Source organism: Synechococcus sp. CS-1328 (genome assembly GCF_025128095.1).
GTDB lineage: Bacteria > Cyanobacteriota > Cyanobacteriia > PCC-6307 > Cyanobiaceae > CBW1002.
Genome location: NZ_JAHLYT010000047.1, coordinates 1 through 54,765, shown reverse-complemented (window position 1 = coordinate 54,765; position 54,765 = coordinate 1). Strand labels below are relative to the sequence as shown.

Annotated in this window: 51 protein-coding genes, 1 tRNA gene and 2 pseudogenes; 36 read left to right on the top strand and 18 right to left on the bottom strand. The window is 67.5% G+C overall.

What is annotated here, in order from left to right; genetic code table 11:
- On the top strand, window positions 1-479 hold a 479-nt coding region (locus KQ310_RS08145), incomplete at its 5' end, for a transposase (protein WP_259721258.1).
- Between the two features lie 1,036 nt (window positions 480-1,515).
- On the opposite strand, the gene crtL is transcribed toward KQ310_RS08145, so the two are convergent.
- On the bottom strand, window positions 1,516-2,745 hold the full coding sequence (gene crtL, locus KQ310_RS08140) for a lycopene beta cyclase (protein ID WP_259721257.1): 1,230 nt from the start codon (window positions 2,743-2,745) through the stop codon (window positions 1,516-1,518).
- An 8-nt stretch (window positions 2,746-2,753) separates the two neighbouring features.
- Window positions 2,754-5,363 (bottom strand): DNA gyrase subunit A, encoded by a 2,610-nt coding sequence (gyrA, locus tag KQ310_RS08135; protein ID WP_259721256.1) that lies wholly within the window; start codon window positions 5,361-5,363, stop codon window positions 2,754-2,756.
- Window positions 5,364-5,403: 40 nt separating this feature from the next.
- On the opposite strand from gyrA, the gene KQ310_RS08130 reads away from it, so the two are divergent.
- The 7 genes and pseudogenes from KQ310_RS08130 to KQ310_RS08100 form a co-directional block, all read left to right on the top strand.
- A complete protein-coding gene (locus KQ310_RS08130) occupies window positions 5,404-6,534 on the top strand; it encodes a homocysteine biosynthesis protein (protein WP_259721255.1) in 1,131 nt (376 codons plus the stop codon).
- Between the two features lie 142 nt (window positions 6,535-6,676).
- On the top strand, window positions 6,677-7,165 hold the full coding sequence (locus KQ310_RS08125; RefSeq protein WP_259721254.1) for a CAAD domain-containing protein: 489 nt from the start codon (window positions 6,677-6,679) through the stop codon (window positions 7,163-7,165).
- A 57-nt stretch (window positions 7,166-7,222) separates the two neighbouring features.
- On the top strand, window positions 7,223-8,386 hold the full coding sequence (locus tag KQ310_RS08120) for a GuaB3 family IMP dehydrogenase-related protein (protein WP_259721253.1): 1,164 nt from the start codon (window positions 7,223-7,225) through the stop codon (window positions 8,384-8,386).
- Window positions 8,387-8,623: 237 nt separating this feature from the next.
- The gene (trxA, locus tag KQ310_RS08115) at window positions 8,624-8,947 is read left to right on the top strand and encodes a thioredoxin (protein ID WP_197153940.1); all 324 of its coding nucleotides are present in this window, start codon (window positions 8,624-8,626) and stop codon (window positions 8,945-8,947) included.
- Window positions 8,948-8,994: 47 nt separating this feature from the next.
- A complete protein-coding gene (locus KQ310_RS08110) occupies window positions 8,995-10,020 on the top strand; it encodes a TIGR00730 family Rossman fold protein (protein ID WP_259721252.1) in 1,026 nt (341 codons plus the stop codon).
- Entirely contained in the window at window positions 10,017-10,646 is a 630-nt protein-coding gene (hisH, locus tag KQ310_RS08105; RefSeq protein ID WP_259721251.1) for an imidazole glycerol phosphate synthase subunit HisH, read from the top strand. The genes KQ310_RS08110 and hisH overlap by 4 nt, the downstream gene beginning before the upstream one ends.
- A gap of 10 nt (window positions 10,647-10,656) precedes the next feature.
- Window positions 10,657-11,211, top strand: a pseudogene (locus KQ310_RS08100) (RsmD family RNA methyltransferase); the annotation flags it as partial.
- Between the two features lie 81 nt (window positions 11,212-11,292).
- Here KQ310_RS08100 and petG read toward each other — a convergent pair.
- Window positions 11,293-11,406: a cytochrome b6-f complex subunit V gene (gene petG / locus KQ310_RS08095; RefSeq protein ID WP_015110794.1), complete on the bottom strand. Its 114-nt coding sequence runs from the start codon at window positions 11,404-11,406 to the stop codon at window positions 11,293-11,295.
- A 75-nt stretch (window positions 11,407-11,481) separates the two neighbouring features.
- Between petG and KQ310_RS08090 the strand changes: the two genes are divergently transcribed.
- The 14 genes from KQ310_RS08090 to KQ310_RS08025 all read left to right on the top strand — a co-directional run bounded on the left by KQ310_RS08090 (window position 11,482) and on the right by KQ310_RS08025 (window position 23,691).
- Window positions 11,482-11,919, top strand: a complete 438-nt coding sequence (locus KQ310_RS08090; RefSeq protein ID WP_259721250.1) for a cytochrome c — start codon at window positions 11,482-11,484, stop codon at window positions 11,917-11,919.
- 4 nt (window positions 11,920-11,923) lie between these two features.
- Window positions 11,924-12,727, top strand: a complete 804-nt coding sequence (locus tag KQ310_RS08085; RefSeq protein WP_259721249.1) for an RNA methyltransferase — start codon at window positions 11,924-11,926, stop codon at window positions 12,725-12,727.
- Between the two features lie 26 nt (window positions 12,728-12,753).
- Window positions 12,754-13,815, top strand: coding sequence for a serine hydrolase (locus KQ310_RS08080; RefSeq protein WP_259721248.1), 1,062 nt, complete (start codon window positions 12,754-12,756; stop codon window positions 13,813-13,815).
- A 244-nt stretch (window positions 13,816-14,059) separates the two neighbouring features.
- Entirely contained in the window at window positions 14,060-15,538 is a 1,479-nt protein-coding gene (locus KQ310_RS08075; RefSeq protein WP_259721247.1) for a DUF3370 domain-containing protein, read from the top strand.
- A 58-nt stretch (window positions 15,539-15,596) separates the two neighbouring features.
- Window positions 15,597-16,685: a magnesium chelatase ATPase subunit I gene (gene bchI / locus KQ310_RS08070; RefSeq protein ID WP_259721246.1), complete on the top strand. Its 1,089-nt coding sequence runs from the start codon at window positions 15,597-15,599 to the stop codon at window positions 16,683-16,685.
- A gap of 12 nt (window positions 16,686-16,697) precedes the next feature.
- Complete coding sequence (gene ruvC / locus KQ310_RS08065) at window positions 16,698-17,162, top strand: crossover junction endodeoxyribonuclease RuvC (protein ID WP_197153935.1); 465 nt, start codon at window positions 16,698-16,700, stop codon at window positions 17,160-17,162.
- A gap of 1 nt (window position 17,163) precedes the next feature.
- Window positions 17,164-17,763, top strand: coding sequence for a 5-formyltetrahydrofolate cyclo-ligase (locus KQ310_RS08060; protein ID WP_259721245.1), 600 nt, complete (start codon window positions 17,164-17,166; stop codon window positions 17,761-17,763).
- 126 nt (window positions 17,764-17,889) lie between these two features.
- Window positions 17,890-18,072, top strand: coding sequence for a hypothetical protein (locus KQ310_RS08055; RefSeq protein ID WP_197153933.1), 183 nt, complete (start codon window positions 17,890-17,892; stop codon window positions 18,070-18,072).
- 8 nt (window positions 18,073-18,080) lie between these two features.
- Window positions 18,081-18,599, top strand: coding sequence for a hypothetical protein (locus tag KQ310_RS08050; RefSeq protein WP_259721244.1), 519 nt, complete (start codon window positions 18,081-18,083; stop codon window positions 18,597-18,599).
- A gap of 4 nt (window positions 18,600-18,603) precedes the next feature.
- Window positions 18,604-19,023: a SufE family protein gene (locus KQ310_RS08045; protein ID WP_259721243.1), complete on the top strand. Its 420-nt coding sequence runs from the start codon at window positions 18,604-18,606 to the stop codon at window positions 19,021-19,023.
- A 47-nt stretch (window positions 19,024-19,070) separates the two neighbouring features.
- On the top strand, window positions 19,071-20,375 hold the full coding sequence (locus KQ310_RS08040) for a homoserine dehydrogenase (protein WP_259721242.1): 1,305 nt from the start codon (window positions 19,071-19,073) through the stop codon (window positions 20,373-20,375).
- Window positions 20,376-20,612: 237 nt separating this feature from the next.
- A complete protein-coding gene (locus KQ310_RS08035) occupies window positions 20,613-20,846 on the top strand; it encodes a hypothetical protein (RefSeq protein ID WP_197153929.1) in 234 nt (77 codons plus the stop codon).
- A 263-nt stretch (window positions 20,847-21,109) separates the two neighbouring features.
- Window positions 21,110-22,675: an ABC transporter substrate-binding protein gene (locus KQ310_RS08030; RefSeq protein ID WP_259721241.1), complete on the top strand. Its 1,566-nt coding sequence runs from the start codon at window positions 21,110-21,112 to the stop codon at window positions 22,673-22,675.
- Entirely contained in the window at window positions 22,672-23,691 is a 1,020-nt protein-coding gene (locus tag KQ310_RS08025; RefSeq protein ID WP_259721240.1) for an ABC transporter permease, read from the top strand. The genes KQ310_RS08030 and KQ310_RS08025 overlap by 4 nt, the downstream gene beginning before the upstream one ends.
- A 58-nt stretch (window positions 23,692-23,749) precedes the next feature.
- Here KQ310_RS08025 and KQ310_RS08020 read toward each other — a convergent pair whose 3' ends face one another.
- Window positions 23,750-25,291 (bottom strand): alpha/beta fold hydrolase, encoded by a 1,542-nt coding sequence (locus tag KQ310_RS08020; RefSeq protein WP_259721239.1) that lies wholly within the window; start codon window positions 25,289-25,291, stop codon window positions 23,750-23,752.
- 62 nt (window positions 25,292-25,353) lie between these two features.
- Here KQ310_RS08020 and KQ310_RS08015 point away from each other — a divergent pair, with 62 nt between their 5' ends.
- On the top strand, window positions 25,354-26,604 hold the full coding sequence (locus tag KQ310_RS08015; RefSeq protein ID WP_259721238.1) for an MFS transporter: 1,251 nt from the start codon (window positions 25,354-25,356) through the stop codon (window positions 26,602-26,604).
- Here KQ310_RS08015 and KQ310_RS08010 read toward each other — a convergent pair.
- A complete protein-coding gene (locus KQ310_RS08010) occupies window positions 26,572-26,820 on the bottom strand; it encodes a hypothetical protein (RefSeq protein ID WP_259721237.1) in 249 nt (82 codons plus the stop codon). The two genes, KQ310_RS08015 and KQ310_RS08010, sit on opposite strands and share 33 nt — an antisense overlap.
- A gap of 248 nt (window positions 26,821-27,068) precedes the next feature.
- On the opposite strand from KQ310_RS08010, the gene KQ310_RS08005 reads away from it, so the two are divergent.
- Complete coding sequence (locus KQ310_RS08005) at window positions 27,069-28,433, top strand: EAL domain-containing protein (RefSeq protein WP_259721236.1); 1,365 nt, start codon at window positions 27,069-27,071, stop codon at window positions 28,431-28,433.
- 190 nt (window positions 28,434-28,623) lie between these two features.
- Window positions 28,624-29,913 (top strand): EAL domain-containing protein, encoded by a 1,290-nt coding sequence (locus KQ310_RS08000; protein WP_259721235.1) that lies wholly within the window; start codon window positions 28,624-28,626, stop codon window positions 29,911-29,913.
- Between the two features lie 43 nt (window positions 29,914-29,956).
- Here the strand turns inward: KQ310_RS08000 and ychF are convergent, their stop codons facing one another.
- Window positions 29,957-31,048 (bottom strand): redox-regulated ATPase YchF, encoded by a 1,092-nt coding sequence (gene ychF, locus KQ310_RS07995; protein ID WP_259721234.1) that lies wholly within the window; start codon window positions 31,046-31,048, stop codon window positions 29,957-29,959.
- A 266-nt stretch (window positions 31,049-31,314) separates the two neighbouring features.
- On the opposite strand from ychF, the gene KQ310_RS07990 reads away from it, so the two are divergent.
- Complete coding sequence (locus KQ310_RS07990; RefSeq protein WP_259721233.1) at window positions 31,315-32,382, top strand: efflux RND transporter periplasmic adaptor subunit; 1,068 nt, start codon at window positions 31,315-31,317, stop codon at window positions 32,380-32,382.
- Between the two features lie 70 nt (window positions 32,383-32,452).
- Here the strand turns inward: KQ310_RS07990 and wecB are convergent, their stop codons facing one another.
- A complete protein-coding gene (gene wecB / locus KQ310_RS07985; protein WP_259721232.1) occupies window positions 32,453-33,568 on the bottom strand; it encodes a non-hydrolyzing UDP-N-acetylglucosamine 2-epimerase in 1,116 nt (371 codons plus the stop codon).
- 95 nt (window positions 33,569-33,663) lie between these two features.
- Here wecB and KQ310_RS07980 point away from each other — a divergent pair, with 95 nt between their 5' ends.
- On the top strand, window positions 33,664-34,944 hold the full coding sequence (locus tag KQ310_RS07980; RefSeq protein WP_259721231.1) for a type IV pilus twitching motility protein PilT: 1,281 nt from the start codon (window positions 33,664-33,666) through the stop codon (window positions 34,942-34,944).
- Between the two features lie 25 nt (window positions 34,945-34,969).
- On the opposite strand, the gene KQ310_RS07975 is transcribed toward KQ310_RS07980, so the two are convergent.
- Window positions 34,970-35,224 carry a chlorophyll a/b-binding protein gene (locus tag KQ310_RS07975; RefSeq protein WP_259721230.1) on the bottom strand — a complete coding sequence of 85 codons (255 nt, stop codon included), beginning with the start codon at window positions 35,222-35,224 and terminating at the stop codon, window positions 34,970-34,972.
- Between the two features lie 39 nt (window positions 35,225-35,263).
- The gene (gene tsaD, locus KQ310_RS07970) at window positions 35,264-36,319 is read right to left on the bottom strand and encodes a tRNA (adenosine(37)-N6)-threonylcarbamoyltransferase complex transferase subunit TsaD (RefSeq protein ID WP_259721229.1); all 1,056 of its coding nucleotides are present in this window, start codon (window positions 36,317-36,319) and stop codon (window positions 35,264-35,266) included.
- A gap of 61 nt (window positions 36,320-36,380) precedes the next feature.
- Here tsaD and KQ310_RS07965 point away from each other — a divergent pair, with 61 nt between their 5' ends.
- The gene (locus tag KQ310_RS07965; protein WP_259721228.1) at window positions 36,381-36,860 is read left to right on the top strand and encodes a Photosystem I reaction center subunit III; all 480 of its coding nucleotides are present in this window, start codon (window positions 36,381-36,383) and stop codon (window positions 36,858-36,860) included.
- Window positions 36,861-36,978: 118 nt separating this feature from the next.
- Window positions 36,979-37,095: a photosystem I reaction center subunit IX gene (gene psaJ, locus KQ310_RS07960; RefSeq protein WP_185465876.1), complete on the top strand. Its 117-nt coding sequence runs from the start codon at window positions 36,979-36,981 to the stop codon at window positions 37,093-37,095.
- Between the two features lie 404 nt (window positions 37,096-37,499).
- Here psaJ and gmk read toward each other — a convergent pair whose 3' ends face one another.
- On the bottom strand, window positions 37,500-38,078 hold the full coding sequence (gene gmk, locus KQ310_RS07955) for a guanylate kinase (protein ID WP_259721227.1): 579 nt from the start codon (window positions 38,076-38,078) through the stop codon (window positions 37,500-37,502).
- Here gmk and KQ310_RS07950 point away from each other — a divergent pair.
- Both KQ310_RS07950 and tatC read left to right on the top strand, forming a co-directional pair.
- Window positions 38,017-39,951 carry an NFACT RNA binding domain-containing protein gene (locus KQ310_RS07950; RefSeq protein WP_311134723.1) on the top strand — a complete coding sequence of 645 codons (1,935 nt, stop codon included), beginning with the start codon at window positions 38,017-38,019 and terminating at the stop codon, window positions 39,949-39,951. The genes gmk and KQ310_RS07950 overlap by 62 nt on opposite strands.
- 116 nt (window positions 39,952-40,067) lie before the next feature.
- Window positions 40,068-40,850 carry a twin-arginine translocase subunit TatC gene (gene tatC / locus KQ310_RS07945; RefSeq protein ID WP_259721260.1) on the top strand — a complete coding sequence of 261 codons (783 nt, stop codon included), beginning with the start codon at window positions 40,068-40,070 and terminating at the stop codon, window positions 40,848-40,850.
- Window positions 40,851-40,927: 77 nt separating this feature from the next.
- Here the strand turns inward: tatC and KQ310_RS07940 are convergent, their stop codons facing one another.
- Entirely contained in the window at window positions 40,928-41,275 is a 348-nt protein-coding gene (locus KQ310_RS07940; RefSeq protein WP_259721226.1) for a DUF3067 family protein, read from the bottom strand.
- A 131-nt stretch (window positions 41,276-41,406) separates the two neighbouring features.
- Between KQ310_RS07940 and petC the strand changes: the two genes are divergently transcribed.
- Genes petC through cobM form a run of 4 tightly spaced genes read left to right on the top strand, consistent with a single transcriptional unit; the run spans window position 41,407 to window position 44,541 of the window.
- Window positions 41,407-41,943 carry a cytochrome b6-f complex iron-sulfur subunit gene (gene petC, locus KQ310_RS07935; protein WP_259721225.1) on the top strand — a complete coding sequence of 179 codons (537 nt, stop codon included), beginning with the start codon at window positions 41,407-41,409 and terminating at the stop codon, window positions 41,941-41,943.
- A 44-nt stretch (window positions 41,944-41,987) separates the two neighbouring features.
- Window positions 41,988-42,920: a cytochrome f gene (gene petA / locus KQ310_RS07930; protein WP_259721224.1), complete on the top strand. Its 933-nt coding sequence runs from the start codon at window positions 41,988-41,990 to the stop codon at window positions 42,918-42,920.
- On the top strand, window positions 42,920-43,780 hold the full coding sequence (lgt, locus tag KQ310_RS07925) for a prolipoprotein diacylglyceryl transferase (protein ID WP_259721223.1): 861 nt from the start codon (window positions 42,920-42,922) through the stop codon (window positions 43,778-43,780). The genes petA and lgt overlap by 1 nt, the downstream gene beginning before the upstream one ends.
- Window positions 43,777-44,541 carry a precorrin-4 C(11)-methyltransferase gene (gene cobM, locus KQ310_RS07920; RefSeq protein ID WP_259721222.1) on the top strand — a complete coding sequence of 255 codons (765 nt, stop codon included), beginning with the start codon at window positions 43,777-43,779 and terminating at the stop codon, window positions 44,539-44,541. The genes lgt and cobM overlap by 4 nt, the downstream gene beginning before the upstream one ends.
- 4 nt (window positions 44,542-44,545) lie before the next feature.
- Here the strand turns inward: cobM and KQ310_RS07915 are convergent, their stop codons facing one another.
- A complete protein-coding gene (locus KQ310_RS07915) occupies window positions 44,546-46,021 on the bottom strand; it encodes an FAD-dependent oxidoreductase (RefSeq protein ID WP_259721221.1) in 1,476 nt (491 codons plus the stop codon).
- A gap of 216 nt (window positions 46,022-46,237) precedes the next feature.
- On the opposite strand from KQ310_RS07915, the gene KQ310_RS07910 reads away from it, so the two are divergent.
- Window positions 46,238-46,309: transfer RNA gene (locus KQ310_RS07910), tRNA-Val, on the top strand.
- A gap of 75 nt (window positions 46,310-46,384) precedes the next feature.
- Here KQ310_RS07910 and hypE read toward each other — a convergent pair.
- The 6 genes and pseudogenes from hypE to KQ310_RS07880 form a co-directional block, all read right to left on the bottom strand.
- Window positions 46,385-47,386, bottom strand: a complete 1,002-nt coding sequence (gene hypE, locus KQ310_RS07905) for a hydrogenase expression/formation protein HypE (RefSeq protein WP_259721220.1) — start codon at window positions 47,384-47,386, stop codon at window positions 46,385-46,387.
- 5 nt (window positions 47,387-47,391) lie between these two features.
- Window positions 47,392-48,543: a hydrogenase formation protein HypD gene (hypD, locus tag KQ310_RS07900; protein WP_399237921.1), complete on the bottom strand. Its 1,152-nt coding sequence runs from the start codon at window positions 48,541-48,543 to the stop codon at window positions 47,392-47,394.
- The gene (locus KQ310_RS07895; RefSeq protein WP_259721219.1) at window positions 48,540-49,571 is read right to left on the bottom strand and encodes a dihydroorotate dehydrogenase-like protein; all 1,032 of its coding nucleotides are present in this window, start codon (window positions 49,569-49,571) and stop codon (window positions 48,540-48,542) included. The genes hypD and KQ310_RS07895 overlap by 4 nt, the downstream gene beginning before the upstream one ends.
- Complete coding sequence (gene nifJ, locus KQ310_RS07890; RefSeq protein ID WP_259721218.1) at window positions 49,568-53,410, bottom strand: pyruvate:ferredoxin (flavodoxin) oxidoreductase; 3,843 nt, start codon at window positions 53,408-53,410, stop codon at window positions 49,568-49,570. Before nifJ ends, KQ310_RS07895 begins: the two co-directional genes overlap by 4 nt.
- A complete protein-coding gene (locus KQ310_RS07885) occupies window positions 53,407-53,646 on the bottom strand; it encodes a HypC/HybG/HupF family hydrogenase formation chaperone (RefSeq protein ID WP_259721217.1) in 240 nt (79 codons plus the stop codon). Before KQ310_RS07885 ends, nifJ begins: the two co-directional genes overlap by 4 nt.
- Window positions 53,570-54,765 (bottom strand): annotated as a pseudogene (locus KQ310_RS07880) (hypothetical protein); the annotation flags it as partial. The gene KQ310_RS07885 and the pseudogene KQ310_RS07880, both read right to left, overlap by 77 nt.

Sequence of the window (54,765 nt, the reverse complement as noted above, 5' to 3'; positions counted from 1 at the left end):
TCAGCTGGGACAACTACAATGAGGCGAATGACCTGATCGGGCGAGCCCAGCGATACAAGGAAGAACGAGGATACTATCCGGCACGAATTTGTGCGGATGCGATCTATATGACAGTCGCGAACAAGAAATTCTGCGAAGACAGTGACATCCGACTCAGTGGCCGCGCACGCAAGAAGGAGGCAGCGGTGACCGAAGGTCAGACAATAGAACAACGAGAGCTGTTTAAATCCGACCTGAGAAAGCGTTCGGTGATCGAAGGCAGAATCGGCACAAGCAAGAGAAAATATGGACTCGATCGGATCATGACGAAGCTCGTTGCAACCTCGAAATCGGTGATCGGGATGGCCTTCTTTGTGATGAATGCTGAGAAGATCTTGCGCTTGCTGCGCCTTTTATTGGCTTTGATTGCATCTGTGTGCATGATGATCATGTACTTGTTTTCTCCTGATCGTCGCGCAGCGATTCTGGGGACGTTTTAGGCAGCATCATTGAGCCATTTATTGATCAATTAACCAGGCACAGGCTTGTCAGAGCATCGCCCTTGATGGACCACGAAAGCTGGAAAACGAATTTCAGCAAGCCCTATTTCTTTGTAGGACAGCTGTTCTGCCACTCAGCCTGCCCGGGGCGGATGGCTCAGCTGAGGTCATCGGCAAGTGTTGCGGCGGCACCCTCAACCGATTTGGCGACAGATTCTGGCGATAGACTTAGCTCCTTGCTTCAGGTCGTCTGTTGTCGTCATGGCCGAGGCTTGCCTGGCCAGGCCCTTGAGGTGGATGCCTTTTCATGGGACAGGCTTGGCCCCTGTCGCTGGTGAGGTCGCCATAGGTGGATTCCGGCCGGCCCCCAACGGCTCTGGCCTTGGCATCCAGTGGGTTCGACAGGGTGGCGAGGGCCATGGGATCAGTCAGCGGCATGGTCGTTGGCCATGGCGGAGCATGGCATCAGCATGGAGCAGAAGAGAATGGCCAAAGACACAAGCGAAGCAAAGCAATCCTGCGCTGGATCTTCATCATATGCTTAGGCAACTTCTATGTGATGACCAGGTGGTGTTCGTCTAGGGAGACTCTGGAAAACCCCGATCACGCCCAAGGGAGCCACGGCACTGCAAGGGCTTTCACGAATCAAGATCGTAAAAATCGTGGTTTTCCAGTGCTTCCCTAGCATATAAAGCAGTTTCTGCAAGGTTCTTGCGAGGTTTTTGTGCGATCTTCTCGCGGTCTTGGTGCGTCTTTCAGGGCATCTCGGTGCGGAGTTGCTGCATTAGTCTTCTCTGCCTGCAGACCGCAGGCCCCGCGGCCATGCGCAGGACTGGATCCCGCCGGAGGGTCTTGCCGAGCTGCCGCATCTGCTGGCTTGAGTGGGAAGTGCCAGAGCGGCACCTGGTCCTTCGCAGGAGAACCCGTGCCGGCGCCCCCGCCCCCTATCCCCCCAATATCGATCTTCCCCTCGCCCTCGAACTGCTGCTGGTCCTGGTGATCGTGGCCACCCTGCCGCCGGCCCGCTCCGCCGCCCTCAGGGGCTCAACAGCCGACCCAGCAGCGCCAGCTCCCGTCCCCGGGGTTCCATCAGGCCCCAGCGCACGTCCCAGGGGGCGGATCCGTACAGCTTCAACATGGCCCCCACCAGCTCCGGCAGCGGCAGGGTGTTGGAGAGGAAGCCATACCACTGCCGATTGGGAAGGTGGAAGAAGGTCTCGAAGAAGTGGCAGATCTGCTCCTCGGGAAACCGCATCAGCTTCTCGAGGCCGAACTGATACAAGGCATGCTTGCGGCGTAGCTCCTGCGGCCAGAGGGCTGCCCAGGAGTGCCGGGCCAGCTCCGCCGTGGTGCAGTGCGGATCCGACAGCGCTTCAGCCACCGCCTCGGCCAGCACCGGCGCCCGGCGCAGCAGCGAGCCCACCATGTAGCCCGAGGCCGGATGGACCATGCTGGCGGCTCCGCCAAAGCCCAGCACCGGTTGATCCAGGTGTGGCAGCGGCAGATTCATCGGGAATAGGCAGAACTCCTCGTGATGGATCTCCTGCACCGCCACGCCGCGATGGCTGAGGCGGCGCTGCAGGCGCTGCTTCAGCACCGCAAAGGGAAGAGCGGGTGCCAGGGCGAGGGAGGTCTCCTCCACGAAGAACACGCCATCGCCCAGATCCATGGCGTAGAGAAAGCTGGGCGGTTGCTGCCGCTCCTCCGGCGTGAGGTGGTCGGCGCGGAAATCCATCAGGACGAACTGGTTCGGATCCACCGGTGGCGCCGAGAATCGCCCCACGATTCCGTAGGCGGCCTGGCCGGCCACGGGTCCCCGATCGGGCCGGCGCACGAACACCGGCTGATGGCCGCTGGCATCCACCACCAGTCGGGCCCGCAGCTGGCTGCCATCGGCCAGGCTCACCGTGGAATGGTGGGAGCCGTGCTCGATCCGGGTCGCCTGGCCGCACTGCCACAGCAAGCCGGCGGCCTGACCGTGCTCCAGCCAGTGCTGTTGCAATTTGCAGCGATCGAACAGGCCATAGTCCCGGTCATGGCTGAGGGGTTCGGGCCCGAACCAGCTCACCGTGGTGCTCCAGCGGTGGGCCAGCAGATGGCTCAGCCCCAGGCTGTCCACCTCCTCGCCCCAGACGCCGTAGGTGTTCTCCCAGGGGGTCTCAGGAGGCTGAGGCGCCAGGGCGATCACATTGACGCCGCAGGTGCCGAGGGCAGCTGTGATCGCCAGCGCCGCCGGTCCGCTGCCGATCACCAGAACATCGACCATGGCAGACCTCAGGCCTCGGGATCCGGGGCGTTCAGGAGTTCCTCGTCGCCCTCCGGCGCCGGCGGCACCAGCACCACCTCGCTGAGGCGGTCGCCGGAATCGAGCTTCTGGAGCCTCACCCCCGTGGCGGCGCGCGACTGCTGCGGCACCGCATCGGCCTGCATCCGCACGATCACGCCGCGCTCGCTCACCAGCAGCAACTCCTCGCCGCTGCCCACCACCTTGAGGCCCACCAGCACGTCGCCATTGCGGCGGAACTTCATGGTGCGCAAGCCCATGCCGGCCCGTTTCTGGAGCCGGAACTGATCCACCGGCACCCGCTTGCCCAGCCCACTGGCTGAGGCGACAAGCACCCAGGGCCCTTCGGAGGGCGCCAGTTCTTCGCCGTCGGCTTCGGCATCACCGTCGTCTTCGCTGGTGGCACTGCGGGCGACCCGATCAGCCAGCTCCACGGGCAGCACATCCATGCTCACCAGCTGATCACCGGCGCGCAGATTCATGGCCCGCACGCCTCTGGCCGTGCGTCCCAGCGGCCGCAGTTCCTCATCGAGGAGACGGAAGTGGATGGTCATGCCCTGGCGCGAGCCGATCAGCACGCTGTCGCCGGGCAGGGCCAGCCGCACCCAGGTGAGGGCATCGCCATCTTCCAGGGAAATGGCGATCAGGCCATTGGAGCGGATATTGGCGAAGGCCGAGAGGTTGGTGCGCTTGATGTAGCCGCCGCTGGTCAACATCAGCAGCTGCATGCTGTCGTCGAAGTCGCTCACGGCCAGCAGGGAGGTGAGGGCCTCCTCGCGCGGAATCGGCAGCAACTGCACCACCGGTGTTCCCTTGGCGGCACGGCTGCAGAGCGGCACGCGGTAGGCGGGGATGGAATACACCACACCGCGATCGCTGAACAGCAGCAAGGCATCGTGATCGTTGCAGCTGATGAACAGCTTCACCGCCTCTTCGCCCTGGCTCTTGGTGCCGGCCTTGCCGCGGGTGCCGCGGCTGGTGGCCTCGAACTCACTCACCGGCATCCGCTTGAGGTAGCCGTTCTCGGTGAGCAACACCACAGAGCGCTCATTGGCGATCAGGTCGATGTCTTCGAGGCCGCCTTCGAGATCGAGGATCTCGGTGCGGCGGGGCGAGCCGTAACGGGTGCGGATGGCCTGCAGCTCCTCCTCGATCAGCCCCAGCACCCGCTCCCGCCGGGCCAGGATGTCCTGGTAGTCGGTGATCTTGGCGAGCAGATCCTCGTGCTCCAGCCGGATCTTGTCGGCTTCCAGGGCGGTGAGGCGCCGCAGCTGCATCTGCAGGATCGCGTCGGCCTGGATCTCGGTCAGGCCGAACTGCTCGGTCAGGGCGATGCGGGCTGTGGCGGTGTCGGCCGCGCTGCGGATCAGGGCGATGATCGCATCGAGATTGTCAAGGGCGATCAGCAGGCCGAGCAGGATGTGATCGCGCTCCTCGGCCTTGCGAAGCAGATAGCGCGTGCGCCGCTCGATCGTCTCGATGCGGAACTCAAGGAACACCTGCAGCATCTTGCGCAGGGTGAGCAGCACCGGTTCGCCCTTGACCAGCGCCAGCATGTAGGCGCTGAAATTATTCTGGAGTGGCGTGAGTTTGAACAGATTGTTCAGCACCACCTGCGGGTAAGCATCCCGCCGCAGTTCAATCACGATCCGCATTCCATCGCGATCCGATTCGTCGCGGATGTCGGCGATGCCCTCCAGCTTCTTGTCATTCACCATTTCGGCGATCCGCTCGATCAGCGCCGCCTTGTTGGTCTGGTAGGGAAGCTCGGTGATGATCACCGCATCGCGGTCCGGACGGCCCTTGGCCTCCACGGTCTCGATCATCGCCACACCGCGCATCGTCACCGAGCCGCGGCCGGTGGTGTACATCTCGCGGATGCCTCGGCGGCCGAGGATCTGGCCGCCGGTGGGGAAATCCGGCCCGGGAACCAGGGCCAGCAGCTGACGATCGTCGAGTTCGGGGTCGGCGATCAGGGCCAGCAGGCCATCAATCAGCTCGGTGAGGTTATGGGGCGGAATGTTGGTGGCCATCCCCACGGCGATGCCGGTGGAGCCATTCAGCAGCAGCTGGGGGATGCGCGCCGGCATCACCGTCGGTTCCTGCTGGCTGCCGTCGAAGTTGTCGGCGAAATCGACCGTTTCGCTCTCGATGTCTTCGAGCAGGCTGTCGGTGGTGAGGGCCTGCAGGCGCGATTCGGTGTAGCGCATCGCCGCCGGCGGATCGTTGTCCACCGAGCCGAAGTTGCCATGCCCATCGATCAGGGGCATGCGCATCGAGAAGTCCTGGGCCATGCGCACCAGGGCGTCGTAGACCGCCGTGTCGCCGTGGGGGTGGTACTTACCCAGCACCTCGCCCACCACCCGGGCGCATTTGCGGTAGGGCCGGTCGCTGGTCAGACCCAGCTCGTACATCGCATAGAGGATGCGGCGATGCACCGGCTTCAGGCCATCGCGGGCATCGGGAAGGGCCCGGCCCACGATCACGCTCATCGCATACTCCAGGTAGGAGCGCGACATTTCGTTGCGAAGGTCGGCCTGGATGATCCGCCCGTCGGATTCCCCGGGACCTGTGGGTCCGGGCCCGCTTGGATCCGCCATGCACGACCGTCTCTAGAAGACGCCAGTTTATCGAAGCCCCATGAGCCGAACGGTTCGCACTGAGGTCGATCTGCAGCGGCGGCAGCGGCAGGGCACGTTGCGGGTCTGCACGGCCGTCGTTTTCCGGCAGCGGGTGGCCGAGCTGGGGCTGGAGCAGGCCTACGCCGCAACCGATGTGGTGGTGGCCGCCGACGCCAGCTTCATCGATCAGGGTTGCTTGCTGCTCGGCTTGGGCCCCACCGATCCACCGATCCGGATCCGGGAGGCACAGGTGGATGGGGTGGCGGCCCTGGCCGGTGCCGGACCGGGCGAGCTGTTGCTGCCGATCGCCGCTGGGGGAGCCCAGGTGCTGGCGAACCTGCTGGCCGGTCGGCGGGTGAGCCTGGCGGCCACCGGCGACGCCACGGCTCTGCAGCCCCGGCCGGAACTGCACACCAGCCTTGACCTCGATCGCATCGGCGTGGCCCGCCTCAGCCTGCATCGCGCCATCAGCGAGAACGGCGTGGTGGCGGTGAGCAGCGCCGAAGGGCTGATCCGCTCCCCCTACGGCCCCCTGCTGGGCCCCTTCGGCAACGCGTTGTTCAGCTGTGGTGGCGCCGGCAGCATCGGCCTGACGATGCCGGGCCTGGCCGGCTTGGGACCGGGGTCACCGGTGCTGGTGGCTGGTGGGATGGGTGTGGTGCTGGGGGCGGGCAGCGGCCATCAGCCGCGGCCGCGGCGCCAGGCCAGCGGCCATGCCCGCACGCCCGGCGCCGTGGCAGCGGTGAGCGTGGACCTGGCTGATCTTGATCTGCGCTGGCTGCGGGCCAGCCATTTCGAGGGGCAGGGCAGTGCCCTGCTGGTGGCGCTGGCGGCACCGGTTCCCCTGCTCAGCGAGGCCGTCGCCCGTCGCGCCGCCGCCCCCAATGAACAGTTGGAGGCTCCGGTGCTCGACCTGTCGATCCCGCGGCGGATCAAGCCCAGCTTCGGCGGTGTGCCCTATGCCCAGCTGCTGGCGGGTCGGGTGCAGGTCAGTGGCCGATCGCTGCGCTGCGCCCCGGCCCACAGCATTCGCCTGGCGGCCGAGATCGGCGAGGAGCTGGTGCAACGTCTGCAGGAGGGACGCTTCCCGCTGCGACTGCCGCTGCAGCCCCTGACGGAGCGAGCGGCCCTGCTTCCCCTCGATCCCTGAAGGATGTCCCTGGACGCCTTGGACCCTGAAGGCCCTCCTGGAACTGCTGAGATTGCCTCCCCAGGGATCTGCATCCCGAGACCTCCCGCCTGGAACGCCTGGAAAGGTCGCCGTAAGCTCCGCTCCAGCCCTGCCTGGACCCATGGTCGACAGTTCCAGTCCGATGCCGTCCGCCGAGGATGCCGGCATGCCTGCCCCCGCAGCTCCTGCCGTGGAGGCTGCCCAGGCCCCGGACGTCACCACACCGGCTCCTGACAGCGACTCGCCGCTGGCCGCCACCTTGACGGTGCCTCCTCTGGAGAGTGAAGCCGCTGAGGGTGGCGAATGGCAGCTGCTGGTCTCGAAGCTGCAGGACTGGTTCGCCAGCGGCGCCGTGCAGGAGCTCTGGCAGCAGCTGCGCTCCCCCCTGATCGCCCTGGCGGTGCTGATCGGCGTGGTGATGCTGCTGAAGGTGTATGCCGGCGTGATCGGGGCGATGCAGAGCCTTCCCCTGCTGCCCGGGCTGCTGGAGCTGGTGGGGGTCATCTGGCTCAGCCGCTTCGCGGTGACCAAGCTGGTGACCAGCAAGGATCGCCAGGCCCTGCTGCAGGACTGGAGCAGCCGCTGGGAATCCTTTCGTGGCAGGGGCTGAGTCGAGGCGGTGATGTGACGGCTTGTTGATAGTTTGTCTCGATTGCGTCAACCTCCGGTGAACATCCAGCTCGGTCGATCCCGCACCGTCCGCCGTGCCTACGGCATCGATGAGATCGCCCTGGTGCCCGGTGGCCGGACCGTTGATCCGGCGGTGACCGACAGCAGCTGGACCCTGGGTGGCATCGATCGCGAGATCCCGATCATCGCTAGTGCGATGGATGGGGTAGTGGACGTGGACATGGCCGTGGAACTCACCAGGCAAGGGGCCCTGGGGGTGCTGAACCTGGAGGGGGTGCAGTGCCGCTACGACGATCCCAACCCCGTGCTGGATCGCATCGCCGCCGTGGGCAAGGACGCCTTCGTGCCGCTGATGCAGGAGCTCTACAGCCAGCCGGTCCGGGAGGATCTGATTCGCCAGCGGATCGCTGAGATCAAGGCCAAGGGCGGCATTGCCGCGGTGAGTGCCACCCCCGTGGCGGCCCTGAAGTTCGGCAAGGCGATCGCCGAGGCCGGTGCCGACCTCTTCTTCGTCCAGGCCACGGTGGTGAGCACCGAGCACATCGGCCCTGAAGGCCAGGAGACCCTGGATCTGGCCACCCTCTGCCGCGACTTCGGCGTGCCGGTGGTGATCGGCAACTGCGTCACCTACGAGGTGGCCCTGCAACTGATGCGTGCCGGCGCCGCCGGTGTGATGGTGGGCATCGGCCCTGGCGCCGCCTGCACCTCGCGCGGCGTGCTTGGCATCGGCATCCCCCAGGCCACCGCGGTGGCCGACTGCGCAGCGGCCCGCGACGACTATCAGACGGAGAGCGGTCGTTACGTGCCGATCGTGGCGGATGGTGGCATCGTCACCGGCGGCGACATCTGCAAATGCCTGGCCTGCGGCGCCGACGCCGTGATGATCGGCTCACCGATCGCCCGTGCCGCCGAAGCCCCGGGCCGCGGCTTCCACTGGGGCATGGCCACCCCCAGCCCCGTGTTGCCCAGGGGCACCCGCATCAAGGTGGGCACCACCGGCAGCCTCGAGAAGATCCTGCGCGGCCCCGCTGGCCTCGATGACGGCACCCAGAATCTGCTGGGCTGCATCCGCACCTCCATGGGCACCCTGGGTGCCCGCACCATCAAGGACATGCAGCAGGTGGAGGTGGTGGTCGCTCCGTCGCTGCTCACCGAAGGGAAGGTGTATCAGAAGGCCCAGCAGCTGGGCATGGGCAAGTGATTCCGGGCCTGTCGCAAGCTGAGATTCAGTTCGGGCGTCGGCGAGACGGGCGTTAATCTCAGGGTGTGGGGGCTACGGCTCGCACACTCCTCACACCCCCCGGCCCGGCGCGTCCGGGCTTTTTGTCTTCCTGGCCCCTGGATCTTGTCCCATCAAGCCGTGCAACGCTTCGACGGGAGCCGTCTGGAGGATTCAGGGGCCGTTGCTAGATTCGAATCACCCTGATCCCAGTTAAGGATGTCCAGCGCTGCAGCCGTCACCGACGCCTCCTTTGAGCAAGACGTGCTCAAGAGCGACGTGCCTGTGCTGGTGGATTTCTGGGCTCCCTGGTGCGGCCCCTGCCGGATGGTGGCGCCGATCGTCGATGAAATTGCCAAGGAATTCGAGGGCAAGATCAAGGTGTTCAAGCTCAACACCGATGAGAACCCCAATGTTGCCAGTCAGTACGGCATCCGTTCCATCCCAACCCTGATGGTGTTCAAGGGCGGCAACAAGGTGGATACCGTCGTTGGAGCTGTTCCCAAGACCACCCTCTCCGGAACGATTTCCAAGTACCTCTGACTCCCTCTCTTTCCACCCTCGACGGCTTCGGTCAGAGCCCCCTGCAGGTGCTGGGCAACCTGCTTCAGGGGCATCCACAGCGCCGTCAGATCGAGCGCACCATCGTCACGCTTCTGGAGATCGCCCGCAGCAGTGACGACACCAGTGAATGGCGTCTGATCAATGGCGCCATGGCGGATATCCGCGATGGACTTGCGGTGTTCCAGCCCCACCGCCAGACCCGCAAGGTGACGGTGTTCGGCTCGGCCCGCACGTCCCCCGAGGATCCCTCGTACCAGCTGGCCATCGAGCTGGCCGCGGCAGCGGTGGCTCAGGGCTTCGAGGTGATGACCGGAGCCGGTGGCGGCGTCATGGAGGCGGCCAACCAGGGAGCCGGATGCGAGAACAGCATCGGCCTCAACGTGGATCTGCCGTTTGAGCAGCACGCCAATCGCTACGTGAGTGGCTGCGACGGGCGGCTGCTTCACTTCCGCTACTTTTTCACCCGCAAACTGTTCTTCCTGCGGGAAAGCGATGCCCTGGTGGTGATGCCGGGCGGGTTCGGCACCTTCGATGAACTGTTCGAGTCCCTGACCCTGATTCAGACCGGTCGCACCCCGCCGATCCCCCTGGTGCTTCTGGCGCCGGAAGGGGATCGCTTCTGGGAGGTGTGGCAGGACGACATCCGCCGCAGCCTGGTGGATCGTGGCCTCATCTCACCGGAAGACACCTCGCTACTGCGGGAAGCACGCACGGCCCAGGAGGCCATCGCCCAGATCAGCCGGTTCTACCGCGTCTATCACGGCACCAATCTGGGCGAAGACCGCCTCGAACTGCTGCTGCACGTTCCCGTGCCGATCGCTCTGCTGGCCGAACTCAACCGCGAGTTCGAGCAGCTGGTCGAGGAGGGCACCATCAGTGCGGGTGAAAGCTGTGATGAAAACGGCATCCTGCGGCCCTGCCTCCGCTTCCAGCTCGACAAGCGCCGCATCGGCCAGCTCTATCAGCTGATCGACCGTCTCAATGGGCTCGATCTGGCCCCCTGTCCGGCCCTGGAGCAACCCGGTGTGCGTCTGGTGGAGGCGACCCTGTGATCCGGCTTGGGCTGCTCGACTACGGCATGGGCAACCTCCACTCGGTGCAGCGGGCCTTCGAGCGTCTCGGCGCCACGGTGGTGCCGATCCACGCCGCCGCGGAGATCGAGGGCCTGCAGGCCCTGGTGCTGCCGGGGGTGGGGGCGTTTGATCCAGCCATGGAGCGCCTGGAGCAGTCGGGGTTGATCCCGGCGATTGCCGCATGGTGTGGAGCTGGCCGGCCCCTGCTGGGCATCTGCCTGGGGCTGCAGCTTCTCTTCGAGGCCAGCGATGAAGGGCAACGCCCCGGGCTGGGATTACTGGCCGGGCGGGTCAGCGCCCTGCCTCGACTGCCGGGTCATCCAATCCCGCACATGGGATGGGCACCGCTGCTGCCGGCCCAGGCCAGTGCGCTGCTCCCCGATGGGCTACCGCCGCAGTGGGTCTATTTCGTGCACTCCTATGCCGCCGAACCTCTGGACCCGGCCTGTGTCACCGCCCAGGTGGATTTCGGTGGGGTGCCGCTCACCGCGGCGGTCTGGCAGGAGCGGATCGCGGCCTGTCAGTTCCATCCAGAAAAATCGGGCCCGGTGGGCGAGGCGATGCTGCGCCGCTGGCTGGAGTGGCTCGCGCAGCTGCCCACCTGAGAGGAGCCTCGTGAGCCTGCGTCTCAGCGGTGGCCGCACCCTGCTCAGCCCGCCGGGGCATGGGGCCCGCCCCACCCCGGCCCGGGTGCGAGAGGCGGTGATGAACATGCTGTGCCGCGATCTGCCGGGTGCGACCTGGCTGGATCTGTTCAGCGGCAGCGGTGCCATGGGCTGTGAAGCCCTGCAGCGTGGAGCCGCCGTGGTGGTGGCGGTGGACAAGGATCGACGCCATGCCGCCATCAGCCGCAGAAACCTGGAAGCTGTCGCCGGTGTGACGGCTGCCAGCCGCTGGACCCCCGAACGGACCACGGTTTCAGATTCCTGCCTGACGGAGTCCCAGTTGACGAGCTATTCGTTGACGGTGCCGAAGCTGACGGTGATCTGCCAGGAGGTGATCGGCTGGCTCAAGAGGGAGCAGGCCGGTCGTGGATGCGATCTGATCTATGCAGATCCTCCCTACCGGGCTGGGCTCTACCCGGCAATCGCGGCGGCTCTGCTGGCCGGGAGGTGGCTTGCACCGGGGGGAACGCTGATCTGGGAGTGTGCCAGCGAGACCCTGCCCGAGCTGCCAGCGGGATGGCGCTGCCGCGATGAGCGGCGCTACGGCAGCACCACGGTTCAGCTGCTGGAGGTCAGCAGACCGGCTTCAGCCGCCGAGGGCACTGCCACGGCGGTACTGGTTCCAGGCGGCCACGAACAGCCCCACCAGGGTCACGGGGATCAGACCCAGCACGATGCCGCAGAGCAGGGGTTCGATCATGGGGAAACGCCGTGACGGGAAGCACGGCACAATTCTTCCATGCGCCGGTCGGCACTGCGTGCCTTTTCTCCATCCGTGACAGCCCCTCCCTCCCCCGCGCTGAGCAGCCCAGACGGTCTCTCCGGCATCGTGCCGCGGGGAGAGGATGAGGGTTCAGGTGGACGGAGACGTGGCTTGGTCGTGGCCCTGGTGGCGGTGGCTGCCGCGGCCTGCATCCTGCTGGTGCTGGTGGTGCTGCCGGCGGCTCGGATGGATCCCTACACCCGCCAGACGATCGAGCTCACCGGCTCGGCCGGTAACGGCGGGCGACTGTTTCGACTCAACTGTGCCGGTTGCCACGGCCTGGCGGCCCAGGGGCTGGTGGGCCCGAATCTGCATGGCGTGGATCGCCGCAAGAGCGACCGCCAGCTGATCGAGCAGGTGGTGAGTGGCCGCACCCCGCCGATGCCGCGCTTCCAGCCCGATCCCCAGGCCATGGCCGATCTGCTCGCCTTCCTCCACACCCTGCCTTGATCCCTTGAGCCTCGACCGGCCGTCCATCGCCGTGGTGCTGGTGGAGCCGGCCGGCCCGCTCAACGTCGGCAGCGTCGCCCGGCTGTGCGCCAACTTCGGGGTGGATCGGCTGCGCTTGGTGGCTCCCCGCTGCGATCCCCTCGGCGAGGAAGCGGTGCGGATGGCGGTGCATGGCCGCTCCCTGCTGGAGGCGGCCAGCCGCCACAGCTGCCTGGCCGAGGCCCTGGCCGATTGCCGGCGGGTGGTGGCCACCAGCGGCCGCCTCGATGCGCCGCCCCTGCCGCTGTTGCCTCCAGGAGAGGCCCTGCGCTGGCTGCTGGTGGGCTCCGCAGCGACGGCCGCGGCCGCACCCTCCGCGGCCCCGGCGGCAATGGCGGCGCCCCTGGCCCTGGTCTTCGGCCGGGAGGATCGGGGCCTCAGCAACGACGAGCTGCTGCAGGCCGGAAGGCTGCTGCAGATCGGCACCGGCGCCGCCTACGCCTCGCTCAACCTCTCCCATGCCGTGGCGGTGGTGCTGCACGAGCTGCACGGCCTGCGCAGCGCGGGTGAAGCGACGCCCTCTCCAGCGGGCGCCGTTAGAGCGGAGGATCCGGGGGATCCCGCCACCCGGGCGGCCCTGGAAGCCAGCCTGGCGGATGCCGAGGAACTGCTTCTGGAGGTTGGGTTTCTCTATCCGCACACCGCCCATGCCCGCATGGCCAAAGTGCGGGCCCTGCTGCAGCGCGCCCAGATCGACGAGGGCGAGGTGGCCCTGCTGCGCGGCATGGTGCGACAGCTGCGCTGGGCGAGTCGGCGGGGAAGCCCTTAGCGTCACCCCAGCCATTGCTGTCCTCCGTGAGTGCCGGCCGTCCGCCTCGATCGAGCACCAACCGCTGGGGGCAGCCCCTGAAGCTGGTTCTGCGGCTGCTGGTGCTGGGGGTGGGTCTGGGGGTGATCACCGGCACCAGCTTGAAACTGCTGGCTCCCCGCCTGGCCGATGGCGCGATCCAGAAGCCTCTGGCCGATGCGGAGGTGGCCGGGAACGGCGCCAAGGGCCTGCCGCTCGGCAGCTTCGAGCCGCGTCAGGAGCTCACCGCCCTCAGCCAGAAATGGAGCCAGCTGGCTGCCGTCCACAAGGATCTCAAGGTCAGCGGCTTCCTTTTGGTGCTCGACGACGGCCGCTTCGGCCAACTTCAGCCTGATCTGCCCCTGCCGGCCGCCAGCTCGATCAAGACACCGATCCTGCTGGTGGGCCTTGAGGACTTCGACCACGGCAAAGTCCGCTGGAACGACCCCCTGCCCCTCACCAAGGAGGTGGTGGGCGGCGGAGCCGGCTGGATGGCAAGCCGGCCCGTGGGCAGCCGCTTCCCGTTCTACGAGGCGGCCACCGAGATGATCCGTGTGAGCGACAACAGCGCCACCAACCTGCTGATCAAGCGCGTGGGAGGCAAAACGATGATCAATGCTCGCTTCCAGCAACTGGGGCTGCCGGCCACGGTGGTGAACAACTGGCTGCCGGATCTGAACGGCACCAACACCACCAGTTCCCGGGATCTGGCCAAGGCGATCGCCCTGGTGGACACGGGCCAGAAGCTGAGTCCGCGTGCCCGCGACCTCTTCCGAGAGGTGATGGGCAAGTCACTTACCAACACCTTGATCCCCCTCGGTCTGCTCCAGGGACTGGGCAAGGATGCGGCCGATCCGGACAGCGAGCTGCTGAGCTTTGGGATCACCGTCTACAACAAGACCGGCGATATCGGCATCGCCTATGCCGATGCGGCCCTGATCCAGTTGCCCACAGGACAGCGGGCGGTGGCGGCCTTCATGGTGAAGGGTCCGTTCAACGATCCCCGCTCCACCGATCTGATCCGTGCCATGGCCGGGGCTGCGGCCCAGACCCTGGTCGGTCGCCGATGAGGGGTTCCCCAGCCCCACCTCACGCCCTGTGGGCGTCCTGCCTGTGCTCCGCCCGCCGCTGCTCCGCCTGCCGATGAAGCGTCCTTTCACGACCCGCCGCTCACCTGCCCGCCGGTCAGCTGCCCGCCGACCACATGAAAGCCATCAGCCGGACCTGCCTCAGCCGGCCTGCCAAGAGCCGGCCCTCCAGGAGCCTCTTGCCCAGCGACTTGGCTTCCTGCGCGCGCCGCTGCTTGGACTACTGGTGCTGAGCGGGAGCACAGCCCTGTCTGCCGCCGCTCTACCAGCGCTCTTGCTGCCCGTCGCCGCCCTGCCCCTGGCTGCGCTAGCCCAGGCAGCTCCCGGTGCCACTGCCAAGCAAGCGGAGCCGCGGTCCACACCAGCTGCGACAGCGCCGGCGGTCAGCCCCTCGCCGCCGCCGCCCCAATTACGGCGCCAGAGCGTGCGGGCCCTCCCCGGCGGGCTCGATGCCGTGCCGATGATCAACGACAACAACCCCGAACTGATCCGTGGACCGGGGATCCTGCTGTCCACCTTCGCGCCGGCCGGACGGGGCGTGCCGCAGGCCCATCTCGACCTGCCCCTGAACGGCCGCTTTGACCTGTTCAGCCACCACGTCTATGCCGGCAAGCCGGAGAGCCTCGATTCCACCCTATGGTTGGCCGTCGTGGCCGCACCCCGCGGCAAGCAGCCGGTGACCCTGCGGCTGCTGAGTGGCTCCACGGCCCTGTCCCAGTCGCTTGATCCGGCCCAGCCCTCCGCCCCCTTCCTTCCCCTGCCGGAGCTGTTGCAGCAGGGCTCAACGCCGGTGTTTTCCGGCCCGGGCAGCCGGGTGGCCACCGAGCTCCTGCAGCGTTACCGCAGTCCCCTGTTCCCTGAGCGCTGGACCCTGGCGCCCGGCAGCCTCACCACCTTGATGGTGCTGCCGATCCCCGTGCGGGGCCTCGACCCGCTGCTGAACGGCCGCAACCTGCAGCTGCGTTTCCAGAGCGATGGACCGGTGGATGTGGCCACCCTGGCGTCCTACGGCGATCCCGACACCCCGCCCGGCAGCGAAAGCTGGCAGGCCCTGCTCGAGGGCCCGCTCAGCCCTCGCGAGCACACCCCCACCCCCCGGGGCCAGAAGGGCGGCATCATCTATTCCCGCGTCAGCGGCGTGCAGACCGGCAGTACCTGGCGTGGCCGGATCAGTGATCCGGGCAGCCCCTACCTCTCGGTGCGGCAGGCGCCGATCTCCTGGCCGATCGCCTCCCTCGAGCGGGGCAGCCTCGGCACGGGCCAGGTGCAGACGGCGGAACTGGCGGGCTTCTACCCCGGCACCGCCTGGGCGGCCCATGGCAACTACGGCGTTGAATACGACCTCAGCCTGCCGTTACGAAACGACACGGCCAAGCCGGTTCAACTGCAGCTGGCCCTGGAATCGCCGATCAAGGCGGATCAGCCCCAGGGCGGCCTCCGCTTCCATTCGGTGCTTCCACGGGCGGTGATGTTCCGCGGCACGGTGGAGGTGCGGGGGCTCGACGACGGCGCCGGTCGGCCATCAGGCCGGCAGAGCTTCCATCTGGTGCAGCGGGCCGGCCAGGCCGGCCCCGTTCTGGGGCGCATCAGCCTGGCGCCGGGCCAGGTGCGGCAGGTACAGGTGCGGCTGATCTATCCCGCCGATGCCACGCCGCCGCAGGTGCTCAGCCTGCTGCCCGTTGAGCCTGCCCCCCAGCGCCTGTGAAACAATCCGCTCCAATCGGCCCTTGCGGGCCCTGTCCCTCCACCGTGCAGGCAATCTCGTGAGTCAAGTCCGGAAGCGCCGGGTCTTCCCCTTCACCGCCATCGTGGGGCAGGAGGAGATGAAGTTGGCCCTGTTGCTCAACGTGATCGACCCGCGCATCGGCGGGGTGATGATCATGGGCGACCGGGGCACGGGTAAGAGCACCACGATCCGGGCCCTGGCCGATCTGCTGCCCGAGATCGACGTGGTGGCGGGCGACCCCTACAACAGCTCTCCCACCGACCCCGACCTGCAGAGCGCCGAGGTGCGTCAGCGAGCCGAGCAGGGTGAGACCCTCCCCACCGAAGCCCGCCAGGTGCCCATGGTGGACCTGCCCCTGGGCGCCACCGAAGACCGGCTCTGCGGCACGATCGACATCGAGAAGGCCCTCAGCGAGGGCGTCCGCGCCTTCGAGCCGGGGCTGCTGGCCAAGGCCAACCGCGGCCTGCTCTATGTGGATGAGGTGAACCTGCTCGACGACCACCTGGTCGACGTGCTGCTCGATTCGGCCGCGTCGGGCTGGAACACGGTCGAGCGGGAAGGGGTGAGCGTGCGCCACCCGGCCCGCTTCGTGCTGATCGGCTCGGGCAACCCCGAGGAGGGCGAACTGCGGCCCCAGCTGCTGGATCGCTTCGGCATGAGCGTGGAGGTGCGCACCGTGCGTGATCCCGAGCTGCGGGTGCAGGTGGTGGATCAGCGCACAGCGTTTGATGACGATCCCGATGGCTTCAACACCGCCGTGCAGACCACCCAGGTGGCGTTGCAGGAGCGGGTGGTGGAGGCCCAACAGCGCCTCGGATCGGTGGTGATCGACGATGACCTGCGCATCCGGATCTCGGCCGTGTGCGGCGAGCTCGACGTCGACGGCCTGCGCGGCGACATCGTCACCAACCGTGCGGCCCGGGCTTTGGCGGCCTTCGAGGGGCGCACCGAGGTGAGCGAAGACGACGTGGCCAGGGTCGTGGCCTGCTGCCTGCGGCACCGCCTGCGCAAGGACCCCCTGGAGCAGATCGATTCCGGCGATCGGGTGGTGAAGATGTTCTGCAAGGTGTTTGAGCGGCCTGTGAGCACCGATCGGCGCGACTTCGAGCTGGCGCTGGCCGGCTGACGGCCTGCCGGCATGCGCATTCTTGGTATCGATCCCGGCCTGGCCCGGGTGGGCTATGGCGTGATCGACACCAGTGGCGGCCTGCAGCGCATGCTCGACTGCGGCATCATCCGCACCGATCCGGGCCGCAGCGAGGGGGATCGGATGGTGGAGATCGCCCGGGATCTCAGGCTGCTGATCCGCACCTGGAGGCCCCAGCTGGCGGCGGTGGAGAAGTTCTTCTTCTACCGCTCCAGCACCACGATCTCGGTGGTGCAGGCCCGCGGCGTGCTGATGATGACCCTGGCCCGCTTCAAGGTGCCGGTCGTGGAATTCCCACCCATGCAGATCAAGCTGGCCCTGGCGGGCTCGGGCCATGCCGAAAAGCAGGAGGTGCTGGAGGCGGTGATGCGGGAATTGCAGCTGGAGATCCCGCCGCGACCGGATGACGCCGCCGATGCCCTGGCTGTTGCCCTGACGGGCTGGTTCCAGCGCTGAGATGGCGGACTCGCTGGATGCCGGCCCCAGCGCCAAGACGCTGCTGCGCAACCACTGGCGAACCCGGCGGCGCGCCCTGCTGCCGGCTGCCGCAGCAGGCCTTGAGGCCATGGCCCGGCGCCAGCTGCCGGCCCTGGTGCCGCCGCAACGGAGCGTGGGCCTCTACTGGCCCCTGGCTGGCGAAGCGGATCTGCGGGGACTGGCCGATCTCTGGCCCGGTCGCCTCGCCCTGCCCTGGGCCCCGGCGGCGGCGGCCTCCGAACACCACGGCCTGCACTACCGGGCCTGGCAACCCTCGGAGCCGCTGCGGCCTGACGGCTGCGGCATCCCGGCGCCCGCTGATCCGCAGGCAGCGCTGGAGCCGGCGGAGCTGGCGCTGCTGCTGGTGCCGGCCCTGGCGGTGGATCGCCGCGGCCTTCGCCTCGGCTACGGCGGTGGTTGGTACGACCGCCTGCGGGCCCAGCCAGCCTGGCGGGATCTGCGGGCGCTGGTGGTGCTGCCCCAGGGCTGCGTGGTGGAGGCGCTGCCGGCCGATCCCTGGGACGTGCCCTTCCACGGCTGGTTGAGCGAGTCCGAGCTGGTGCTGTTGCCGAAATCCTGACCCGCCAGAGCTCAACCCTCAGCCGTCTGAATCATTGCAACCTTGTAACTCCTGGGCTCCGAGCCACTGAGGACGCCTTGAATTTGGCAGGATCAGAGCCTCGAAGTTCTGGTCGAGCCGGTTCCGATGCGTTCTCCCGCCCTCTCCGCCCTGACCGATTCCGCCCCTGAGCGCGTGCTCGCCTCAGAGCTGCAGGCCCGCGGACAGGCCGGTGGGTCATCCAGCGATGCCCTCTCGCTGATGGTGAGTTCGATGGTGCGGATGGTGCAGGCCGGGAAAAGCAGCGATAGTCGCTGGAAAGCGTCCTGAGTTCTCCCATGCGTCTGCGTGCCGTCACGGTCCTCGTTCCAGCAGTGGCTGGAATCCTGCTCAGCCCCTGTGCCGCCAGGGCTCACGCCCTGGAGAGCAGTCTGGAGCGCCTCAGCAGCCTCAACGACAATGTGATGCTGCAGAGCCACTTTTCCAGTGGAGCCCCCGTCGCTGAAGCCTTGGTGCGGCTGATGCCACCCGGTGGCGGTGATCCGATCCTGGTGGGCCGTACCGACACCCAGGGCCAGCTGCGTTTCCAGCTGCCCGCGTCGATGGCCAATGCCGAGGACTGGGAAGTGCAGGTGGATGGCGGATCCGGCCATCGCGACTACATCGAACTGCCCGCCAAGAGCGACAACCAGGTTCGCCAGGGCACCAGCCCCATTGGGCTCGACGCTGCCTGGCAGCAGGAGCTTCGTTCACCGGGCGTGCCGCTGATCACCATCGGCCTCGCCTCGCTTGGCGGCCTCCTCTCGGTCGGGAGCCTGGTGCGTCTTGCTCGGCTGGGCAGCCGCCGCCGGGGCTGAGCCGATGGCCAGCGGAAGTCCCTCCCTCGACCGCATCGTCGAGAAACTCGGCAGCACCACTGAGCCCAGACGCCGTTACGAATATGTGCTCTGGCTGGCCAAGAAGCTGGCGCCGTTGCCCGATCAGTTCCGCCAGGACGCCTACAAGGTGAAGGGCTGTGTCTCCCAGGTGTTCGTGGTGGGGGAGCTGGTCGATGGAACGCTGCACTGGCAGGGCGATTCCGACGCCCAGATCACCAAGGGCCTGCTGGCCCTGTTGATCGAGGGGCTTGAAGGGCTGACGCCGGCTGAGGCCGCTGCGGTGGATCCCGCCTTCATCGCTGCCACCGGCCTGCAGGCAAGCCTGACCCCGTCAAGGGCCAACGGTTTTCTCAACATCCTGCGGATGATGCAGTCCCAGGCCGTGCGGCTGGGCAACAGTTGAATTCTGAGCAGATTTCTAGGATCGGTGGTTTGAGGGGCGTCAGCGACATGACCATCGGCATCGGCTTGCTCGGTCTGGGGACGGTGGGAGCCGGTGTCGCCGCGATTCTCGGCAGCCCCGAAGGCCGCCATCCCCTGGTGGGCCAGCTGGCCCTGCGGCGTGTGGCAGTGAGGGATCTGAGCCGGCTCCGCCCCGTGGACCTGGCCCCGGAGGTGCTCACCACAAACCCTGAAGCGGTGGTGGACGATCCGTCTGTGGACATCGTCGTGGAGGTGATGGGGGGGCTGGAGCCGGCCCGCTCCCTGATCCTGCGGGCCATCGCCGCCGGCAAGTCTGTGGTGACCGCCAACAAGGCCGTGATCGCCCGCTATGGCGAGGAGATCGCCGCCGCCGCCGCCGCTCGGGGCGTCTACGTGCTGATCGAGGCGGCTGTCGGAGGCGGCATCCCGATCATCGAGCCGCTGAAGCAGTCGCTGGGCGGCAACCGCCTGCAGCGGGTGAGCGGCATCATCAACGGCACCACCAATTACATCCTGTCGCGGATGGCTGAGGAGGGCGCCGCCTATGACGCCGTGCTCGCCGATGCCCAGCGGCTGGGCTATGCCGAAGCCGATCCCGCCGCCGATGTGCAGGGCGGCGACGCGGCCGACAAGATCGCCATCCTCACTGGGCTCGCCTACGGCGGCAGCGTGCCCCGGGCCTCGATCCCCACGGAGGGTATCGACCGTCTCGACTCCCGCGACGTGGCCTACGCCGCCCAGCTGGGCTTCGTGGTCAAGCTGCTGGCCGTCGCCCAGCACCTCGGCACCGCAGACGATGGCACCGAGCTGTTGGACGTGCGGGTCCATCCCACCCTGCTGCCCAGGCAGCACCCTCTGGCAGGTGTGCATGGCGTCAACAACGCCATTCTGGTGGAAGGCGATCCGGTGGGGCAGGTGATGTTCTATGGCCCCGGAGCCGGTGCCGGGCCCACCGCCTCGGCCGTGGTGGCCGACATCCTCAACATCGCCGGCATTCGCCAGGTGGGTGGTGCGCCGGGCCAGCTCGACCCCCTGCTGGCGGCCGGCAGCTGGCGCCGCTGCCGCCTGGTGGACGGGTCCCAGACGCGGCATCGCAACTATGTGAGACTCCAGACCCGCGATCAGGCCGGTGTGATCGGCAGGATCGGCACCTGCTTCGGCGATGCGGGCGTCTCGCTGCAGTCGATCGTGCAATTCGAGGGGCAGAACGGCGCCGCTGAAATCGTGGCGATCACCCACGAGGTGCTGGAGCAGCATTTCCGCACCGCCCTCGATGCGATCGAAGCGCTGGCCGAAGTGGAGGCGGTGGCCGCCTGCCTGCGCACCCTCTGAACCTCCTGGCGAAGCACCCCGTCGATGCGGCAGAGTGACCGCCAAACACTGAAGCAATTCTGAAGAAGAGAGGCGCCATTCAGCCTCAGGCAACGCCGTTCAGCCCCCGAGTCCAGGTCGCCATCCCCTCACCGACCGGCTACCCAGTAGCCGAGCGCACAACCCAGCCCCGCCGCCATCGGAAGGGTGGGGGGACCGCCGGACATCCGGGAGCGTTGTTTCTTTCCTCCCCCGACCATGACCTTCACGTCCACCCCCCCGCATCAGGGCGATTGCATTCGCATCTGCGGCGATGACCAGCAGCTGTATCAGGTGATCGGCGTCGATCAGGCCGGTAACCGCTGCTGGCTGCGTCGCTGGCCCCTGGCCCGCCATGGCTGCCCGGTCTTTGAGTTGCCGCTGCAGCAGCTGCAGCCCGGCTGCGTCACGCCAGCCCCCCACCGTCCCCAGCCTTTCGCGTCCCGTTCCTGAGACCTGCCTTGCCGCTCCAGACGGTCAAGTCTCAGACCGTCAAACCATTGTTGACGTCGACAGAGTCCTGCCCATCCCCGCTGGGGTCGGTGGCCTTGAATGGCCCCACTCGAGCGGTGACCTTGTCCCCAGCTCTGTCTGATTCCGTCTCCGCCCCTGCACTGTCGGCGCCGGTCCCCGCCATTGCCAGAGTCCTGGCCTCTCTCCAGTGCCTCCGCTCAGGCCCAGGATCTCTGCTTCCGCTCCTGGCGCTGGCGCTGCTGTTGCCCCTGTTGGCCGCCTGCCAGCCGCAGCGCTCCCCCTCCCGTCTGGTGGTGGCGACCAAGAGCCGCATCGATTCCGTTGATCCCGTCAAAGCCTCCCGGATCGGGGCGATGCAGCTGCTCAGCGCCCTGGGGGACCCCCTCTACGCGATGACCGCCGACGGCCGCATCGAACCCCGGCTGGCCACGGCCCTGCCCACGATCAGCAGCGATGGCCTGATGGCCCGCATCCCCCTGCGCCGGGGCGTGCTCTTCCACGACGGCACCCCCTTTGATGCGGCCGCACTGGTGTTTTCGCTGAAGCGCTTCATGGCGATCGGCACCCTCGGCTATCAGCTGAGCGATCGGGTCAAGGAGGTGCGGGCCAGCGGCAGCCACGCGGTTGAACTGGAACTCCATCAACCCTTCAGCCCCCTGCCGCGGCTGCTTTCGGCCATCTTTCTGACGCCGATCTCCCCCACCGCCTATCGCAACCACCCGGACAAGCCTCTGAACGAGCGCTTCGTGGGTACGGGGCCCTATCAGCTCACCTTCTTCGGCGGCCAGCAGGTGCGGCTCACCCCCTGGCGGCGCTACTGGGGGCCAAAACCTGCCAACGACGGCATGGATCTGGTCACCCTGAGCAACTCCACCGCCCTGTTCGGAGCGCTGCGCAGCGGTGAAGTCGACGTTCTGCTCTCCAGTGGTCTGGAGATCGACCACGAACAGGCCCTGCGGCGCGATGCCCTGGCGGGTCGGCTGCATGAGGCCCGTGGCCCGGCCCTCTCGATCGGCTTCCTCTCGCTGCTCACCGACCAGCCGCCCCTGGACAACCCCAGCCTGCGCCAGGCCATCGCCCACAGCCTCGACCGCCAGACGATCAGCCGCCGGGTGAGCCTGGGGCTGCGGCCGCCCCTGCGCCAGTTGGTGCCCCCCAGCCTGCCGGGATCCGATCCCAATGCCTGGCCCGCCTACGACCCGGCCGAGGCACGTCGCCTCTATCGCGCGGCTGGATACTGCGGCGGCAAGCGCTTCAGCCTGCCGCTCACCTTCCGCTCCGACATCCCCAGTGACCGACTGTTCGCCCTCACCTGGCAGGCCCAGCTGCGCCGTGACCTGGGCGATTGCGTGACCCTGGAGGTGAGCGGCATGGAATCCACCACCGCCTACGACCAGCTCGCCAATGGAGCCCTGGTGCTGTTCTTCTACGACTGGATCGGCGACTATCCCGACGCCGAGAATTTTCTTGCCCCCCTGCTGAGCTGCCAGGAGCCCCAGGGCAACCGCTGCGCCAAGGGCAACAGTGCCTTGAGCGGCTCCTTCTGGACCGCCCCTGGGCTGGATCTGCAACTGGTGCGCAGCAGTCAGGTGGAAGGCCCTGGGCGGATTGCCCTGCTGCGGGCCATCCAGCGGCGCACCGCTGCCGCCGTGCCCTACCTGCCGGTGTGGCTGATGGAGGAGGGAGCCTGGAGCGGTGTCCGGGTGAGCCCACCCCTCTTTGATGGATCCGGGCGGGTGCGGCTTGAGGCGCTGCATCGGCTGGGTCCCGCGACGGCCCCCGGTTCTGGAGGGGAGGCCGGCCGATGAGTCGCCGCAACGAGCTGCTGCGCTACCTGGGGGCCCGCCTGGCCCTGGCGCCCCTGATGCTCTGGCTGATCGCCAGTCTGGTGTTTCTGTTGCTGCGGGTGGCGCCGGGCGATCCGATCGATGCCCTGCTGGGCCCCAAAGCCCCCGCCGCCGTGCGGGCGGCCCTGCGCCAGCAGCTGGGGCTCGATCAACCACTGACCGTGCAATACGGCCACTTCATCAGCAATCTTCTGCACGGGGACCTGGGCCTGTCCCAGGCGAGCCAGGAGCCGGTGGCGGGGATCATTCGTCAGAGCCTGCCGGCCAGTCTTGAGCTGGGGGTCACGGCCCTGCTGCTGGCGGCGGTGGTGGGTCTGGCCGTGGGCTTCAGCGGCATCGCCCGGCCGGAGGGAAAACTCGACCTGGCCGGACGCCTCTATGGCATCGGCACCTACGCCCTGCCGCCGTTCTGGGCGGCGATGCTGGTGCAACTGGTGTTTGCCGTCTGGCTGGGCTGGTTGCCGGTGGGCGGCCGTTTCCCTCCGTCCCTGCTTCCCCCCACAGGCACAGGCTTTTACCTGCTCGACAGCCTCAGGGCGGGCAACTGGAGCCAGCTGCAGGGCACGGTGCGGCATCTGACGTTGCCCGCCGCCACCCTCGGCCTGCTGCTCAGCGGCATCTTCGACAACGCCCTGCGCCTCAACCTGCGCCGCGCCCTCGCCTCCGACTACGTGGAGGCGGCCCGCAGCCGCGGCCTGGGGGAGGCGCGGGTGGTGCTGCGCCATGCCCTACCCAATGCCCTGCTGCCCGTGCTCACCATCACCGGCATCACGGTGGCCTCCCTGATCGGCGGGGCCCTGCTGATCGAGGTCACCTTCTCCTGGCCCGGCATCGCCTTCCGGCTTCAGGAGGCGATCAGCCAGCGGGACTATCCCGTGGTGCAGGGGATCGTGGTGGTGGTGGCGGCGCTGGTGGTGATGGTCACGGTCCTGGTGGATCTGCTGGTGGCCCTGCTGGATCCCCGCATCCGCTTCTGAGCCCTTGCTTTGAAACCTTGGCGATGAAGCCCTGGCTCCGGAAGCCTCGGGACCGCCATCAGCGGCTTAAATCCTGCTGCCAATGGCGGGCTGCGGCGGCGTCAAGCACGTAGGCGCCGACACCCTCCTGCAGTCGGTGCTGGGCTGGAAGCAGATCGGGACCGCTCAGGCCCTGGAGGAACTCGACACTGAGCCGCAGGATCAGCTTCTGCACTCGCTGCGGCTCCACTCCCACCAGCTCCTCGCCCAGCTGGAAGAGGGCCTCCCCCCGGCGTGAGATCCGCACCGGCGAGAAATGGCTGCCGCCATCCACCACCACCAGGCGGCTGCGGGGATGGCTGGAGGGCAGAAACAGCTCGAGCTGCTCGCTCACCGGCGGCGTGATCAGATCGAGGCTGCCGCCCACCATCAACAGCGGCACGCTGAGTTTTTCGAGCCCCCACCGGGGCCAGAGCAGGCTGCCGAAGCCGTTGAGCACCACCACCCCCCGCAGGGGTGACTCCCGAAGGGAGGATGGCGGACGCAGCTCCAGTGACAGATCCGCCATCTGGCACTGCAGCAGCCGCGAGAGGTTGGTGATCGGCAGGCGGCGCAGGGCCTCGCGGCAGCGGCGCTCCAGCCCGGGTTCCGGCGCAGGACCGCTGGCCAGCAGGGCGGTCATGGCGCCAAGGGAATGGCCCATCAGCACCACGCCATCTCCCAGTGGCGGCAGCGGGCCATGGGCCTCCGCCGCCAGCACGGCCTCCAGATCGGCCAGGCGATCCGGCAGGGTTTCGGCCCCGGGCGGCGGCTGTGATCCGGCCAGCAGGCCCCGCATCGCCCCGGCATCGCTGCCTGGGTGTTGCAGCACCACGGCAGGCCATCCCCGATCCGCCAGGGCGGCTGCCAGCCAGCCCAGCTGCTCGGAGTTGCCACCCAGCCCTGGCATCAGCAGAACCCAGGGGCCTGCTGGCGCCGCCGTGCTGCGGCCACGCCAGAGTTCCAGCGGCAGGGGATCGTCGCGGTGGGCCACCGGCAGCAGCAGGGGCTGCATCTGCACCTCCGGCGCATCGCTGAAGGCCAGGGGACGCTCCTGGCGGTCGGGCAGCTCCATCCGCCGCAGCCGCCGCAGGGCCCGCTGCTGCAGGCGCAGCTGATCGCGCCACTGTTCCGCCTGGGCCAGCAGGGTGTCGAGCTGCAGGTGCAGGTCGTCGGCGGGCAGGTCCTCCAGCAGGTCCAGCACGGTGACCTCGCCCCGCGCCTCCAGCAGACGCCGCAGGCTCTCCTGCAGCTGGGCGCTGGATCCGCGGCCCTGCGCGTCGGTGAGCAGACCGCCCACCTCCACGAGGATCCGCTGGCCGGCCCAGCTGGTGAGCAGTTGCTCGCCGAAGCTTCGGGAACGCAGCAGGGGGAGCCGCAGCAGGCGGCTCAGGTTGAGGCGACTGCGCCCATCCATCAGCTCCAGCCAGACCGCCAGCTCGCCTTTGCTGAGCTCATCGCCGGACATGAGCTGACTGTCCAGCAGTCGGGGGCGACGACGACTCCAGACCTGTAACTGCTCGAGATCGATCGGAATCTCCAGTCCGTCGAGGTGCACGTGCAGCCGCTCGGCCGCCGCCACGGGCTCTGCCTGCAGCCCGATCAGGGTCAGCAGCAGACTGGCCAGCGCAGACCAGAGACAGCGTGCGCGGGTTGACGGAGGAAGTGGCGGAGGCAGAGACGGTGGCCCGGGCGGGCTCCTGGTTTCACCAGTTTCCCGCGCCGCTGCGCGAACTGGCCCTGATCCGGCTGATCGGGTCGCTGGGGGCTGGCGGTGTGGTGTATCTCACGCCGATGGTGTTCCACCAGGCCGCCTTCAGCGCTACCAGCGTGACCCAGGGCCTGGCCCTGGCGGCCCTGGCCGGCACCGGGGGACGTCTGCTCTGCGGCCTGCTGCTGGATCGGGGCCTCAACTGCAGCGTCCCGGTCCTGCTGGCGGTGCTGCTCTCCCTGGCGGGCGACACCCTGCTGGCCGGCGCCTGGGGCTGGTCCGGCTTCCTCCAGGGCCAGCTGCTCCTGGGAGCGTCCATGGGGCTCTACTGGCCGGCGATTGAGCTGGCGGTGCCCCTGAGCTGCCAGCCGGTGTCTTCGGCGCGGGGGTATGCCCTGGCGCGCAGTGCTGACGCCGCCGGGATCGCGGCGGGGGCTCTGCTCGGGGCCCTGCTGGCCTGGGCCGGCCGGTTGCGGGTCATCTACCTGGTCGATATCGCCTGCCTGGTGGTGATGGCCCTGCTGTTGCTGCTGCGTCCTCTGCCCGACCCCCGGCCCCGGGTCCGCTCAAGAGCCGGCGATACCTGGAGGAGCTGGCTGCCCCCGCTGCTGCCGCTGCTGGCCCTGACGGTGCTGGCCACGGCGATGCCGGTCCTAATGCAGAGTGCCCTGCCGCTGGACCTGGTGCGCGGCGGCCTGCAGCGTCCGCCCCTGTCGGAGAGCCAGGGAGCCCTGCTGATCGGCCTGCAGCTGGGCTTGCTGCTGCTGCTGCAGTGGCCCGTGGGACAGGCCCTGGCCCGACGACCGGTGGGAACGGGTCTGGGGCTGAGCCTGGTCTGTTTCGCCGTCGGTAGCGCCCTGCTGGCAGGCTCGGCTCTGCACCCGGCTGGAGCCTGGTTGATCGTGCTGGCCCAGTTGCCGCTGGCGCTGGGGCAGGCCGCCTTCCTGCCGATTGCCAGCGAGGCGGTGCTGGAGCTCACCCCCCTGCGACACCAAGGCCTTGCCCTGGCCCTGTTCTCTCAGTGTTTCGCCTTGAGTGCCCTGGCCGCACCCCTGCTGGCCGGCCAGCTGCTGGATCGCCAGGGGCATGGAGCGGGCCTGTGGCTGACGATGACCCTGGTGTACCTGCTGGGGTTGCTGCTGGTGCGGCTCCTACACCCCCATGCCGCTGGCCGCCGGATCTGACTCCGCCACGGCCGCGGCGGCACGTTCACGGGCGGCGATCCAGGCCTCGTGCGGCAAGGGTTCTGTGCCGTATTCCCAGTCGTCGTAGTCGGGATCATTGCGGATCTGTTGATGCACCTCCTTCTGGGCCTCAAAGTTGTGGGGAGGCTTCTGGCTGGACAGGTCGGTCGCCGATTCGGCCGGCCGGCCCGATGGGGATTGGTGGGATGACGGCATTGCATGCCTCCGCAGCTGACCTGGATTCTTGCCCAGCCGCCCCCGATCCGGCCACAGGCGGGTTTGCGGTCCCTGCGGGGCAGCCAGCAAAAATCTGTGGATCTTGCATAGAGTGGGGTTGATGCGCTTCAACGGGCCGTGCAGGAGGCTTGATGACACGGCACGAGGAGCTTCCTCCGCAAGACCGCCCCGACCCTGACTCTGATCGGGTTAGTGACGAGGCGGCTGGCCACGCCTCTGCCGACACCTTGGATCCCGCGGCCCCCTGCCACCAGGACGGTCTCCATCCGGACGAGACCCATCGGCACCTCAACTTGCCCCGCAAGCCGGTCCGTCCCTCTCCCAGGCCCTTTCTGGAGGTGCTTGAGGAAGGCGGGGTCGAGGCTTCCAGTTCCCGGGTGGATGCCTGGCTGCCCGACCTGCACGATCTGATCGAACAGGAACGGCTCGATATCCACTTTCAGCCGATCCTGTCGCTGCGACAGAAGACCGTGGTGGGCGTTGAAGCCCTGGCCCGGCCGCACCGCATGCGGGTGGGCGAGATGTTTGCCAAGGCGGCTGCTGCGGGCCGGCTGCTGGAGCTGGATCGCCTCTGTCGCCGCAAGGCGCTGGAGGCCTACCGGCACCTGCCCATGATCGGCCGTGCCAGGCCCCTGTTGTTCGTCAATATTGAGGCGTCGGTCATTGACCGAGCGGTCGTGAACTCCGGATCGATGCTGAGCACGGTGGAGTCCTACGGGCTCAAGGCCAGCGACATTGTGATCGAGGTGAATGAGAGCAAGGTGCTCGACCCCGATTCACTGCGGCAGTTTGTGGATACGCACCGGGATCTGGGCTTTTTGATCGCTCTTGATGATCTCGGTGCCGGCGACAGCAACCTGCCACGCATCGCCCAGCTACGGCCCCACATCATCAAGCTGGATCGTAACCTGATCGCTGGAGTTGATCACGACTTCTTCAAGCAGCAGACGATCAAGTCGCTGGTGAACCTCTGCCGCAGCATCGGTAGCCTTGTGCTGGCTGAAGGGGTGGAGACGCTGGAGGAAGTGGATGCCTGTGCCTCTCTCGGGGCCGAGTTGTTTCAAGGCTTTCACTTCGATCGTCCCAAGGCACCCCTGCATCTCGATCTTCCTGCCTTGTTGCCGGCGCTGGTCTCAGCCTCCCAGCGTCAGAGAGATAACGCCGTTGACACGCTCCATGCCCGCAGGCAGGTGGGCAGTGTGCTGCATCGCTTAGCCGGAATCGCCTGCGAACGGCTTCAGGACTGCACCCCCGAGAACTTTGATGAGGTGCTGAAGGGGCTGGCCCAGAGTGATCCTGAAATTGAAGCCACCTATCTGTTGGACAGTCAGGGGATTCAGGTGAGTCACACGCACATGTCCCATCCGGTGACCGGCCTCTCAAGCCGGCTGTTCGGCCCGGCGGCGCGCGGCACCGATCATTCCTACAAGGAATATTTTTTCAGCCTGATCCATGCCGGCCTGCAGCGCTACACCACCGATAGCTACATCAGCCTCGCCACTGGCCAGCCCTGCCGCACCGTGACCGTGGTGTTTGAACACGATACGGATCAGACCTTTGTGCTTTGCATCGACTTCAAAGTTTCTGGCTGACCGCCGCCCTGATTGCCAGGGATGACTTGTGCCGCCGATCCTTCGCTTTTGTGCCGGTTGATACCAGCCCGCATCGACGGCGCTTCCTACCATCTAATCCCCGTCTTTGCCCTCCTGGTGAGGGACTGGACCAGACACCTCCATAATGGACCCTTCGGCTCCATGGCCTCGGAGTGAGCCGATGGCCGCCATGCGTAACAGAACTCTGCCAGATATCGGTCGCATCCGTGCAGGGCGCCAGGACGAACTGCCCCGCTCCGATGCCCTGCAGCACCTGCTGGACCACCAGGAGCTCGATACTGTTTTTCAACCGATTTTGTCCCTTCGGCACCAGTCGGTCGTAGGGATCGAGGCCTTGGCCCGGCCGCGCACGATGGGACTGGTCCAGATGTTCCTGGAAGCAGAAACCACCGGGCGCATGCTGGAGGTGGATCGACTCTGTCGCTGGATGGCGCTGGAGACCTACCGGCGACTCCGATTTGAGCCGGGCTGCCGTCCGCTGCTCTTCCTCAATTTTGAAGCCTCGGTGATCGATCGCGGTGTGCTGGGCTCCGGCTGGCTGCTGGAGGCGGTGCAGGCTGCAGGCCTCGAGCCCGGCGATGTGGTGATCGAAGTGAACGAAAGTCGGGTCCTGGACCTCGAGGCCCTGCGGGCCTTTGTGGATGACTATCGCCAGCATGGTTTTCTGATCGCCCTGGATGATCTTGGCGCTGGCGACAGCAACCTGCCCCGCATCGCTCAGCTGCGCCCCCATATCATCAAATTGGATCGCCATCTGGTGGCCCATGTCGATCGCGATTTCTTCAAGCAGGAAACGATCAAATCCCTGGTGAACCTCAGCCGCAGTATCGGCTGCATGGTGTTGGCTGAAGGGGTGGAAACCCACGCCGAAGTCGATACCTGCGCCTCATTGGGGGCCGAGCTGTTGCAGGGCTTCTTCTTTGCCAGGCCGAGGAAGCCCGACCAGCTCGATCTTCCGGGCCTGCTGGAGCCCCTCGCCGAGGCGACGCGTCGACAGCGTGTCCATGCCACCAGGGCTCTCAAGGCACGGCGCCAGCAGAGCCTTGACCTCCATCGCATTGCCCAGAAAGGCTGCGCGAGTCTGCAAAAGGTGCAGCGACAAGGTTTCGATCAAGCCCTGCGGGACTTACTCAGCGCCGATCAGGGGATTGAAGCCACGTACCTGCTGGATGAACGTGGCATCCAGGTGAGTGAGACCCACATGGCCCCAGGCATCAATGTGATGTCCAGCCGCCTGTTCGAACCGGCGCGGCGTGGCTCAGACCATTCGTTCAAGGAATACTTCTTCAGCCTCGCGGATACGGGCCTGACTCGATACACCACCAACAGCTACATCAGCCTGGCAACCGGACATTCCTGCCGCACCGTTGCGGTGCTGCTACGGCATGGCCTGACAGCGGCGAACTACGTGCTCTGTATTGACTTCCTCACGCCCACGTCCTTGTTTCCGCAGGGGTGACGTTTCCGCAGGGGTGACCTTTCAGGTCATCTGGATGTTCAGATCAGACGTTGAACAGAAATTCCATCACATCGCCTTCGGCGACTTCGTACTCCTTCCCTTCACTGCGTAGCCAGCCTTTGTTGCGAGCCTCAGCCAGAGAACCCGCCTCGAGAAGCTTGCTGCAACCGATCGTCTGGGCGCGGATGAAGCCACGCTCAAAATCGGTATGAATCACACCAGCGGCCTGGGGCGCCGTCATGCCGGCCGTGATCGTCCAGGCGCGGGTCTCCTTCTCGCCCGTTGTGAAGTACGTACGCAACCCCAGCAGGGAATAGGTGGCGCGGATCAGGCTTTGCAGCCCACCTTCCTCCGCCCCCAGACCGGCCAGGAACTCGGCTCGCTCCTCCTCCGGCAGCTCGATCAGCTCGGCCTCCACCTGGGCGGAAATGCGCACGGTTTCAGCACCCTCCTGGGCAGCCAGTGCCGTCACCTCATCCACGAAGGCATTGCCGGAGGCCAGGTCGTCCTCGCTCACATTGGTGGCGTAGATGATCGGCTTGGCGGTGAGCAGGCCCAGGGGCTTGATCAGCAGGGCCTCCTCGTCGCTGATCTCCACCGTGCGGGCTGCTCCACCCTGTTCGAGCACCGCCTGGATGCGGGCCAGGGCTGCGTCCTCCAGCTGGGCCTCCTTGCTGGTACGGGTCTGCTTCTTGAGCCGCTCACGACGCTTCTCCACCTGGGCCAGATCGGCCAGCCCCAGCTCGAGGTTGATCACCTCGGCATCACGGCCTGGGCCCACCGAGCCGGAGACGTGAATCACATCGTCGTTCTCGAAGCAGCGCACCACGTGCACGATCGCATCGACTTCGCGGATGTTGGCCAGGAATTTGTTGCCCAGACCCTCGCCCTGGCTGGCCCCCTTGACCAGGCCAGCGATGTCGACGAATTCCACCCGGGTCGGGATGATCTCCTTGCTGCCGCTCACCGCGGAGAGCTGCTCCAGTCGAGGATCCGGCACCGCGACCACGCCCGAATTGGGTTCGATCGTGCAGAAGGGATAGTTGGCGGCCTCGGCCTTGGCGTTGGCCACGAGGGCATTGAACAGGGTGGACTTGCCCACGTTGGGCAGGCCCACAATTCCGGCTTTGAGCATGGGCTGAATCTAAATCGCCCCCTGCCGGGCTCCAGCCGGGCCAGCAGCGACGGGGGAGATCCGTCCAGGCGGACAACCCCAATCACGCCGCCAACCAGAAAGACTGGGGCACAGTCGGAACCAGGCCCATTCCCGTCCTCGCCCCCCTGCGGCCGCGTCGCCGGCCCGAACCCGCCCCCACCGGAGAGTCCGAGATTGGCGAGCCCGCCCCCAGCACGGCGGCCCAGCCGCTCTGGCGACGGCGGCGTCTCTGGGCCGGTGCCCTGGTGCTGCTGGTCGGTCTGGGCGGCACAGCACTCTGGCAGCGCCAGGCGGGCCAGAAGGGCCGCAACCTGGAGCCCTACACCGTGCTGGCCCGACAGGGGTCCCTTCCCAGCGTGGTGAGTGCCAGCGGCGAATTGGATGCGGTCAGGCGGGTGAACGTGAGCCCGAAGCGGCAGGGGCTGCTGCAGGAGCTCTACGTCGAGGAGGGCGACCGGGTGCGGCAAGGCCAGGCCCTCGCCCTGATGGACTCGGGTGATCTCAATGAACGCCTGAAAGAACTGCAGGCCAATCTGAGCTCGGCCGAGGCCCAGCTGGCCCGTACCCGCAGTGAATGGGAGCGCCGCCGCCAGTTGTTCGCCAGCCAGGCGATCAGCGCTGACGACTACCAACGGGCCCTGGGGGCCTTTCACGTGGATGAGGCCAATGTGGCCGCGGCCCGTCAGCGGCTGGAGCAGCGTCAGGTGGAACGGGAGGAGCTGATCGTGCGGGCCCCCTTCGATGGGGTGATCACCCAGCGGTTCGCTGACCCTGGCGCCTTCGTGACACCCACCACCACAGCGTCGGCCACGGCCGGTGCCACCAGTTCCTCGGTGGTGGAACTGGCCCAGGGTCTGGAGGTGCTGGCCAAGGTGCCGGAGAACGACATCGGCCGCCTGCGGGTGGGCCAGATGGCCAGCGTGCGGGTGGATGCCTTCCCCGATCAGCGCTTTGCGGCCCAGGTGCGGCGCATTGCGCCGCGGGCGATCAAACTCAACAATGTCACCTCCTTTGAGGTGAAGCTGCAGCTGATCGATCCGCCGCCGGAGCTGCGCATCGGCATGACTGCCGACATCGACTTTCAGGCCGGTCAGCTGCGCTCCGAGACCCTGGTGCCCACCGTGGCAGTGGTGACCGAGGAAGGCAAACCTGGCGTGCTCAGGATCGGCCCTGAGCGCGAGCCCACCTTCCAGCCGGTGGAGCTCGGGGCCAGCAGCGGCAAGGACACCCAGATCATCACGGGCCTCAAGCCAGGCGAGCGGGTGTTCATCGACCTGCCTCCCTGGGCCCGCAAGCGTCCACAGACGGACTGACTTGGAGATGGATCTCCATGCAGGCCGACTCAGGCAAGGGTGCCTGAGTGCAGGTTGACCAGCTGCAGGCCTACTGAGCGTCCCCGCCGTTGAGAAAGCTGCGGACCGCCTCCAGGATGCGTCCGCTCGCCTGCCCATCGCCGAAGGGGTTGTGGGCCTGGGCCATGGCCGCGTAGGCCTCGGGATCCTCCAGCAGGTGGCTGGCCTCCCGCAGGATGTCGCCGCTGTCGGTGCCGATCAGGCGAGCGGTGCCGGCTTCCACCGCTTCGGGGCGCTCGGTGGTGCGGCGCAGCACCAGCACCGGCTTGCCCAAAGCGGGTGCCTCCTCCTGCAGGCCGCCCGAATCGGTCAGCAGCAGCGTGCAGCCCCGCATCGCCGCCACCAGGCGATCGTAGTCGAGGGGTTCGGTGAGGAAGGCACGGGGATGGTCGCCCAACAGGGCCTGCAGGGGTTCGCGCACGGTGGGGTTGCGATGCAGCGGCAGCAGCAGGGATGTATCGGGAAAACGCTCCAGCAGATCGAGGAAACCCCGGCCGATCTGCTGCAGCCGTTCGCCCCAGTTCTCGCGACGGTGCACGGTGGCCAGCAGCACCCGCTGCCTGGTCCAGTCGAGGCCGGGCAGATCCCAGTCCGGGGCCGTCTCCGCCATCAGCAGCAGAGCATCGATCACCGTGTTGCCGGTGATGAGGATGTCGCCCACCACACCGGAGGCGCGCAGATTGCTGGCCGATTGCGCCGTCGGCGCGAAGTGAAGCTGGGCGAGCTGGGAGATCAGCCTGCGATTGGCCTCCTCGGGGAAGGGGTCGAGCAGGTTGTCGGTGCGCAGGCCGGCTTCGACATGCCCCACGGGGATCTGGCCATAGAAGGCCGCCAGGGCTGAGGAGAAGGCGGTGGTGGTGTCGCCCTGGACCAGCACCAGGTCCGGTCGATGCTCGGTGAATTCCTTTTCCAGACCTTGGAGGGCGGCACAGGTCACGTGGGTGAGGGTCTGCTTGGGAGCCATCAGCGCCAGATCGTGATCGGCCTGGAGGCCGAACAGCTCCATCACCTGGCTGACCATCTCGCGGTGCTGGCCGGTGAGCACCACACGGGTGGTCAGGTCCGGGGCCTGCTGAAAGGCACGGATCACCGGGGCCAGTTTGATCGCCTCCGGCCGGGTGCCCAGCACGATCGTGACCAGTGGCATCCCGTCGCCCAGCAGCAATGCCCGGATCCTAGGGATGGTGGCTTCCTGGCCCGATAGGGGCGAAGCTGGTTGAACCCGACCCGTTCCGCTCCGGCATGGCCCAGGCCGATTCTCCCTTTCCGCCTTCGCCCTTCCCCCCCGCCGGAACCTCGGCTCTGCCCTCCCCGTTCCCGGTGGCCGCTCCGGCCCAGCCACCCACCCCTGCCTCGCCCGGCAAGGGGCTGCAACCGCCACCACCGCCGCCACCACCCAGCACCCAACAGTCCACCACCCCGGTGGCAGCAGCTGGAGAGGAGGGTGGCAATTACGGGCCCCAACCCGCCAATCTGGAGGGCATCGTGCGCCTGGCCCACGAGCGGAACCATTCGGATGTGCACCTGGGCATTGGTGAAGAACCGCGCTACAGAGCCCGCGGCGAGATGGCGCGCACCGGTTGGCCGGTGACCGACGCCGCCACGTTCCAGAGCTGGCTGCGGGAGATGCTGACGCCCGCTGAAATCGATGCCTTTCAGCGAGACAAGGAATTCGACGGCAGTTTTGCCTTCCCCTTCGCGCGGGTCCGCATCAACGTGCTCGATTCGTTCCGGGGGCCGGCGATGGTGCTGCGGTTGATTCCTCAGAAGATCGCCACCCTGGAGGACCTGCATCTGCCGTCGGTCCTCAAGAGGATTTCAGCCCTGCCCAAGGGCATGATCCTGGTGACCGGTCCAACAGGTTCCGGCAAGAGCACCACGCTGGCGGCGATGATCGACTGGATCAACCGCAACATGACCCGCCACATCCTCACAATTGAGGATCCGGTGGAATTTGTGCATGAGAGTCGCCAATCTCTCATTCGCCACCGGGAAGTGGGCCAGCACACCAAGCTGTTTCACAACGCCCTGCGTGCCGCCCTGCGGGAGGATCCGGATGTGATCCTGATCGGCGAAATCCGTGACCAGGAAACCCTGGCCACCGCGATCGAAGCCTCCCAGACGGGTCACCTGGTGTTCGGAACGCTGCACACCAATTCCGCCGTGAAGACCGTGGAGCGGGTGCTGGGGATGTATCCGCCCCAGGAGCAGGATGCGGTGCGGCGCGCGGTGTCTGAAACCTTGCTGGGGGTGGTCGCCCAGGGCCTGATCAAGACCACCGATGGCAAACGGGCTGCTTTTCACGACATCCTGATCAACACCGAAGCCTGCAAGGACTACATCCAGCGCGGCGAACTCGACGAGATCGAAGAGATCATGAAGCGCAGTGGTTTCGATGGCATGGTGACCACCAACCAGAGCCTGGTCAAGCTGGTGGAAGACGGCCGCGTCGAAGCAGAGGATGCCGTGGCTGTGAGCCTCAAGCCCAATGAGCTTGCCCAGGCTCTGCGCGGCAGAACCTGATCGCGGGTTGTTCAGTGGGCCGGTTTCAGTGGCCGGCAGCCAGGCGGGCAATCAGCAGAACGGTCAGCCCAACGGATAGGCCCAGCATCGCCAGCCGGCCGTTCCAGATCTCCGCCTGGGGCGTGAAGCCCCGTCGCCAGGCATTCAGCTCTTCCGGGCCAACCGGCTCGACCACGGCCTGAGACTCAACGTCGCCCGGCAGGGCAGCGTCAATCGGCGCCACAGCAACCTGACCTGGATCGGTCGTGCTCCCAACCTGGCCCTGCTCCACCGGCGCCATGGCGACCAGCCCTCAGAGAATCCTTCCACCCTAGGGCGATCAGAAACAAGCTGTTGCCTCGTACAGCTGCCCGGCCTGAACCAGCGGCAACCGCGGCGCAACGCCCAGATCCATCGGGCTGCTGCAACCCTGCGCGAATCTCTGGGTGGCTGCCACGCCCACCATGGCGGCATTGTCGGTGCAGAACGCCAGTGGAGCCAGACGCCATTGCAGCCCGGCCTCGGCGCAGCTCCGCTCCATCCGTTGCCGCAGGCGCCGGTTGGCCGCCACGCCGCCCACCAGCACGATCGTGGCCAGACCCTGGTCGCGGGCACAGCGGCAGCTGCGCTCCACCAGCACATCGGCCACCACCTGCTCGAAGCTCGCCGCCAGATCCGCCACAGGAAGAGGCTCTGCCGTGGCCTCGAGCGCCCTCACCTGGCGCAGCATGGCGGTCTTGAGGCCGCTGAAGCTGAAGTCATAGGGGTAGAAGCCCCCTTCCGGCCTCGATACCCGCCCCTTGGGCAGGGCGAAGCGGTGGGGATCGCCGCCTTCGGCGGCGGCCTGAATGGCAGGCCCGCCGGGGTAGGTCAATCCGAGCAGGCGTGCCACCTTGTCGAAGGCCTCGCCGGCGGCGTCGTCATGGCTGCGGCCCAGCGGCTGATAGCGCCCGGGACCATCGACCCGGATCAGTTCGGTATGGCCACCACTGACCAGCAGCACCAGATAGGGCCCCGGCGGCAGCGGAGATCCGAGCTCTACCGAGCAGAGGTGCGCCTCAAGGTGATGCATGCCCAGGAACGGCAATCCATGCAGGCGGGCCAGGGTGCGGCCCGTGACCGACCCCACCAGCAGGGCTCCCACCAGGCCCGGCGCCACTGTGGCGGCGACCGCATCCAGCTGGGGCAGCGCCACGCCGCTCTCGGTCAGCACGGTGGCGATCAGCTGGGGCAGCGCCTCCACATGCCGTCGCGAGGCGATTTCAGGCACCACGCCACCGAAACGCGCATGTTCCTCTACCTGGGAGGCCACGGCATGGGCCAGAACGGTGCGATCCCGCACAATCGCCGCTGCCGACTCGTCACAACTTGTTTCGAGGGCAAGAATCGTGGCCATGGACTCTGGGGGCCGCTCCTACTGTCCGGTCGTGACATCCTGCCCTGCGGCCGAACTCCCTATGCGCCGTCTATTCGCCGTCGTTCTTTCCGCCTTTCTCATCCTTGGCTTCGCTCCGTCCGCCAGGGCTGATGTAGCCGGTTTGACCCCCTGCGCCGAGAGCCCGCGGTTCCAGCAGCGGGCCGGCGCGGCCCAGACCGAGCAGGCCAAAGCTCGCTTTGCGATGTACAGCAAGGCCGTCTGCGGCACTGATGGTCTGCCCCACCTGATTGTCGATGGCCGCTGGAGCCACGCCGGAGACTTCATGATCCCCGGCATCGCCTTCCTCTACATCGCCGGTTGCATCGGCTGGGCTGGTCGCTCCTACCTGCAGGCCATCCGTGGCACCAAGGACGCCACCACCAAGGAGATCCAGATCGATCTCTCCCTGGCCCTGAAGAGCACCCTGGCAGCCGCCAGCTGGCCGATCGCGGCCTTCGGTGAATTCACCAGCGGCAAGTTGCTCGAGTCGGACAACAAGGTCACCGTGTCGCCCCGCTGAAGGCGACAGGCTGGTGACTGCCACAGGCTGTTGATCTCCACAGGCTGTTGATCGCGGCAGGTTCTTAATCGCGGCAGGCTGATGTCCTGCTTCCTAACACGCTTCACCCTTCTCTGACATGAAGAAATTCCTGACCACCGCTCCGGTGTTCGCTGCCATCTGGTTCACGATCACCGCTGGAATCATGATTGAGTTCAATCGCTTCTTCCCGGATCTTCTGTTCCACCCCCTCTGAATCTGATTGAATTCGGTGGTTGGGAAGGCGACCTCCAAAGAGTTGTTTGGATGCCCTCTCAGGTTCAATAGCTGAAATCTTTCCCAGGCTCACCTATCCTTAGCGGCTCCTTTTTGGGGCCGCTTTTTTGTGGTTAGGAACGGCGTGTTTGCCATGTTTGCCCCGGAGCCTGCGGGGCTGGCGATGTTCTGCGTCTGCAGTTGGTGATGCTGATTGGCTCGCCATCAGGTCCGGATGATCGGGACGAAGCTCTGATCAATCGCAAGGTTTCGGCTGCGCCGATCCAGCGTTGATGCTGGGATCGCCATGCTCTTGTGTCTGGTCGTATCGGATCGGACAGGTCGGACAACAAATCGGACAGATCCGACAGATTGGACCGATCAGCTCACGCATCAACGCAAAGATCAGCTCTTGCTGGTGCCCAGATCCATGAGCTGTTCCAGGTCCGCCAGCGCCACCTCCAGATCCCCGTTCACCAGGCAGGCATCGAACTCGGCTGCGGCGGCCAGCTCCACCCTGGCGCGCTCCAGGCGCTTCGCGATGGCGGCTTCGCTGTCGGTGCCGCGGCCACGGATCCGCCGTTCCAGCTCTTCAAAGGAGGGGGGCTGGATCAACAGCTGCTGGCCCGACGGGAAGGAGTGACGCACTTGACGGGCCCCTTCCAGTTCGATCTCCAGCAGGACCGGCCGTCCTTCGGCGAGATGCTGCTCCACCGGCTGCCGCGGCGTGCCGTAAAGGTTGCCGGCAAATTCGGCCCATTCGAGGAAGCCGCCTGCGGCCACCTGCGCCTCGAAGGCGTCACGACTGAGAAAGAAGTAGTGCACGCCGTCGACCTCACCGGCCCGGGGCTGGCGGGTGGTGGCTGAGATCGACAGCCAGATGCGTGGCTGGCGCTGCAGTAAGCGGCTCACCAGCGTGCCCTTGCCCACGCCGCTGGGACCGGTGATCACGGTGAGCCGGGCGGACGACGCGGCGCGGGCCATGGAGGTGACACTGCTGCGCAGCAGAGTAAGCAGCCTCGGCCGTGATCCCCTGCCAGCGGTGATGGTGTCAACCCAACCCCTCCAGCCTCTGGACGTGACCAGCCTGCGGGCGGTGCTGGGGGAGCTGCGTGCCGCTCTGGTGCCGAGCCGCTTTGAGAAGGCACAGCAGAGCGCCTCGCACACGGTGCAACTGGGGCTGCGCAGCCTCGACGGCATGCGCTGGCTGGAGATCAGCTGGATGGCGGAAGCCCCTCGGCTGCTGGCGATCCCGGCACCGCGCCGTCAGGGTGACGGCAGCACCCTGGCCCAGCAGCTGCAGCATGGCCTCAAGGGGCTGGCCCTGGTGGAGCTGGCCCAGGACGGCTGGGAGCGCGTCGTGCACCTGCGTTTCGCGCCCCGTCCCGGCGAGCCTCCCCAACGGCAGCTGGTGGTGGAACTGATGGGGCGCCACAGCAACATCTTTCTGCTCGACGCTGAGGAGCGGGTGATGGCCCTGGGCCATCAGGTGCGGCAGGGACAGTCGCGTCTGCGGCCGATCGGCAACGGCGACCCCTACCAGCCGCCGCCACCCCTGGGCGGCGATCGCCCCGATCCGGCCGAACCGTTCGAGAGCTGGCAGCGGCGCCTGAGTCTGTTGCCCCTGCCCCTGGAACGGGCGCTGCGGGAGAGCTATCAGGGCATCAGCCCGGCCCTGGCCCGCCAGCTGGCGGGGGAGTCCGCGGAGCAGAGCGCCGCCTGGTTGGCTCAGCCTGTGCAGGAGCTGGATGCGGCCGGTTGGTCACGGTTGTGGCAGCGGTGGTGCGCCTGGCTGAGGGCGGTGGACGATAAGTGCTTTTTTTTCGATACAGCTGGCCCCACGGTCTACCGCTGCTGGCGGGTTGATCCGGCTGCGGCGGATCCCGCTCAGGCTGGCGACAGCCTTCCCATCAATACGGCCCTGGCCGGCTACTACGGCACCTTGCTGGGGGCGCGGGAGCTGCAGCGTCGCCAGCACCAGCTCGCCCAGCAGCTGAAGGCCGCAACCGAGCGTGAGCAGCGGCAGTTGCACCAGCAGGAGGCGTTGATGGAGGCGGCTGGCGGTAGTGAAGCCCTGCAGAGCCAGGCGGACGACCTGCTCAGTCAGTTCGCGCTGTCCCGCGAGCAGATCGACGAGGCCCAGGCGCTCTACCGGCGGGCCCGCAAGCTGCGGCGCTCGCTGGCGGCGATCACACCACGGCTGGAGCGGCACCGCCAGCGGCTTGCCTGGCTGGAGCACAGCCGCACCTTCCTCGACCAGGCCGATGGCGTCGAGCAGCTGGAGGCCCTGGCCGAGGAGCTGCGGGATGGCCCCGGCGGACCGGAGGGAACAGACAGCGCCAGGGGGCCAGCACCGGCGCCGCAGCCCCAGCGGCGCGCCCATCGCCGGGCTGCGGCCAAGGCCATGGCCCCAGAGCCCCTGCAGGGCACCACGGCGGCCGGCCTGATCGTGCAGGTGGGCCGCAACCATCGCCAGAACGAATGGATCAGCCTGCGTCAGGCGCGGCGCGGCGATCTCTGGTTCCACGCCCAGGAGTGTCCAGGCAGCCACGTGGTTCTGAAGGCGTCCCTGGCGGTCGCCGGCGATGACGACCTCCAGGCGGCGGCGGATCTGGCGGCCCATTTCAGCCGCGCCCGCGGCAACCGCCGTGTGCCGGTGGTGATGGTGCCCACCGAGGAGCTGCAGCGCATCCCCGGGGCTGGACCGGGGACGGTGCGCCATCGCGGCGGCGCTCTGCTCTGGGGCGAGCCCGGCCGGGCCGCCGCCTGGCTGGCGCAGCGGGCAGCGGTCATCGACGCTCACGAGGGCGAGCCGAGGGCCGATCCCCCTAGCCTGGCCTGGGAGCCTGGACCATGAGCGACACCGACACCCCCATCACGGCACCGGAACCCATCTCCGGACCAGCAGCTGGTGCAGGACCACCAGCACCGATTCGCATCCCTGGCGCCGTGAGCGCCATCTCCGATCAGGGGATGGTCGATAGCGGTGCTGAGTCCGGGGCTGAAGACGGGGCTGATGCCTATCCAGGTGAAGTGGAGATGACCCTGATGGAGCATCTCGACGAACTGCGCAACCGGGTTCTGCGCAGCCTGCTGGCGGTGGTGATTGCGGCGGCGGGCTGCCTGGTGGTGGTCCGTCCGTTGGTCAAGTTGCTGGAGGTTCCGGCGCAGGGCATCCGCTTCCTGCAGTTGGCGCCGGGCGAGTTTCTCTTCGTCTCCCTCAAGGTGGCGGGCTACGCCGGCCTCAGCCTGGCCCTTCCCTATGTGCTCTACGAGATTCTCGGCTTCGTGCTGCCTGGCCTGACCCGGCGGGAACGGCAACTGGTGGCCCCGGCGGTGGCGGGATCGGCGGTGTTGTTTGTCGCTGGCCTCGCCTTTGCCTGGTGGGCCCTGGTGCCAGCCGCTTTGCGCTTCCTGGTGAACTACGGCGCGGATGTGGTCGAGCCGCTCTGGTCGATCGAGCGCTATCTGGACTTTGTTCTGTTGCTGATGGTGGCCACCGCCCTGGCCTTCCAGTTGCCGGTGTTGCAGCTGCTGCTTGGCGCCTTGGGGCTGATCCGGGCCAAGGTGATGCTGGCTGGCTGGCGCTGGGTGCTTCTGGTCGCGGCCATTGCCGGAGCCGTGCTGACGCCGTCCACGGATCCGTTCACGATGCTGCTGCTCAGCGGTGCGATCACAGCCCTCTACCTGGTCGGTGTCGCCCTGGTGGCCCTGGCGGAACGGGTGCGGCCAGCCGCTCCGGCTGCTGCTGGCTGAGGCCACGGGCCAGTGCCTCTGGATCGATGCCTCTGACTGCTGCCACGTGCCGCTGCCGCTGCAGCAACGGCTCACGCTCAGAGCAGAAATTCGCTGGCCCGTTCGGGAGGGAGTTCCAGGGCCAGATTCATCGCCTTGCCCAGGCGGGGCCGATCGTTGGTGCTGCTGAGCCAGCTGCGCACCTGCCCGGCCACTCCCATGCCGTTGAGGGCACCCACCAGCTCCTCCATCCGATCGGCATATTCATCGGCGCTGAGCGGAAACGACTGCTGCTCGAGATAGGCCCACATCACCTGCAGGTAGAGACGACCCCGTCGCTGCACCAGTTGGAGGTCGTAGGAGGCTTGCCAGCGGCGCCGCAGAATCGCCACCACTTCCTCAACGGACAGGGGCCCCTGGCGGCTGGTGGCGCCGGATTCGGACACGGAAGCAGGGCGGACTCCACCACAGCATGTTGCAGCCAGCCTGGTCAGCCCCCGGGTGGCGGACGTGCCGGGCTGGGCAAGGTTCATAATGGTCGCCACGTTGCCTCGGTCCCGACGACCGTCAGCCCCGCATGACCCAGATGCCTGCGAGCGATGTGCCCGGAATGGGTCGTCGGCAGTTCATGAATCTGCTCACCTTCGGTTCGCTCACCGGGGTGGCTCTCGGCGCTCTCTATCCGGTGGTGAACTACTTCATCCCCCCCCGGGCCGCTGGCGGTGGTGGCGGCACCACCGCCAAGGATGAGCTCGGCAACACCGTGACGGCCACGGGCTGGCTGGACACCCACAAGGAGGGAGATCGGAGCCTGGTGCAGGGCCTCAAGGGCGACCCCACCTATCTGATCGTTGAAGGTGCCGACGCGATCGGCAGCTACGGCATCAACGCGATCTGCACTCACCTGGGCTGCGTGGTGCCCTGGAACAGCGGCGCCAACAAGTTCATGTGCCCCTGCCACGGCAGCCAGTACGACGCCACCGGCAAGGTGGTGCGCGGTCCGGCACCCCTGTCGCTGGCCCTGGCGAATGTGTCGGTCGAGAACGACACCGTGTTCCTCAGCCAGTGGACCGACACCGATTTCCGCACGGGTGAGAAGCCCTGGTGGGTCTGAGCCGCTTCCCTTTTCTCTCCGCCCGTCCAGCCGCCCCCTCTCCCATGCGCCGCCTCGTTTCTCTTCTGCTCGGCTCTGTCCTGGCCTGCGGTGTGCTCGTCAGCGCCGCCGCCCCGAGCTGGGCCTATCCCTTCTGGGCCCAGCAGAACTACGCCAGCCCCCGCGAAGCCACCGGCAAGCTGGTCTGCGCCAACTGCCATCTCGCCAAGAAGGCCACCCGCGTCGAGGTGCCCCAGGCCGTGATGCCGGACACCGTCTTCAAGGCGGTGGTGGAGATCCCCTACGACACCTCAGTGCAACAGGTTTCCGGTGATGGCAGCGCCGCCGGCCTGAACGTGGGTGCCGTGGTGATGCTGCCGGATGGTTTCATCCTGGCGCCTCAGGATCGTCTGTCCGAGGAACTGAAGCAAGAAACGGCCGGCATCTATTACACCCAGTACAGCGACGACCAGCCCAACATCCTGCTGGTGGGTCCGTTGCCTGGTGATCAGCACCAGGAGATCGTCTTCCCGATCCTCTCTCCCGATCCTGCCGCTGACAGCAGCATTCACTTCGGCAAATACTCGATCCACGTAGGTGGCAATCGCGGACGCGGCCAGGTCTATCCCACCGGTGAGAAGTCGAACAACACGGTCTACACAGCCTCGGTGGCTGGCCAGGTGAGTGCCATCACCCCGGCTGACGGTGGCGGCACTGTGGTGGAGATCACCACCGCCGATGGCAGCACCGTGAGCGACACCGTGCCCGCCGGCCCCAGCCTGATCGTGGCGGTGGGTGATGCGGTCGAAGCCGGTGCCCCGATCTCCAACGACCCGAATGTGGGTGGTTTTGGTCAGATCGATACCGAGATCGTGCTGCAGGATCCCGTGCGCATCTACGGCCTGCTCGCCTTCTTCGCCTCTGTGGCCCTGGCTCAGATCATGCTGGTGCTGAAGAAGCGCCAGATTGAGAAGGTGCAGGCCGCCGAAGGCGTCTGATGCCCTTTGCTCTGTTCACCTCTCCGGGGCCCCTGGTCTTCCAGCTGGGCCCTTTTGCACTGCGCTGGTATGGCCTGCTAATCGCCCTGGCGGTGCTGGTGGGCCTGATGCTCTCCAGCCGGCTGGCCCGCAGGCGCGGCATTGATCCCAGCCTCGTGGCCGACCTGCTGCCCCTGATCGTGCTCGGGGCGGTGCTGGGGGCCCGCCTCTATTACGTGAGCCTGGAGTGGCGCCAGTTCCAGGACAATCCCTGGGATGCCCTGGCGATCTGGCGTGGCGGCATCGCCATCCACGGTGCCCTGATCGGCGGCGTGCTCACCACCATCCTCTTCTGCCGCTGGCGGGCATTGCCCTTCTGGAGCCTGCTCGATGTGCTGGTGCCTTCGGTGGCCCTGGGCCAGGCGATCGGCCGCTGGGGCAACTTCTTCAATTCCGAAGCCTTCGGCCTGCCCACCGAGCTTCCCTGGAAGCTCTATATCCCCCTGGCCCAGCGTCCGGTGGAAGTTCTGGAGCGCACCGGCTTTCATCCCACCTTTCTCTATGAATCCATCTGGAATCTGGGGGTCTGTGTGCTGCTGCTCCTGCTCTTCCGCAGCGCCAGCCGCGGTCGCATCGCCCTCCCGGCTGGCGCCCTGAGCTGCATCTACCTGATGGCCTACAGCAGCGGCCGCATCTGGATCGAAGGGCTGCGCCTCGATCCGCTCTGCCTGTTCTCCCAGCCCCCCTTCTGCAGTGGTGGCCTGCGCATGGCCCAGCTGATGAGCCTGCTGCTGATCGCTCTGGGCGGCCTCGGCCTCTGGTGGCTCTACGGTCGCCACAGATCCCTGCCCGATCCTTCCGGCGTGACGTCCCAGCCATGAGTGAGTATCCGGTGTGGATCGTCGGTGCCGGTCCCGGTGCCCCTGATCTGCTCACCCTGCGGGCGGCCCGGCTGCTCGAACAGGCCGATGTGCTGGTCTGGACCGATTCCCTGGTGAATCCCCAGATCGCCGCGCTGGCCCCCGCGACCTGCGAACGCATCCGGACCAGCACCCTCACCCTCGAGGAGGTGATGGAACGGGTGCTGGATCGCGCCCGCCAGGGCCTACGGGTGGTGCGGCTTCATGACGGTGATCCCTGCCTCTATGGGGCGCTGGCCGAACAGATCTGTCGCCTAGCCGATGCCGGCATCGGTGTGGAGGTGGTGCCTGGCCTGAGTGCCTACCAGGCCACCGCCTCGGCCCTTCAGAGCGAACTCACGATTCCGGGCCTGGTTCAGACGATCGTGCTCAGCCGCGCCGGTGGGCGCACGGGGGTGCCGGAGCGCGAAAGCCTGGAACGGCTGGCGGCACTGCGGGCCTCCCTCTGCCTCTACCTGAGTGCCCGCCACGTGGAGGAGGTGCAGACGGAACTGCTGCGGCACTATCCGGCCGACACCCCTGTAGCGATCGGCTATCGGGTGAGCTGGCCGGACCAGTGGCTCACGGTGGTGCCCCTCGAGCGCATGGCAGCCGTGAGCCGGGAGAAGGAGCTGATCCGCACCACCCTCTATGTGGTGAGTCCGGCCCTGCAGGCACCGGCCGAAGCCCGCTCGAAGCTCTATTCCGCCAGTCACAACCACCTGTTCCGCGGCGGCGCCTGACGGCTCAGCCGGCGATCGTCTGCTGGGCGGTGCGCTCGGCAACCCCTGCGGGGGCCTCGCCGTACAGCTCGTGAGCCAGGTGGTCGCGGTCATAGCCGCAGTCCAGCCGCGCCACGATCGCTTCGAGGTCGATGGCGGCATTGCCCAGGCAGCAGGTGCCCCCGGGTGAGGGCGTCACGTTGAACACAAGGCCGGGGATCGGTTCGAGCCGTGCCTCGCCGAGCATCAGGCGGCGCTCCTGCTTGTTGATCAGCTGGGGTCTGACGCCGCCATAGCCCTCGGCGAAGCTGAGATCCTGCAGCTGCATGCCCGGCACGATCTTGCGGGCGTCCGCCAGGAACAGGCGCCGCCGCAGCCAGGGCACCTCGAAGAGGAGGTTCTTGAGGATGTAGTTGCGAATGTCGGCGATCCGCAGCAGCTGCCAGAACACGGCCAGCACCGCCCAGTCGAGCCGCAGCACCTGCAGGAACTCCCAGAAGGAGGCGGGCTTATAGCGCTCCAGCAGGGGCAGGAGCAGGGCCGTGGGGCCGAACCGGGTTTTGCCGGGCGCCCGCACGTCTGGGTCGCCGTGGATGGCGGCGAAGGGCAGTTTGTCGTTCTGCACGGTGTAGACCTTGCCGCGCAACAGATCCGGCGTGAAGTAGAAGCTGCCGGCCACCGGCAAGCAGGAGTACTCCAGCCCGTAGCCCATCCGCTGCGCCATCAGCAGGCTGTGGGCCCCGGCATTCACCACCACATGCCGGGCCACGATCTCCTGCACCACTCCTGGAGTCGTGGCCAGGCGCGTCGATCCTGAGGCCGCTCCTGCAGCGGGAGTGACGCGAAGCCGAACCCGGAAGCCCTCCCCCTCCGGCTCGATCGCCTCCACCGTGGTGCCCATGCGGATGTCGAGGCTGCGGTCGCTGCCGCGCACCGCCTGCTGAGCCTGTTTCACAAACGAGGCTGAAAGCTCTTCGTAATCCACCGCCGTGTAGGTGCGGCGAATGCCGATCGCCACGAGGGGCTCAGGTCTGAGCTGGCCGTTCACCAGGGCCACCTGGGGTTCCCATTCGGCGATCTGCTCCTTCTCCAGCCATTCCATGGCGGGGAAATGGGCGGAAAAGCGCTCGAACCGCTGCCGCAGAAAGGAGCATTCCTGCTCCCCCACCCCCAGCACCATCTTCGGGGTGCGGAAGACGCAGCGCTCGCGCGTGGCCGGATCGAGCAGGTCGGCGTAGTGGACGATCATCTCGGCCGTGCGCTTCACCCGCACAGCCTTCTCGAGGGTGTAGTTGGTCTCGATGTCGCCGCAGTGGATCGTCTGGCTGTTGTTGGTGGCGCGCGAATTCACCTGGGCCAGGCGGCCATAGCGCTCCACCAGGGTCACGTGGTGGAGGTCGGTGTAGCGGGCCAGTTCGAACAGCAGGGCCGTGCCACACACACCACCGCCCACGATCAGCACATCGGTGTGCGCTGCCCCATGCTGACCCGTTCCCACCATCGCTGCCCGTTGTTCGATCAGTGACTGGCGTCCATGGTCGCCGATCGCAGCGCAGGGGCGGGGCTTGCCAGGAAACGAAACCTGGCCGGGTTGTTCGGCCGCCGTGGCAGGAGGGGTGATGGTTTAAGCTCCGATCAAGGCAGCGGTTTCCGCAGCCGCCGGGATGATGGACCATCACTCGGTAGGCCTGAGTTCAGACTCAGATCCAGACACAAAGGGCGATTAGCACAGCGGTAGCGCACTTCCTTCACACGGAAGGGGTCACTGGTTCGAATCCAGTATCGCCCATGATTTTTCTTTCAAGCCGCATCAATCGCCTGGTTGATATCAGGCAACTGTGGGGCACATTCTTGTAACGGGCGATCAGCAGATCCTGGGCAGCAGTTCTCCGCTCAGGGGCCTGAGCACGCGGCTGCTGCCGTAGGCGGTGCGCAGCAGCACGGGGGCCTCCCCCATCTCGGGCAGAACCGAGCCGATCCAGCTGCCGCCCCAGGCCTCCAGCAGGGGTGCCACCCGATCCAGGCTCTCGGCTGGCACCACGGCCAGGAAGCGCCCCTCATTGGCCAGATGCAGCGGCTCGAAGCCCAGCAGGTCGCAGCAGCGGGCCACCGGCTCGATCACGGGGATCCGCTCCTCCTCGATCTGCAGCGTCAGCCCGGCCGCCAGCGCCAATTCCTGCAGGGCGCTGGCCAGGCCGCCGCGGGTGAGATCCCGCAGGCAGTGGATCCGCGCACCCCGCTGCAGCAGCTGCTGAACCAACGGCCAGAGGGGCGCGCAGTCGCTCAGCACCGGAGGATCAAGCTGCAGCCCATGGCGAGCGGCGAGGATCGCCACGCCGTGCCGGCCCAGATCCCCACTGACCAGCAGCTGATCGCCGGCGGCGATCCGGGAGGGATGGATCGGCTGCGATGCTTCCACCACACCGATGCCGCTGGTGTTGATGAACAGGCCGTCCGCCTTGCCCCGCTCCACCACCTTGGTGTCGCCGGTCACGATCGTGAGGCCGCAAGCGCGGGAGGCGGTCACCATCGATCCCACGACACGCCGCAACAGGCTCAGTGGCAACCCCTCTTCCAGAATCAACGCCACGCTCAGGTGAAGCGGACGGGCCCCCGCCATGGCGAGGTCGTTGGCGGTGCCGGTGATCGCCAGGGAGCCGATGTCGCCGCCGGGAAACTCCAGCGGCTGCACCACGTAGCTGTCGGTGGTGAAGGCGAGCTGCCCCGGGGGCAGGGTCAGGCTGGCGGCGTCGTGCAGCAGCTGCTGCGGATCGGCGTAGAGGCGCCGCAGCTCCTGGTCGATCAGCTGCTGCATCAGGGTGCCGCCACCCCCATGGGCCAGCCTTATCCGGGCGTTCTGCTCCATCCTGCTCAGTTGGGGCGGTAGCGGTGGTAGGCGGCGCAGGCCCCTTCACTCGACACCATCGGGGCGCCCAGGGGATGTTCCGGGGTGCAGCTGCTGCCGAAGGCAGGGCAGTCGCAGGGGCGCCGCACCCCGCGCAGGATCTGGCCGGAAATGCAGACTGGCAGGTTATGCGGCTCCTGCGATTGTTGCGGCTCCTGCGCCGCCGCAGGCTGGGGCTGCTCGAGCAGCTGCGGCCGGTGATGGCGCGCCTCCAGGGCGGCATAGGCCGGGCGCAGGGCCAGGCCGCCGGCCGGGATCACCCCCAGGCCGCGCCAGGGTTGATCCACCACCTCAAACACCGCCTCGATCAGCTGCTGGGCCTCGGGATTACCCCCTTCCTGCACCACCCGCCCGTAGGCGTTGGCCACGGCGCTCTCGCCGGCCTCCAGCAGCTGGACGCAGCGCAGGATTCCGGCCATCAGCTCCACGGGTTCGAAGCCGCTGATCACCACCGGCACCCCCTGCCGCTGCACCAGACCCTGCAGCTCCGCCGTGCCCATCACCGCTCCCACATGGCCCGCCGCCAGAAAGCCCTGCACCTGGTTGTCGGGTCCACTCAGGATCGCCTCCATGGCCGGAACCACCCGCACATGGGCCGGCAGCAGCGCCAGATTCACCAGCCCCAGGGCCGTGGCCTGGCGCACCAGCAGGGCCGTGGCCGGGGCGGTGGTCTCGAACCCCACCGCCAGGAACACCACCAGCCGATCGGGATGGGCCTGGGCCAGAGCGATTGCCTGCAGGGGGCTGGTGAGCAGCCGCACATCGCCGCCGGCGGCCCGCACACCCAGCAGATCATCGCCACTGCGGCTGCCGGGAACCCGCAGCATGTCTCCGTAGGAGCAGAGGATCACCTCCGGCTGGCGCGCCAGGGCCAGGGCCGCATCCAGGGTGGCCGCGGGCGTGACACACACAGGGCAGCCCGGACCATGAATCAGGCGGATCCCCTCGGGCAGCAACTGATCCAGACCCCAGCGCACGATGGCGTGGGTCTGGCCGCCGCACACTTCCATCAGGGTCCAGGGCCGGGTCGCGGTGGCCGCCAGCTGCGCGGCCAGGCGCTCCACCGCCTCAGCAGAACGGGCGTACCGCGTGTCGGCCGCCGGAACGGTCGTGCTCACCAGGGCCCCGGTGCCGCTGCGGCCGCGGCCGGGCGGAAGGTCTGCACCGCCAGCATGTAGTGAGCCCGCTCGAATTCGCTGGGATTGGGGCAGCGGCTCTGGCTCATGCAACCGATCAGCTCGCGCACGGAGCCATGCTCGTGCTCCGCCAGCCACTGGCGCAGCTCCTCCTCCAGCCCCGACAGGCGCTGGGGGCCGTGGCGCAGCAGTGCCCCCACCACCTGGGTGACGCAGGCGCCCGCCATCAGCAGGCGCACCGCATCGGTGCCGCGGTGCACACCGCCGCTGCCGGCCAGATCGAGCGGTTCATGGCCGTGCAGCAGGGCGATCCAGCGCATCGGCAGGCGCAGATCGTGGGGGGTGGAGAGCAGCAGGTTGGGGCGCACCTCCAGGGTCTCGATGTCGATGTCGGGCTGGTAGAAGCGGTTGAACAGCACCAGGCCATCGGCGCCGGCCTCGCGCAGGCGCCGCACCATCGCGGCCAGGTTGGTGAAAAAGGGGCTCAGCTTCACGGCCAGCGGCAGGCTTACCTCGGCGCGCACCTCCCGCACGATTTCCTCCACTTCGGCTTCGATGGCGGCGCTGGAGAGGAGCGGATCGGTGGGCAGGGCATAGATGTTCAGCTCGATCGCCGCCGCCCCCGCCGCCTCCATCCGCCGGGCGGTCTCCACCCAGCGACCGGGGTGGGTGCCATTGAGGCTGGCGATCACCGGAATCGCCAGATGCTGCCGGGCCCAGTCGAGGTGACGCAGGTAGAGAGCATCGCCGCCATGGCTGATCGCTGTTTCCGGCACGTAGCTCAGCGCTTCGCCGTAGCTGTCGCTGCCCTGCAGCAGGTGGCGATGCAGATCGAGCTGCTGCTGTTCGATCTCCTCCTGGAAGAGCGAGTGCAACACGATGGCTCCGGCACCGGCCCGCTCCAGGGCCAGCAACACGTCCGGGTCTTCGCTGAGGGGGCGGGCCGCCCCCACCACCAGGGGGCTGCGCAGCTCCAGGCCGAGGTAGGTGGTGGACAGGTCGGGGCTCATGGCTGCACCTCCGGATCGGTCGTGGGTAGGCCAGCCAGACTTCGATAGAACTCCCAGCGCTGATCGACATGGGCCTGGGCCTGCCGTGCCAGTTGCCGTGCCCGCTCCGGCTGGCTGTAGCTGAGCATGCGGAAGCGGTTTTCCGAGGCCATCACCTCAGCCAGGGGGCGCCGGGGGCTGGGGCTGTCGAGCTGAAGGGGCGTCTCGCCCCGCTCGCTGCGGCGGGGGTCGTAGCGGTAGAGCAGCCAGCGCCCCGCCTCCACCAAGGCCCGCTGGTGCGCCATGCCCTGGGCCATGTCGATGCCGTGGGCGATGCAGTGGGAATAGGCGATCAACAGCGACGGGCCTGGATAGCTCTCGGCCTCAAGGAAGGCCCGGATCGTGTGCTCATCGCGGGCCCCCATCGCCACGCTGGCCACATAGACGTTGCCGTAGGTCATCGCCATCAGGCCCAGATCCTTCTTGGGTGAGGCCTTTCCACCGGCGGCGAACTTGGCCACCGCACCGGTCGGGGTGGCCTTCGACATCTGTCCACCGGTGTTGGAGTACACCTCCGTGTCCAGCACGAGCACGTTCACATCGCGGCCGCTGGCCAGCACGTGATCCAGACCGCCGAAGCCGATGTCGTAGGCCCAGCCGTCGCCCCCCACCAGCCAGACACTGCGCTTCACCAGGGCATCGGCCAGATCGAGCAGGCGTTGGGCACGGCTGCCATCCAGCTCACCTGTCCCATCCGCCCCTGCGGACTCGCCCTGGAGTCGCTCGAGGCGGTGCTGCAGATGCCGCCGCAACTCCTGCACCCGTTGACGCTGGGCCTCGATGCCGGCTTCGTCGCTCTGGTCGGCCTCGCGCAGGGCTTCGGCCAGCGCTGGCGGAGCCAGCGGTTCCAGGAGGTCCAGGGCCATGCGGCGTTGCTGGTCGATCGCCACCCGCATGCCGAAGCCGAATTCGGCGTTGTCTTCGAACAGGGAGTTGCTCCAGGCCGGACCACGCCCGGCGGCATTGGCGCTCCAGGGGGTCGTGGGCAGGTTGCCGCCATAGATCGAGGAGCAGCCCGTGGCGTTGGCCACCACCATGCGATCGCCGAACAGCTGGGTGGCGAGCTTGAGGTAGGGGGTCTCGCCGCAGCCGGCGCAGGCCCCGGAGAATTCGAACAGGGGCTGCTGCAGCTGCTGCTGGCCGATCTTGTGGAGGTTGAGCCCCTGCCGCGGCACCTCGGGCAGGGAGAGGAAGAAGTCCCAGTACTGGCGAGACTGCTGCCGCAGCGGCCGCTGCGGCGCCATGTTGATCGCCTTGCGCTTGGGTTCGCTGCGGTCGCGAGCCGGGCACACCGCTACGCAGAGGGCGCAGCCGGTGCAGTCTTCCGCGCCCACCTGGATCGTGAAGGCCTGCTCGGCGAAGGCCTGGTCGCGGGCCGGGGCCTGGCGGAAGCCCGCTGGAGCAGCGGCCAGGGCCTCGGGAGCCACCACCTTGGCGCGGATCACCGCATGGGGACACACCATCACGCACTTACCGCACTGCACGCAGAGATCGCTCTCCCAGACCGGCACCTCGGCGGCGATGTTGCGCTTCTCCCAGCGGGCCGTGCCCACGGGCCAGGTGCCGTCGCAGGGGAGGGCGCTCACGGGCAGGGTGTCTCCCTGGCGCTCCAGCATCGGCGCGATCACCTGGCGCACGAAATCGGGTGCTGCAGCGAGGCGCTCCACCAGGGACGGGGTGTCCGCCATGGCTGGGTCGACCGGTTGTGCATCAACGGGTTGCGCATCACTGGCTTCTGCATCAAACCCTTGCCAGTCGAGCGGCAGCAGGTGATCGAGCGCCGCGTCCAGGGCGCGCAGGTTCATCGCCACCACTGCTTCCCCTTTGCGTCCATAGGACTTGTGGATCGCGGCGCGGATCCGTTCGATCGCAGCCTGCCTGGGCAGCACCCCGCTCAGGGCGAAGAAGCAGGCCTGCATCACGGTGTTGATGTGGCCGCCCATGCCCGCCTCCTGTGCCACCCGATCGGCTGCGATCACCCAGACCCGCAACCCCTGCCGCCGGATCGGCTGCCGCAGGGAGTCCGGCAGGCGCCGCCAGGTCTCCTGTGGATCAAACGGACTGTTGAGCAGGACGGTGCCGCCGGCTTCGATGCCCTCCAGCAGGGCGAAGCGACCGACGAAATCCCATTGGTGACAGGCCACCAGGGTGGGGCGCTGGATCAGGTAGGTGGAGCGGATCGGCTGCGGCCCGAAGCGCAGGTGCGAGACCGTGACGGAGCCGGATTTCTTGGAGTCGTAGACGAAATAGCCCTGGGCGAACAGATCGGTGCTCTCGCCGATGATCTTGATCGTGCTCTTGTTGGCGCCCACCGTTCCATCGGAGCCGAGGCCGTAGAACACGGCCCGTACCTCCCGGCCGGCTGTCTCACTGCCAACTGTTTCGCTGCTGACTGTCTCGCTGCTGGCCCTGTCGCTGGTGCCTTCGCAGACGAACTCCGGATCGATCGGTAGAGAGCGGTGGGTCACGTCATCGGTGATGCCCACGCTGAAATGGTTCAGCACCACTGCGGTTCGATCAACGGTGGTTGGATCAACGGTCGGCGCAGCCGCTCCCTTGGCCGCAGGGACGCCTGGAGTGGCCGCCAGGCCGCTGCCTCCCGGCAGCAACCGGGCCAGATGGTCGACCACGGCCTTCACCATCGCTGGCGTGAATTCTTTGGAGGAGAGCCCGTAGCGGCCGCCCAGCACCCGTGGCGGCGGCCGATCGGGATGGAGCAGCGGCCAGGCTTCGGCCAGGGCGGCCAGCACATCGAGGTACAGCGGCTCGCCGCTGGCGCCGGGATCCTTGCAGCGATCCAGAACCGCCACGGCCTTCACCGTGGCTGGCAGCGCTGCCACGAAGGTGTCCGCCGCGAAGGGACGGAACAGGCGCACCTTGATCAGCCCCACCCCGCCGGACGCAGGGTGTGCGCGGTTGAGCCACTCCATCGTTTCGTGAGCGGTTTCGCAGCCTGACCCCATCAACACCAGGACCCGCTCGGCATCGGCAGGCCCGACATACTCAAACGGCTGATAGCGCCGCCCACTGAGGGCCGCGAACCGGTCCATCGCCTCGGCCACCAGCTGCGGGGCGACGTCGTAGAAGCGGTTCACCGATTCGCGCGCCTGGAAATACACGTCCGGGTTCTGGCTGGTGCCGCGGATCACCGGATGGTCTGGACTCAGGGCCCGGGCCCGGTGCGCGGCGATGGCGTCGTCTGGAATCAGCTGCCGCAGCAGGGCGTCGTCGATCGGGGCGATCTTCTGGATCTCATGGGAGGTGCGGAAGCCGTCGAACACATGCAGGAACGGCAGGCGGCTGCGCAGGCTGGCGCGGGCGGCGATGGCGGCGAAGTCGCCGGCTTCCTGCACCGAGGCGGAGCAGAGGATGGCGCAGCCAGTGCCGCGGGTGGCCATCACATCGCTGTGGTCGCCGAAGATCGACAGGCCCTGGGCCGCCAGGGAGCGGGCGGCCACGTGCAGCACCACCGGCGTCAGCTCCCCCGCCAGCTTGTAGAGGTTGGGGATCATCAGCAGCAGCCCCTGCGAGGCTGTGAACGTGGTGGTGAGCGCGCCGGCCTGCAGGGCCCCATGCACCGCCCCCGCCGCCCCCGCTTCGCTCTGCAGTTCCACCACCGTGGGCACCGCACCCCAGAGGTTGGGACGCTCCTCATTCGCCCAGGTGTCAGCCCATTCGCCCATCGGCGAGGCCGGCGTGATCGGATAAATGGCGATCACCTCGTTGAGTCGGTAGGCCACCCGTGCCACCGCCTCATTGCCATCCACCGTGATCCTGGTGGCGACTGGGGTCTGGGTCATGGCTCGTCCTCCGCAACGATGCTCAGGGCCAGCCCCACATGCACCAGCACCTGATCGCCGACCCGGGCCTGGGGCAGGCAGGCCAGGCTCACGGCCTGGCGCACCCCGCCGAAATCCACCTCCGCCACCCGCCAGAGCGGATCGCCGCCGCCGGAGAGATCAGGGGGCTCCACCGGCTCCACCGCAGGCGGCTGGTGGGTGATCGAGAGGATGCGACCAGGCAGGGCCAGGCACATGGGCGTGCTGCACGCGGTGGGGCGGCTTCGATTCCGTTGTAGCCATGGCGCTGGAAAGGGCCCAGAGCTGACCCAGGGCCAGGCCGCCGTCGTTGCTGGGCAGAAGTTCTGCGCTGAAGGGTTCCAGGCCTGAGGCGCGCAGGCCGGCGCGGCAACCCTCCAGCAGCAGGCGATTCTGGAAGCAGCCGCCCGCCAGCACGACCCGCTGGCAGCCCCAGCCGGGTGCGGCCGCCTCCGCCATCGCCACCAACCCCCCGATCACGGCCCGATGGAATCGGGCGGCCTGGACGGCGCCCGCTCCTGGGCGGGCCTGGAGCGGCAGCTCCTCCAGCAGGGCCTTGAGCAGTGGCTGCCAGTCGAGCCAGCCGAGCGGCAGGCCCGCCGCCTGCGGGGCCGGCCGCAGCGGCAGGGGATAGGCCCGCTCCGCGGCGCTGGGGTCTCCCTCCAGCACTTCCGCGGCTCGGCCCTGCAGCAGCAGGCCGCCCTGCCCCTCGTAGCTGAGCACCTGGCAGAGGTCGAGCAGGGAGGCCACCGCATCGAAGAGGCGGCCGAGGCTGGAGCAGCGCGGGCTGTTGCAGCCGCCGGCGATCGCCTGCAGCAACAGGTGCCACTCCGCCGCCGTGAAGGCCGCCCGGCAGGCCGCGGCACCGCCGTGCTCCAACGCGGTTTGACCCGCTGCCGCCAGCAGGCCGAGTGCCGCCCGTCGTGGCTCGGCGCTGGCCCGATCCCCACCGGGCAGGGGGAAGGGCCGCAGGCTGGCCAGTCGCCGCCAGCGCAGCAGCGGTTCCGCTGGATTCCGGGTCGGCTTCCCTGCTGGATGCAGCCTGGGCTTGGCGGCCGGATCGATCGCAGGCCCGCCGGCTTCAAGCAGCAGCAGTTCGCAGCCCCAGAGGGGCGCTGTAGGCGCAGTGCCGGATGCGGGCTCGGAGCCGGATCCATCAACCCCGAGGCCGAGGCCGTCGCAGACCAGCAGCAGCAGCGGCGCCTGCTCCAGGCAGGCCGCCAGGCCGTGTTCCGCCACCACCGCCAGGCCATGGGCCAGGTGGTGCGGCACGGGGCACAGCCGCACGCTCCCTGCCCTGCCCTGGCCCGGTGAGGCCGCAGCCACCAGATCAGCGG

What these genes read in the sequence shown, in the direction of transcription:
- crtL (WP_259721257.1), bottom strand. Translation starts at nt 2,745, where the DNA reads ATGGTCGATGTTCTGGTGATCGGCAGCGGACCGGCGGCGCTGGCGATC.
- gyrA (WP_259721256.1), bottom strand. Translation starts at nt 5,363, where the DNA reads ATGGCGGATCCAAGCGGGCCCGGACCCACAGGTCCCGGGGAATCCGAC.
- KQ310_RS08130 (WP_259721255.1), top strand. Translation starts at nt 5,404, where the DNA reads ATGAGCCGAACGGTTCGCACTGAGGTCGATCTGCAGCGGCGGCAGCGG.
- KQ310_RS08125 (WP_259721254.1), top strand. Translation starts at nt 6,677, where the DNA reads ATGGTCGACAGTTCCAGTCCGATGCCGTCCGCCGAGGATGCCGGCATG.
- trxA (WP_197153940.1), top strand. Translation starts at nt 8,624, where the DNA reads ATGTCCAGCGCTGCAGCCGTCACCGACGCCTCCTTTGAGCAAGACGTG.
- petG (WP_015110794.1), bottom strand. Translation starts at nt 11,406, where the DNA reads ATGATCGAACCCCTGCTCTGCGGCATCGTGCTGGGTCTGATCCCCGTG.
- ruvC (WP_197153935.1), top strand. Translation starts at nt 16,698, where the DNA reads ATGCGCATTCTTGGTATCGATCCCGGCCTGGCCCGGGTGGGCTATGGC.
- KQ310_RS08060 (WP_259721245.1), top strand. Translation starts at nt 17,164, where the DNA reads ATGGCGGACTCGCTGGATGCCGGCCCCAGCGCCAAGACGCTGCTGCGC.
- KQ310_RS08055 (WP_197153933.1), top strand. Translation starts at nt 17,890, where the DNA reads ATGCGTTCTCCCGCCCTCTCCGCCCTGACCGATTCCGCCCCTGAGCGC.
- KQ310_RS08050 (WP_259721244.1), top strand. Translation starts at nt 18,081, where the DNA reads ATGCGTCTGCGTGCCGTCACGGTCCTCGTTCCAGCAGTGGCTGGAATC.
- KQ310_RS08045 (WP_259721243.1), top strand. Translation starts at nt 18,604, where the DNA reads ATGGCCAGCGGAAGTCCCTCCCTCGACCGCATCGTCGAGAAACTCGGC.
- KQ310_RS08040 (WP_259721242.1), top strand. Translation starts at nt 19,071, where the DNA reads ATGACCATCGGCATCGGCTTGCTCGGTCTGGGGACGGTGGGAGCCGGT.
- KQ310_RS08035 (WP_197153929.1), top strand. Translation starts at nt 20,613, where the DNA reads ATGACCTTCACGTCCACCCCCCCGCATCAGGGCGATTGCATTCGCATC.
- KQ310_RS08025 (WP_259721240.1), top strand. Translation starts at nt 22,672, where the DNA reads ATGAGTCGCCGCAACGAGCTGCTGCGCTACCTGGGGGCCCGCCTGGCC.
- KQ310_RS08010 (WP_259721237.1), bottom strand. Translation starts at nt 26,820, where the DNA reads ATGCCGTCATCCCACCAATCCCCATCGGGCCGGCCGGCCGAATCGGCG.
- KQ310_RS08000 (WP_259721235.1), top strand. Translation starts at nt 28,624, where the DNA reads ATGCGTAACAGAACTCTGCCAGATATCGGTCGCATCCGTGCAGGGCGC.
- ychF (WP_259721234.1), bottom strand. Translation starts at nt 31,048, where the DNA reads ATGCTCAAAGCCGGAATTGTGGGCCTGCCCAACGTGGGCAAGTCCACC.
- wecB (WP_259721232.1), bottom strand. Translation starts at nt 33,568, where the DNA reads ATGCCACTGGTCACGATCGTGCTGGGCACCCGGCCGGAGGCGATCAAA.
- KQ310_RS07980 (WP_259721231.1), top strand. Translation starts at nt 33,664, where the DNA reads ATGGCCCAGGCCGATTCTCCCTTTCCGCCTTCGCCCTTCCCCCCCGCC.
- KQ310_RS07975 (WP_259721230.1), bottom strand. Translation starts at nt 35,224, where the DNA reads ATGGCGCCGGTGGAGCAGGGCCAGGTTGGGAGCACGACCGATCCAGGT.
- tsaD (WP_259721229.1), bottom strand. Translation starts at nt 36,319, where the DNA reads ATGGCCACGATTCTTGCCCTCGAAACAAGTTGTGACGAGTCGGCAGCG.
- KQ310_RS07965 (WP_259721228.1), top strand. Translation starts at nt 36,381, where the DNA reads ATGCGCCGTCTATTCGCCGTCGTTCTTTCCGCCTTTCTCATCCTTGGC.
- psaJ (WP_185465876.1), top strand. Translation starts at nt 36,979, where the DNA reads ATGAAGAAATTCCTGACCACCGCTCCGGTGTTCGCTGCCATCTGGTTC.
- gmk (WP_259721227.1), bottom strand. Translation starts at nt 38,078, where the DNA reads ATGGCCCGCGCCGCGTCGTCCGCCCGGCTCACCGTGATCACCGGTCCC.
- tatC (WP_259721260.1), top strand. Translation starts at nt 40,068, where the DNA reads ATGGTCGATAGCGGTGCTGAGTCCGGGGCTGAAGACGGGGCTGATGCC.
- petC (WP_259721225.1), top strand. Translation starts at nt 41,407, where the DNA reads ATGACCCAGATGCCTGCGAGCGATGTGCCCGGAATGGGTCGTCGGCAG.
- petA (WP_259721224.1), top strand. Translation starts at nt 41,988, where the DNA reads ATGCGCCGCCTCGTTTCTCTTCTGCTCGGCTCTGTCCTGGCCTGCGGT.
- lgt (WP_259721223.1), top strand. Translation starts at nt 42,920, where the DNA reads ATGCCCTTTGCTCTGTTCACCTCTCCGGGGCCCCTGGTCTTCCAGCTG.
- cobM (WP_259721222.1), top strand. Translation starts at nt 43,777, where the DNA reads ATGAGTGAGTATCCGGTGTGGATCGTCGGTGCCGGTCCCGGTGCCCCT.
- KQ310_RS07915 (WP_259721221.1), bottom strand. Translation starts at nt 46,021, where the DNA reads ATGGTGGGAACGGGTCAGCATGGGGCAGCGCACACCGATGTGCTGATC.
- hypE (WP_259721220.1), bottom strand. Translation starts at nt 47,386, where the DNA reads ATGGAGCAGAACGCCCGGATAAGGCTGGCCCATGGGGGTGGCGGCACC.
- KQ310_RS07895 (WP_259721219.1), bottom strand. Translation starts at nt 49,571, where the DNA reads ATGAGCCCCGACCTGTCCACCACCTACCTCGGCCTGGAGCTGCGCAGC.
- nifJ (WP_259721218.1), bottom strand. Translation starts at nt 53,410, where the DNA reads ATGACCCAGACCCCAGTCGCCACCAGGATCACGGTGGATGGCAATGAG.
- KQ310_RS07885 (WP_259721217.1), bottom strand. Translation starts at nt 53,646, where the DNA reads ATGTGCCTGGCCCTGCCTGGTCGCATCCTCTCGATCACCCACCAGCCG.